Below are 45,488 nucleotides of genomic sequence, written 5' to 3'. Positions count from 1 at the left end.
TTCAGTTCCTCCTCCAGCGCCGCCATGTCGTTGTTGGCATAGCGGAAACGCTTGGCCTTGGAGAGGCGCACGCCGTCGATGATCGAGGCATGGTTGAGCGCGTCGGAGATGATCGCGTCCTCTTCGCCGAGCAGCGTCTCGAACAGGCCACCATTGGCATCGAAACAGGAGGAATAGAGGATCGTATCTTCCATCCCGAGGAAGGAGGAGATGCGCGCCTCAAGTGCCTTATGCTCCTCCTGCGTGCCGCAGATGAAACGCACCGAGGCCATGCCGTAGCCGTAGCGGTCGAGCGCCTTTTTGCCGGCTTCGGCGAGTTCCTCGTTGTCGGCAAGGCCGAGATAGTTGTTGGCGCAGAAGTTGAGCACCCGGTCGCCCGAGGCGACCTCGATTTCGCCCGCCTGCTTCGACGTGATGACACGCTCGGACTTGTAAAGCCCGGCCGTCTTCAGGCCCTCGAGTTCGGAACGAAGATGAGACAGAAAGGCTGAAGTCATGGCCGCTCTCGCTGTAAAATAACATCGCGTGCCTGACGAGTACCATGACAGCTTGTGACTTGCAGCAAAATCCCACGCTCTCCGGGATCGAGCGCGAAAACGACAGGGCGTTTCACGGCAGCATGGCGAGGCGGACATATTGTGTCGCAAGCATTGAGGCAAGCGACGCTTTCTTTCGGGCCGCGGCAGCCGTTGCCTGCTTCCCTCGCGCCGCCGACGCGGCGCGGAAGAATCTTGTGCGGCCCGCCTGCCCCCTCACCCCTCCAAATACCCGTCGATCACCGCCAGGAACGCTTCGCCGTAGCGTTCGCGCTTGCTTTCGCCGATGCCGGGGATGTCGAGCAACGCGTCGAAGTCGCGCGGACGTTCCTTGGCGAGCGCGATCAAGGTCGCGTCGGGGAAGACGACATAGGGTGGGACGTTCAGGTCCTTGGCGATCGAGAAGCGCTCGGCGCGCAGCAGTTCGAAGAGTTCGAGATCGGAGCCGGCAAGGTCGGCGCGCTCGCGCTGCGAGCCCGACTTTGCACCCCGCGCGGCCTTGCCGGAGGTCGGACGGTCCTTGCGGAAAAACACCTGGCGTTCGCGCTTGAAGACGGCGCGCGCCTCCGGTTCCAGCTTCATCGCGCCGAAGGCCGTGTGATCGACGCTGATCAGCCCGGTCGCCAGCAACTGCCGGAAGACCGATTGCCAGGTGCGGGCCGGAAGATCCTTGCCGGCGCCGAAGACCGGCATATCGACATGGCCGAAGCGCTCGGTCTTCTCGTTGACCGTCCCAATCAGCACATCGATCACATGGCCGGTGCCGAAGCGCTCGCCGGTGCGATAGACGGCCGCCAGCGCCTTGATCGCGGCTTCCGTTCCGTCCCAGGTCTCGACCGGTTTCAGGCAGGTGTCGCAATGGCCGCAGCGCCCGGGATGGGCTTCGCCGAAATGTGCGAGGATCGCCTGGCGGCGGCAGCCGGCGGTCTCGCAAATCGCGAGCAGTGCATTGAGCTTGCTGCGCTCGATGCGCTTGATGTCGTCGGCCGCCCCGCCCTCGTCGATCATGCGGCGACGTTGCAGCACGTCGGCCATGCCATAGGCCATCCAGACCTCCGACGGCTGGCCGTCGCGCCCGGCGCGCCCGGTCTCCTGGTAATAGGCCTCCACCGATCCCGGCAGATCGAGATGGGCGACATAGCGCACGTCGGGCTTGTCGATGCCCATGCCGAAGGCGACGGTCGCGACGAGGCAGAGGCTCTCCTCTTTCAAAAACGCGTCCTGATGCTTGTCCCTGAGCGTCCGGTCCATACCGGCATGATAGGGCAGCGCCCGGATGCCCTGGGCGTTCAGCCACTCGGCCGTATCCTCGACCTTCGCCCGCGACAGGCAGTAGACGATGCCGGACGAACCCTTGAAGCGCGAAAGGAAGCGCAGCAATTGCTGGCGCGGCTGGTCGCGCTCGACGATTTCATAGGCGATGTTCGGCCGGTCGAAGCTGGTGGTGAAGACCTTGGCGTTGGTCAGCGCCAGCCGTTCGACGATGTCGTCGCGCGTGTGCGGATCGGCAGTCGCCGTCAAGGCGATGCGCGGCACGCCGGGATAACGCTCCGCCAGCAACCCGAGCGCGCGGTACTCCGGGCGAAAATCATGGCCCCATTGCGAAACGCAATGGGCCTCGTCGATGGCGAACAGCGCGAGGCGGGCATCGCCGAGGAGATCGGCGAAGCCGTCGGTGACGATCCGCTCCGGCGTCACATAAAGAAGGTCGAGCGTGCCGTCGTAGATCTGCCGCCGCACGGCGATCGCTTCCTCGCGGGTCAGCGACGAATTGAGGGCCGCGGCATTGACGCCGAGCTGCCTCAGCGCCTCCACCTGATCGCGCATCAGCGCAATCAAAGGCGAGACGACGATGCCGAGCCCCGGACGGCAGAGCGCCGGGATCTGGAAGCAGAGCGATTTTCCGGCTCCGGTCGGAAAGAGAACGACGGCATCGCCGCCGCCGGTCACATGCTCGACCACTTCCTGCTGTTTGCCGCGAAAGGCGGAATAGCCATAGACGCGCTTCAGCACATCGAGCGGCGCCGGGCCGGCGTCGTCGAAGAGATGGCTGGCAGCGCTTGCGGCGCGCTTCGCCCTTTCGACAAACTCCATCACGTCTCCTTCACGGGAATCACTGCCTGCAATCATCGCAGGATGCGACCGCAATGCCATAGCCGTCAGGGCAAATGAAGAGAACGCTGCGATAATCCCGCGCGATCAGCAGGCTTTCCAAGGTCGGGGATTGAGCCTTTGGCAGCTTGACCTTGACGACGCACCGGTACTTTAGTGGCTCGCAAAAATCAGGAAGTCATCATGGCGAACATTTTAGCGGCGAGCGGCGGCGTCAAGCAGATCATCTGCATCAACTGGGGTACGAAGTACGGCGCTCCGTTCATCAACCGGCTTTATGCCATGGTGGCGCGCAACATCACCCCGCCCTTCACCTTCACCTGTTTCACCGACAGTTTCGAAGGGCTGCGCCCGGAAATTCTCTGCGAAGACCTGCCGCCGCTCAACATCGCGGACATGCCCACGAACACGCCGGGCATCTGGCAGAAGTCGCGGCTGTGGGGACCGAAGCTCGGTAACCTCAAAGGCCCGGTTCTCTTTCTCGACCTCGACCTCGTCATCGTCGGATCGCTCGATTCCTTCTTCGAGCTCGGCGAACCCGATGACGTGATACTTGCCAGAAACCAGACGACACCCTTCGAGCGCCTTGGCCAGACCTCGCTGTTCCGCTTCCCGGTGGGAAAGCTCGTGCCGCTGCAGCAGAAATTTGGCGCCAATCCGCAGGCGATTGCCGACGAATACCGCTTCGAGCAGCGTTTCGTCACGCGCAATGCGCCCGGTGGCGTGAAGCTCTTCCCAAGGCGCTGGGTCCTGCATTTTAGGCAGGACTGCCATTGGACCTTCCCGCTCAACTATTTCTTCGCACCGCGCCTGCCGGCCGATGCGCGCGTGGTGCTTTTCCCGCGCAGCCTGCTGCCGCAACATGCGATCGATGGGCAATATGGCTACCGCGGCCGCGTCGACACGCCGCTCGGACATATTCGCCGCCTGTTCAACGGCGACCGCCGTGAGAAGAACCCGTTCCGTTACCTGCGCCACTATATCCGCCCTGCTCCCTGGGTGGCCGAACATTGGCGCGAATAGTCGGCATTCCGTTAAGATCGGACCGGGTTTTGGCGAGGCGGCGCAGCTTTTTGGATTAACGCGCCGCCGGCCCCTTCACGCGGCCGGAAAGCACCCCGAATCCCTCGATGATCGCTTCCTGGTTCTCGAGCCGCGTCACTTCGAGCTGCACTTCCTGAAGCGTGCGCAGCAGTTGCGGCACCGCCTCGAGGTCGCCCTCCTCCGTCGCGTGCGCAAGCTCGCGCTCGAGTTCACGTCGCTGCCAGTGCAGCGCCTTGGACCGCTGGTGCAGGGCCAGGGCCTGCAGATAGCCTTCGCGGGCATCTTCGGGTGCGGCCGCCGTCGTCGCGGTCCAGAGCCGCGCATAGCGGATCTGTTGGTCGATCGCGCCGATCAGCGGACCAAAGCCTTCCGCCTCCAATTGCTCGATCAGGCCTTCGCGCGTCAGGCGCGGCCCGTGCGCGGCGGCGGCATTCAGCACCGCCGCCCAGCAGCGCTGCAAATCGCGATGGTCGAACTCGATCGTCGAGATCTCGTCATACTCGTCGAACAGCAGTTGCGGGTGGTTGACGATGGTGAGTGCCAGCACGCTTTCCCGCAGCAGCGGCGCAATCTGCTGCCCGCTGACGAGAGAGGACCGCGCCAGCCGATCGGAAATCGCCGTGGGTCCGGCCGCATTCGGCCCTCTTGGCCCGCCGGCGCCGCGCGGCCCGCCGCCTTGCCGGCCGCCACGCTCGAAGGGACGCCGCTCGCCCCGCCCCGGTCCTGACGATTGCAGGAAGGCGTTCAGACGGTCCCGCATGTCCTGGCCATAGTGGCGGCGCACGCTTTCGTCGGCGATGACGGCAGTCACCTGCTTCAATCGCGCTTCGAGCTCGGCGCGTTTTTCCGGCGTGTCGAAAGATCCGCCCTGGATCTCGCGGTGCCAGACCATGTCGGCAAGCGACCGTGCATTGGCGAGCACCTTGTCGAAGGGCGCGCGGCCCTCGTGACGCACCAGATCGTCCGGGTCCTTACCGTCAGGCAGCATGGCGAAGCGCACCGAGCGGCCGGGCTTCAGATGCGGCAGCGCCAGGTCGACGCCGCGGTTGCGGGCGCGGATGCCGGCGCCATCGCCGTCAAAGCAGAGCACCGGCTGCGACGTCATCTTCCAGAGCAGGTCGAGCTGGTTTTCGGTCAAGGCCGTGCCGAGCGGCGCGACCGCGTTCTCGACGCCCGCCTGATGCAGCGCGATCACGTCCATGTAGCCTTCGACGGCGATGATCGTTCCGGCGGCATCGTCAGGCCCGGCATCCCCCAGGCGCGAAGCGCCTTGCGCCGCGCGGCGGGCGCGGGCGAAATTGTAGAGCACATTGCCCTTGTGGAAGAGCTCGGTCTCGTTCGAGTTCAGGTATTTCGCCGGCGCATCCGGCGACATGGCGCGGCCGCCGAAGGCGATGACCTTCTCGCGGGACGACAGGATCGGAAACATGATGCGGTCGCGGAAACGATCGTAGGAAACAGGCACGTCGGGCCCATGCACCACGAGGCCGCAAGCCTCGATCTGCTCCTTGCCGACGCCCTTGCCGGCCAGAAATTCCTTGAGCGCATTGCGGCTGTCGGGCGCGTAGCCGAGACGGAAGGTCTCGATCGTGCGGCCCGTCAACCCGCGCTCGCGCAGATAGGCGCGCGCCTTGGCGCCGTTGGCGGTCTGGAGTTGGTCCTCGAAAAACTGCGTCGCCAGTTCCATGACGTCGAGAAGGCTGGTGCGCTCCTTCTCCCGCCGCTCGGCCTGCGGGTCGGGTTGCGGCATCGCAACGCCCGCCATGTCGGCGATCTGCTGCACGGCTTCCGGGAAGCTCAAGCCTTCGAGATCGGTGAGGAAGCGAAAATGATCACCGGAAACGCCGCAGCCGAAACAATGGTAGCGGCCCTTGCGGTCCTCGCAGTGGAAGCTCGGCGACTTCTCCCCGTGAAAAGGGCAGCAGGCCCAATAGTCCCCACGCGAAACATTGGTCTTGCGCCGGTCCCAGCTGACGCGCTTGGCGATCACGTCCGAAATCGGCACGCGATCGCGTATCTCGTCAAGGAAGGACTGTGAAAAGCGCATCAATACCTCTGGATCGCAGCGAGCCTGGTGCGATCCAGGTTCATCGCGATGGATTGCGGAAGCGGACGGGTCGCAGACAAGGCATCCTACGCTCGCCCACGCGCGATCGCCCATATAAGCAGCATGACGCGAGGAAGCTATCGCTTCCACCCGCCTTTCACGCAATTCACAGATCAAGCGATCGCCGACGACGGCGAGAAAGCGTGCCCGCCCCTTTCGAGACGGGCCTGCTACATGTCTCCTTTAATCGTAACCGGTTAAAGGACAAAGACATGCAGCAATTCAAAGTGCTACAGCGACCTTTGCGCATCTGATAAGACGCGCGGCGCTGTAGGATTACTTCAGCAGTTCCTTCACCAGGCCGGAAGCCTTGGCGAAGTCCATCTGGCCGGGATAGCGCTCCTTGAGCACGTTCATGCACTTGCCCATATCGCGCAGGCCCTGCGCGCCGGTTTCCTGGATGACAGCGGCGCAGAGCTCGCGAACCTTTTCTTCCGGCAACTGGGCCGGAAGGAACTGGTTGATGATGCCGATTTCCTGGCGCTCCTGCTCGGCAAGCTCCGGCCGGCCGCCTTCGTCGTAGATGCGGGCCGACTCCTCGCGCTGCTTGATCATCTTGGCGAGGATCTGCAGGATTTCGTCATTGCCGACAGGGTCCTTGCCCTGGCCGCGATTGGCGATGTCCCGATCCTTGATCGCCGCCTGGATCAGCCGCACGGTCGAGGTACGCCGTGCGTCCTTGGCTTTCAGGGCTTCCTTCAGTGCGTCAGCGAACTGGTCGCGCATGTCCATACTCCATGTCGAAACCGGCCCGCGGTGCTCTGCCCGGAACCGGTTCGAAACCATCATTGTTGTCGTCGTCTTAAACCAGTGTGACAGGCGCAATCAAACGGAATACGCAACCGATTGAATTATAAGGAATTTTATTTCCTGACAATTCACAGCGGCCGGTTGACCCGGATGGTAGCTTTGGGTATTTTCCCGCACCTGCACGACATCGGCATGAGAGCACTTTCCGCGGGGTTTCCGCGCGTCCATGCCTGAGCACATGAAAATGGCGATCGACTGCCGGGCTTTCAAGCCCCGCGCTTCACGCCGCAACGGGATAGGAACGATGACCGCGACACCCGCATGGACCACTGAAAAACCAACTGCGCTGCTCGTTCTGGCCGACGGCACCGTGATCGAAGGCAAGGGCATCGGCGCCACCGGCAAGGTGCAGGCGGAAGTCTGCTTCAACACGGCACTCACCGGCTACCAGGAAATCCTGACGGACCCCTCCTATCTCGGCCAGATCGTCACCTTCACCTTCCCGCATATCGGCAACATCGGCGCCAATGACGAGGATATCGAAGACCTGACGCCGGCAGCCCGCCACGGCGCGGTCGGCGTCATCTTCAAGGCCGACATCACCGAACCGTCCAACTACCGCGCCGCCAAGCACCTCGACGCCTGGCTGAAGGCGCGCGGCATTATCGGCCTCTGCGGCATCGACACCCGCGCGCTCACCGCCTGGATCCGCGAGAACGGCATGCCGAACGCCGTCATCGCCCACGACCCCGCAGGCGTCTTCGACATCGAAACGCTGAAGGCCGAAGCCAAGGCCTGGAGCGGCCTCGAAGGCCTCGACCTCGCCAAGGTCGCGACCTCGGGTCAGTCCTCGCGCTGGGACGAGAAGCCCTGGGTCTGGAACGAAGGCTATTCGACGCTCGGCGAAACCGATGCGGCCTACCACATCGTCGCGCTCGACTACGGCGTGAAGCGCAACATCCTGCGCCTCTTTGCCGGCCTCAACGCCCGCGTCACCGTCATGCCGGCCTCGGCCAGCGCCGACGAAGTGCTGGCGCAGAAGCCCGACGGCATCTTCCTCTCCAACGGCCCGGGCGACCCGGCAGCAACCGGGGAATATGCCGTGCCCGTCATCAAGGACCTCCTGAAGACCGATGTCCCGGTCTTCGGCATCTGCCTCGGACACCAGATGCTGGCACTTGCCCTCGGCGGCAAGACCGAAAAGATGCACCAGGGCCACCACGGCGCCAACCACCCGGTCAAGGATCACACCACCGGCAAGGTCGAGATCGTCTCGATGAACCACGGCTTCGCGGTGGATTCGAAGTCTCTGCCGGATGGCGTTGAAGAGACTCACATTTCGCTCTTCGACGGTACCAACTGCGGCCTGCGCGTCGCGGGCAAGCCGGTCTTCTCCGTCCAGCATCACCCGGAAGCCTCGCCCGGTCCGCAGGACAGCCACTACCTCTTCCGCCGCTTCATGAACCTCGTACGCGAGAAGAAGGGCGAACCGGCACTCGCCGAGCGCTGAGAATAGCAAGATAAGAAGCAACAAGGCCCGCCTCGCGCGGGCTTTTTCTTACCGACAAACCCCTCACACACCAGCGAGCCGGTCGGCGATGAAATCGACAACGGCCCTGACCGAGGGCAGCTGGCCGCGCCGATGCGGCATCAGCAATGTCGTCGTCACTGCCCCAGCCTGCCAATCGGGCAGCACCCGCACGAGGCTGCCATCGTCGATCTCGGCGCGGCAGAGCTTGCGTGGCAGCGCCGTGATGCCGAGGCCTGAGAGCGCCGCCTCGAGCAGCACGCGGGATTCGTCCGCGACGAAGCGTTGTTCGGGCTTCACCGAGACGGCGGTGCCGTCCTCCCGCCGAAGCGTCCAGCCGTCGTTTGCGAGCGACGTGAGCAAGCCGTCATGGGCCTTGAGATCGTCGGGTTCGGCAGGCATGCCCCGACGGGCGAGATAATCGGGCGCGGCGACCAGCCAGATGACGTCCATTGCCACCCGCCGCTGGACGAGACCGGAATCGGGCAAAGGCGAGAAATGGTCGCGCACCGCGATATCGAAGCCTTCCTGAATGAGTTCGACGAAGCGGTCGGTCGCGTGCAGCACCACCCGCATCTTGGGATAGGCCAGCGCGAGTTGTGGTAGGAGCTCCGCCAGCGTGATCTGTGCCGTCGGCACCGAGGCGGTGATGCGCACCGTTCCGCTCGGTTCCGCAAGCCTTCCCTTGACCACCGCCTCCGCCGCTTCCGCTTCGATCAGCATCGCCGCAGCGTGCCGATAGAAATCCTCGCCGATCTCAGTCACGGTGAAACGCCTGGACGTGCGGTTGATGAGCCGTACGCCGAGCGTCTTTTCGAGTTCCGCGACGCGCTTGCTGAGCGTCGACTTCGGCACGTTGAGCACGCGCGCCGCCGGCGCGAAGCCCTTGTGGTCGACGACATGGGCGAAAACGATGAAATCGTTGAGATTGCGCATCCTGGCTCGCCTCCTGTCCATAGGCGTGGACGATATATCCACGACGGCGCCAGATCTGCAACGTCGTCCACAGAACCTGCAATGGTCATTAGGTCGGCCGGAATATCTTCGACAGAAGATCGACCAAGAAATGAATCTGTTTTCAGCGATTTAGCCGGCTGACTTGAATCGGATTGCGCGCGTCTTGAATCAAAACACCAACGAGAAAGGGCCCGCCGGAGACGGCAGGCCCTCTGTTTGTCTCGGCGTCAGCTCAGCTTACTTGCAGGCTGCGCAGAAGCGCTGGATGCGGCGGCAAGCCTCTTCGAGCTGGGCTTCCGAGGTTGCGTAGGAGATGCGGAAGTTCGGGCCGAGACCGAAGGCCGAACCATGCACGACGGCGACGCCTTCGGCTTCCAGCAGTTCGGAGACGAAGTCTTCGTCCGTCTCGATGACCTTGCCCGACGGCGCGGTCTTGCCGATCAGGCCGGCACAGGACGGGTAGACGTAGAAGGCACCTTCCGGCGTCGGGCAGGAAATGCCCTTGGCCTGGTTCAGCATCGACACCACGAGATCGCGGCGGCCTTCGAAGACCTTCTTGTTCTGGGGGATGAAGTCCTGCGTGCCGTTCAGCGCCTCGACGGCGGCCCATTGCGCGATCGAGGTGGCGCCCGAGGTCTGCTGGCCCTGGATCATGTCCATCGCCTTGATGAGCTGCAGCGGGCCGGCTGCGTAGCCGATGCGCCAGCCGGTCATGGCATAGGCCTTGGAGACGCCGTTCATGGTCAGCGTGCGGTCATAGAGGCCCGGCTCGACTTCGACCGGGGTCGCGAACTTGAAGTCGCCATAGGTCAGGTGCTCGTACATGTCGTCGGTCAGCACCCAGACATGCGGATGCTTCATCAGCACGTCGGTCAGCGCCTTGAGTTCCGCATGGCTGTAGGCAGCGCCCGACGGGTTGGACGGCGAGTTGAAGACGAACCACTTGGTCTTCGGCGTGATCGCCTTTTCGAGATCCTCGGCCTTGAGCTTGAAGTTGTTTTCCTGCTTGGTCGAGACGAAGACCGGCGTGCCGCCGCAGAGCGCCACCATTTCCGGGTAGGAAACCCAGTAGGGCGCGGGGATGACGACTTCATCGCCCGCGTTCAGCGTCGCCATGAAGGCGTTGAAAAGAATCTGCTTTCCGCCGGTGCCGACGATCGTCTGGGCAGCCGTGTAGTCGAGGTTGTTCTCGCGCTTGAACTTCCTGGCGATCGCTTCGCGCAGTTCCGGAATGCCGGAGACCGGCGTGTACTTCGTCTCGCCGCGGTTGATCGCGTCGATCGCGGCCTTCTTGATATTGTCGGGCGTATCGAAGTCCGGCTCCCCGGCGCCAAGGCCGATCACATCGCGGCCTTTCGCTTTCAGCTCACGGGCTTTCTGCGAAACGGCGATGGTGGCGGAAGGCTTTACACGGGAAAGGGCATCGGCAAGGAAGGCCATGGGTGAAGGTCCTGATCGTTTCGAGACGAGGTGATCGCTACGGAACGTAAAAAGCCAGGCTCCATAGCGGTTAGGTCTATGTCGAAAGACGCCCGGTCTTGCAAGCGCCGGAACGGCAAAAACGCCGGAAACGCGGGCAAAAAGCGTCACCATGACAAAGTTTCATGAGTGCCATCAGCACCATCAATCGCGCGCCTAGGCCGCGAACGATGCCCGGGCGTGCGCCGACGGCAGCGAAAAACGGAATTATGGCGACCGTTTGAACGACCACGAAACGTATCAGTCCGAAACGGTTGGTGATCGCGATTTATTCAAAAGAATCAGCGCAATCCCGCAATTTTTCAAATGCCATAATTTAGCCATCACAACTGTCGCGGAACGCCGCAATTCCGTCCCGCAACAGCCGGTTTCCGGGCCTCTTCTTCGATCATCCGAACACATTCGCATCACGGGGGTTGTGCAATGTTTCTCGACGACGAAATCGCCTCATTGAAGACCGGACGGAATGAAGCGCGCTGGGGCATGTATCTGGCGATCGCAGCGCTCGCCGCCTGCATCCTGATGCTTGTCGGCCTGATGACCCAGGCTGCCGCGCAAACGCCAGACGCCAAACCCCAGCAGATGGCAGGCTATGTTCGCCCCAACGATCTGGGCACCGGCGCCCTGCTCTTCCCGTCGAAGGAACCCGGCTATTTCGTCGAGGCGCCGCGGCTGGCGACGGACGTGACGATCGACGTCAACGGCCCGATCATGCGTACCCGCGTGACCCAGCGCTTCGAGAACCCCAGCAAGGGCTGGATCGAAGGCACCTATGTCTTCCCGCTTCCCGAGGACTCAGCCGTCGATACGCTGAAGATGCAGATCGGCGACCGCTTCATCGAGGGCCAGATAAAGCCGCGCCAGGCCGCCAAGGAAATCTACGAGCAGGCAAAGGCCGAGGGCAAGAAGGCGGCACTGCTGGAACAGCAGCGCCCGAACATCTTCACCAACCAGGTCGCCAATATCGGCCCCGGCGAAACAGTCATCATGCAGATCGAGTATCAGAGCGCGGTCCGCCAGTCGAACGGGCTTTATTCCCTGCGCTTCCCGATGGTCGTGGCACCCCGCTACAACCCGCAGCCGATCGTTCAGACCGTCGATCTCGACAGCCGTACCGGTTATGCCGTCAGCGACCCGGTCCCCGATCGCGAAAAGATCGAGGCTCCGGTTCTCGACCCCAAGGAAAACGCCAAGGTCAACCCCGTCACGCTGACAGTCAATCTCAAGGCAGGCTTCCCGCTCGGCGAGGTGACATCCGCCTACCACGACGTCGATATCGCCAACCTCGACGATCTCAGCCGCCGCGTGACGTTGAAGGGCGACAGTGTTCCAGCCGACCGCGACTTCGAGCTCACCTGGAAGGCAATCGAGGGCAAGAGCCCCTATGCCGGCCTCTTCCGCGAGACGGTGGGCAACAAGACCTATCTGCTCTCCTTCGTGACGCCGCCAGCCGCCGCAAGCGAGGCCGGTGCCAAGCCGGTCAGGCGCGAGATCATCTTCGTCATCGACAATTCCGGCTCCATGGCCGGTCCCTCGATGGAGCAGGCCAAGGAGAGCCTGGCGCTGGCGATCTCGAGGCTGAAGCCCGAGGACCGCTTCAACGTCATTCGCTTCGACGACACGATGACCGTGCATTTCCCTGATCTCGTCGAGGCAACGCCGGACAAGCGCGAGGATGCAATCGCCTATGTCCGAGGCCTGACCGCCGACGGTGGGACGGAAATGCTGCCGGCGCTCGAAGCGGCGCTGCGCAGCCAGGGTCCGGTCCAGGCCGGCGCCCTTCGCCAGGTCGTCTTCCTGACCGACGGCGCGATCGGCAACGAGACGCAGCTCTTCGACGAGATCCAGAAGAACCGGGGCGACGCCCGTGTCTTTACCGTCGGCATCGGCTCGGCCCCGAACAGCCATTTCATGACCAAGGCGGCCGAATACGGCCGCGGCAGCTTCACGCTGATCGGTTCGGAAAACCAGGTGGCCGAGCGCATGGGCGAGCTCTTCAACAAGCTCGAAAGCCCTGCGATGACCGATATCTCCGCGAGCTTCGAGGGCGCATCGGCAAGCGACATCACGCCGAACCCGATGCCCGATCTCTACCGCGGCGAACCGGTGGTGCTGACGGCCGAACTCGACGGCGCCGCGCCTAAGGGCAAGCTGCAGATCCTCGGCAAGGCCGGCGACCAGTCCTGGCGGGTCGAGATGGACATCGCCAAGGCCTCGACCGGTCAGGGCATCGCCAAGCTCTGGGCGCGTCGCAAGATCGATGATCTCGAGGCAAGCGCCGCTTCGATTGCCGGCCCCGCCACGCTCGACAAGCGGATCGAGACCGTAGCACTCGCCCACCACCTCGTTTCGCGCGTCACCAGCCTCGTCGCGGTCGATGCGACGCCGTCGCGCCCGGCCGGCGAGCCGCAGGTCGAAACGAAGCTGCCTCTCAACCTTCCGGCCGGCTGGGACTTCGGCAAGGTCTTTGGTGAGGAGCCCGCTGGGAGTACCCCCGGCAAGATTGACGAACGCGATGCCGCGGCCGAAAGCCGGACCAAGCTTGCCATGGCGACGGCAGACCGCATGCTGGCGGCACCAACGGCGCGTGCAGCGGGCCTGATCGCCGAGGCCAACAATCAGGTAAATCTTCCGCAGACGGCAACGGAAGCGGACAAGCAGATCCTGATCGGCCTGATGCTGTTGGCTTTCGCCCTCCTCGCCGGCACGGCGTTCGCCTTCTGGCGCGCGCCGATTGCCGCCGTCGTGCTTGCGGGAGTGCGCCGTCGTGGCCGCTGACAACCAAAAGCCCGAACCTCGCCCGGGCTTTCTCGCCCGACTCTCGGCGGTCGAAACGATCGTGCTCGCGGTGATCGCCCTCATTGCCCTTGCCGGCCTGATGCTGGTCGGCAAGGGCTTCTACATGAAGGCCAAGGCCGAAGTCTCCCAGGTGCTTTTGAAGCGCACCTTCGAGGCGCAACTGCACGGCAACCCGGATGGCAAGCCCTGGCCTTGGGCCGACTTCCAGACGACGGCTGAAATCACCGCACCTCGATTGAACCGTTCCGCGATCGTGCTCGAAGGCGCCAGCGGCGAGGCGCTCGCCTTCGGCCCCGCCTGGCTGACGACGACACCCCTGCCCGGCGACGAAGGCACCTCCGTCATCGCCGCCCACCGCGACACGCATTTCCGATGGCTGAAGGACCTCAACCCCGGCGATCTCCTGGTGCTGACACGCAAGGATGGCCGGCGCTTCCTGTTCCGGGCCGGCGAGAGCCGCGTCGCCCGCTGGGACGAAAGCGGCATCAACGCATCGGCCAGCGGACACCACCTGGCGCTCGCCACCTGCTGGCCCTTCGATGCGATCGAACAGGGGCCGATGCGCTACATCGTCAATGCCGCTCTCATCGGCGAGCAACGGCCTGTGCCGCTGACGACGGGCTCGATCTCGAAATAAACCGCTTTTGATCGGATGTGACTTGAACCGCTTCGCCTCCCGCCCCAGCTTGCCTGTTGAACGAATCGGCCCGGAGAAGCGGAATGCGGCGAGCGGATGCAGATGCAGAAGCGTCGAAACACTTGGGCAAGCGGCGGCGCATCCCGGCGCTCGCGGTGCTCGCCGCTCTCGCCACGATTGTCGCGCCTTCCGGCGCCCGCTCCCAGGAGGCGCGTGAATTCCCGAGCCAGCACGGCACCCTGCGGGTCGAAACCCTGGCGACCGGCCTCGAACACCCCTGGGCCGTCGAAGCGCTTCCCGGCGGCGGCCTGATCGTCAGCGAGCGTCCCGGCCGGCTGAGGATCCTGCGCGACGGCAAGCTGTCGAAACCCCTGAAGGGCGTGCCCGAGGTCGCCGAGCGTGGCCAGGGCGGCCTGCTCGACATCGCCCTCGACCCCGGTTTCGCAAAGAACAGGACGCTCTATCTGACCTTGGCCGCCAACGGCAAAGGCGGCTATGGCACCGCCGTCGTGCGGGCAAAACTGGCCGATGACGAGAGCGGTCTTGCCGACGTCAAGGAACTCTTCCGGATGAAGAAATTCACCCGCAAGGGACAGCATTTCGGTTCCCGTATCGCAATCGCAGCCGACGGCAGCCTGTTCTTCGGCATCGGCGACCGCGGCGAAGGCGATCGCGCCCAGGACCCGCGCGATCATGCCGGCGCCATCCTGCACATCAATGCCGACGGCAGCATTCCCGGATCGAACCCCTATCGCGGCGGCACCGGGGGACTGGCGGAGATCTGGTCGAAGGGCCACCGCAATCCCCAGGGCATCGCCTTCGACCCGAAGGACGGCACGCTGCTGACCGTCGAGCACGGCGCGCGCGGCGGCGACGAGGTCAACAATCCGCAGGCCGGCCACAACTACGGCTGGCCAATCATCACCTACGGCAAGGACTATTCCGGCGCCGAGATTGGCGAAGGCACCGCGAAGGAAGGCCTCGATCAGCCGCTCTTCTATTGGGATCCCTCGATCGCCCCCGGCGCGCTTGCCGTCTATCGCGGCAAGATGTTTCCTGAGTGGGATGGTGACCTCTTGGTCGCCGCGCTGAAGTACCAGCTTCTCGCCCGCCTGGAGCGTGACGACAGCGGCGCCATCGGCTCCGAAGAGCGGTTGTTCGACGGAGAGTTCGGCCGCATCCGCGACGTCGTCGTCGCGCCGGACGGTGCATTGCTGATGGTGACCGACGAGGAGGACGGCGCCGTTCTGCGGGTCTCCAAGGGCGCGACGCAATAGAAATTCGGGCCTTCGCTCCCGCGTCACGACAGCCGGTCGCGAAACTCCCTGCGGAACATGAACTTCAGCCCGGACCAGACGGCATCGACCGCGCAGACCTTCACGTCGACGAGACCGAGTGGCAGGAAGACGTCGCGCAGCACATCCTCCGTCAAGGTCGTCGACACCTTCGCTGCCTTCTTCGGCCAGGAAATCCAGAGCATGCCGTCAGGCCTCAGCCGGGCCGCAACCTCCGGCGCCAGGTCATCCAATCGGGACCTCTGCGTCTCGAACACATGGATATAGTCGTAGCTGCACCCGGCGGCCCGACTGATCGAGCTTTCGCGGGTCGAGAAGCCGGAAAAGTCCGTGATTTCGCCGAGCCCGAGTGGAACACCAAGGAGCAGCGCCGCCTGCCCTGTTTTCAAGCCGAGCTTGCGGGCAAGCGGGGTGCCGGAATATCCGCTGTCAATCATCGCCATCTCCGAGCGCGCCATGAACGTCGACGATGAGCCTTGCCCGCCCAGAACGCAACTGCTAGACGGCGGCCTGTCCGAGGAGAGAACGACATGCCCCGCATTCAGGCCAATCTGCTGCTGTTGATATCAGGTGCGATCTGGGGCGCCGGCTTCGTCGCGCAGTCGACGGCCATGGATGCGATCAGCCCGCTGTGGTTCATCACGCTTCGTTTTGCGATCGCGACAGTGGTTGCGATGCCCTTCGCCGTCATCGAAACGAGGCGCGCGGCCGAGCCGCTGCGGCTGAAGACCGTGCGCAATTTCATCTTCATCGGCCTCGCGCTTTTTGCCGGCGCAACGACCCAGCAGTTCGGCCTTCTCGACACCAGCGTCACCAATTCCGGGTTCCTGACCGGGCTCTATGTCGTCTTCGTCCCCGTGCTGACGGTTGTCTTCCTCCGCCGCAAACCGCATTGGGTCATCTGGCCAGGCGCGCTGATGGCTCTCCTCGGCATCTTCCTATTGAGCGGCGGCACCCTGTCGGCATTGACCGGCGGCGATTACCTGACGATCCTGTGCGCCCTCTGCTGGGCGGTGCAGTTGCTGCTCGTCGGTCTCTTCGCGCCCAGCAGCGGCCGGCCGATGTTGCTCTCGATGACGCAGTTCGCCGTCTGCGCGGTGCTCGGTTTCCTCTTCGCGATGAAGACGGGGCCGCTGAGCCTTGCGGCTGTGGAAGGCGCGCTCTTCGAAATCCTCTATGCCGGCATATTCTCCAGCGGCCTCGCCTTCATCCTGCAGGTGGTGGGCCAGCGCTACACCACGGCACCGCAGGCGGCCATCTTCCTTTCGAGCGAGGCGCTTTTTGCCGCCCTGTTCGGCGTTCTCCTGCTCGGCGAAGTCATCACCCCGATCGGCTATGCCGGCTGCGCCATCATCTTCGCAGCAATGCTTGCGGTCGAGATCATACCCGAACTGACCAGAAATCGCCGCGCGGAAGCCGCCGCCTGAAACCGCACATTGTGGCCGCAACCGACACTGCGCCATGAACTATATCAGCGGCCGGCCCAACGTCGGGGCGATGCTTTACTTACTATTGGTACCGGACCATCAGGTCGTTGCTTCGGCGGAGCGCGAGGCACGTCGCAATCGACCGGCCCAACTCAACACCTGTAGATTTTCTGCAAGATTCTTGCGTAAATGCCGTACGACGCGAGAAGCATCAAATATATCAGAGAGTTGCGAATACCGGCCTGAGCCGGCGTTCAATGAGCCTCCTTGCGGCTGCATCCAAAATCAGCAAAAACCCACTCAATTTTGCGGCACACATTTTCAAAAAGCTGTGATTTCAACAGCTTGCGATATATCTTGAAGGAGGGGCAACAACTGCGGAAATGACCGAATCTTGAGCAATGACAAGACGCAATACCACGCCTGAAAAGTTTTGCTTGCCAATTCAAAATAAACCCATCACTCTTACTCTGTTCGGGCAATCTGCGAACACGGGAAGATCTTGAAATAAAAGCGGGCCGGAGACGCAAAACTCCGGGCGGCCAGACCGGGGAGACGCATGAAAATGCAACTTCTCCAATGGCTGGCTGCGGTAACAGGACCCTTTCCTCAGACGTCGAGAACTGCCTGCCAACGCCCAATCGGGCAAACTGCAATGCCGCCCGTCCGTCAAGCGGGTGGAGAGAAAAGGACCTGACGCATGGCCGAAACTGGCACTGTAAAATTCTTCAACACCGACAAGGGCTTTGGTTTCATCAAGCCTGACAACGGTGGTGCAGATATCTTCGTACACATTTCCGCAGTCCAGGCTTCCGGCCTGAACGGTCTGACGGAAAACCAGAAGGTGAGCTTCGACACCGAACCGGATCGCCGCGGCAAGGGCCCGAAGGCGGTCAACCTGCAGATCGCCGGCTGACGCCGACATCTGCTGACAGATTCACAGTTGAGGCCCGGCAGACTTGCCGGGTTTTTTTTGTTCAGGCTCGGTTCATGGTAGCGGCATTAACCTCCCCCTCATCATGAAATCCGGATTGATCCGGTCCATGCGATAGGATTTGAAGCCCATGAACAAGTTCATCAAAGCAGCCGTTCTCTCGGTCGCCGCCGCCGCCATGGTCATCCCGACCTTCGGTGTTGCCCAAGCAACCCACCGGCATCACGACAACAGCGATGCGTGGGCGGCAGGCGCAGCGGGCCTCGTCGCCGGCACGCTGATCGGCGGCGCGATCGCCTCGCAGCCGCGCTCCTACGGCGGTTACGGCGACCGCGTCTATATCGATCCGGAACCCGAATATTACGAGCCGCGGCCGGTCTACCGCGCCCGCCCGGTCTATCGTGAGGTTTATCGTCCGGTCGCCGTCGAGACCTATGGCGTCGAGCCCTGGACGCCGGCATGGTACCGCTATTGCTCGCAGCGCTACCGCTCGTTCGATCCGGACAGCGGCACGTTCATCGGCTATGACGGCCGCAGCCATCTCTGCCGCTGAGTGAGGTCAGCCTACAGCGCCGCGCGTCTTATGAGACGCGCAAAGGTCTCTGTAGGACTTTGATTTGCTGCATGTCTTCGCCCTTGAATCGAGGTCGATTAAGGAGACATGCAGTAGAACTTGAAAAGCACATGTCTCGCCCGAGGCATGTGCTTTTTCATGCATGTAAACGCAAACGCGGTGTCAGAGCCCGCGCAGATAAGGGTTGGTGCGGCGTTCCTCGCCGATCTGGCCACCGGGGCCATGGCCGCAGATGAAGCCGACATTGTCGCCGAGCGGCAGGATCTTGTTACGGATGGAATCGAGCAATTGCTGGTGATTGCCGCCCGGCAGGTCGGTGCGTCCGATCGAGCCATGGAACAGAACGTCGCCGACATGGACGAAATTCTGTGCCCGGTTGTAGTAGACGACATGACCGGGTGCGTGGCCGGGGCAATGCAGGACCTCGAAGACATGATCGCCGAAGGAAACGGTATCGCCCTCTTCGAGCCAGCGATCCGGAATGACGTTCTGGACCTTCATCGCCAGTCCAAAACGCTCGGCCTGGCTCTCGAGCCGTTCGAGCAACGGCAGGTCGTCCTTGTGCGGGCCGATGATTTCGAGTCCGAGCGCATCCTTCAATTCCTTGGCCCCGCCGGCGTGGTCGATGTGGCCATGGGTGATCCAGATCGCCTTCAGCGTAATGCCGTTCTCGCGAACCGTCTGCAGGATGATATCGACATCGCCACCTGGATCGACGACCACGCCCTCCTTTGTTTCACTGTCGAACAGCACCGTGCAATTCTGCTCGAAATGGGTAACTGGAATGATGCCCGCCTGTAACATGCGCGTCTGCCTCTATAGGATCTGTTGTTCTTCCTATAACGGCAATTGGCGCCGGTGACAGCGCCAATCAGCGCAGAATGGCGACTTGGCTGGTGGTGGCTTGCGGCGCCGGCCATTGCACGGTCGTCATCAGCAGCGCCGAAATTGCCAGCTCCGCGGCAACGACGATGCGCACGACAGGCTTCAGGCCGCGGGCCGTGACGTTGTTTTGATCCTGTTGAATATCCTGCATTTTCGCCCCTCTCCTGCTGCCGGTTCTTCAGGCGCTCGGGCCGCGGCAGCCGTGAGAGAATGTCACGGCGTCACATTTCGTGACGTTCCCGGGGGAACATCCGCGCGCACGCGGGCGTTTCGCCCTCATCAAGAAGAGGAGAAAGATGATGGTGAAGCTTACCCGCCCCCTGTTGCGAGCCGCTGCGGCCGCGGGTTTGGTGCTGACGGTCGGCATACCGGCCGCTTTCGCAGCCATGACCGCCACCACAGTCACGGATCTCAACATCCGCACGGGTCCGGGCCCTCAATATCCGACGGTCGGCCTGGCGACCCGCGGTAGCACGGCGGTCATCGACGGCTGCATCGAAGGCAGCAAATGGTGCCGCATCGATATCAATGGCGTACGCGGCTGGGTCTATGCGCGATATTTGACGACTGACTTCGGCGGTTCGACCGTCGCGCAGGAACGTCGCGCCGACCTCGCAATTCCCGTCGTCACCTATGAGGCGCAGCCGAGAGATCCGGTGATCGTCAGCAGCGGCGATGCGTTGATCGGCCCGGTCGAAGAGATCGATCCGATCGTGCCGCCGGCCACCGTACGCACCTACATCGCGTCGAACCCTGGCGAAACCGTCTATCTCGATGGCGAAGTCGTGGTCGGTGCCGAGCTGCCGCAGACCGTCGCGGTCCGCCGCGTGCCAGACTATAACTACGACTATGTCAGCATCAACGGCCAGCCCGTGCTGGTCGAGCCGGCGACGCGGCGCATCGTCTACGTCTATCGATAACGGGCCCCGCTACTCCGGCGATCAAGCGGTCGCCGGAGAATAACCTGCCTTCCGCCTCTTCTCCCATCGTTCGACCCGCGCACGAATCACGCGTTTCGTTCAGCGCAGACCGAGAACCGATCGTTCCCGATACCAGAACGTGCTTTCCTTCCTGTCACTGCGAAACGCTGCTTCCGCCTGAAATCAAACCATTTCAATAGGTAAGCTTCACGCCGTCCGGCGGCGATTTCGGTCAAATTGACAATAATCCAGATTCGGCTTCAACCTATCGGTGCCGGATCATCGGCTTTTGGTGGCCCGTCTACGACGAGCCACGACACGGAGGGATCAATGGAAGCATTAATGCCTATCATTACCCAATTGATCGCGGGGGCGGCCGGCGGCAACGCAGCCAGCGCAGTGTTGAAGCAGCAGGCATTCGGTATCGTCGCACGGACAATCGTCGGCGCGATCGGCGGCCTGGGCGGAGGGTTCCTCATTCAGATGCTCGGCGGCGAAGCCGCCGCGACCGGCCTTGCCATGCAGGTCATCGGCGGCCTGGTCGGCGGCGGCGTGCTGAGCGGCATTGTCGGACAGTTCCTCGGCAAAACCGCCTGACCCGATCATCCGTAGCAAGACAAAAGGCGGCCCGGGGCCGCCTTTTGTGCATCAGATCGCGGCTTCTGCTGCGCATGTCCTTTTACCTGGCCGGTTTAAGGACAATACACGCAGCCATTCAAAGTGCGACCGCGGCCAATGCGCGTCTTGAAAGACGCGCGGGCGCTGTAGGGGCCGTGTTACTCGGCGGCCGCAGCGACCGGGTAGACCTCCTTCATGTAGTCGTTCATCAGCGTCTCGGAGATCGTCGCCGGCGTGAAGCGATAGGGGCCGATTTCGGAAACCGGCGTAACTTCGGCGGCGGAACCGGTCAGGAAACACTCGGTGAAACCGGACAGTTCCTCCGGCATGATCGCCCGCTCGACAACCTCATAGCCGCGGCGCTTGGCGAGCTCGATGACCGTGCGGCGGGTGATGCCGTCAAGGAAGCAATCCGGTACCGGCGTATGGATGACGCCGTCCTTGACGAAGAAGATGTTGGCACCCGTCGCTTCGGCCACCCGACCGCGATAGTCGAGCATCATCGCATCCGCATAGCCCTTGGCCTCCGCCGCATGCTTGGAGATTGTGCAGATCATGTAGAGGCCGGCGGCCTTGGACTTCGCGGGCGCGGTCCGCGGATCAGGGCGGCGATACTCGGCGATGTCGAGCCGGATGCCTTTCAGCTTCTCCGCTGGATCGAAATAGCTGCCCCATTGCCAGATGGCGATGGCGACATTGATGCGGTTGTTCTGCGCCGAAACGCCCATGCTCTCACTGCCGCGCCAGGCAATCGGCCGCACATAGGCTTCGGAGAAGCCCTGACGCTTCAGGAGCTCCACGCTCGCCTCATCCAGTTCTTCCACCGAATAGGGAATCTTGAAGCCGAGAATATCGGCCGACTTGTGAAGGCGCTGGTTGTGTTCCGTCAGCTTGAAGATGCGTCCGCCATAGGCGCGCTCGCCCTCGAAAACGGCGCTGGCATAGTGCAGGCCGTGGGTCAGCACGTGGATCTTGGCGTCCTTCCATGCGACGAATTCGCCGTTGAACCAGATCTCTCCGTCCAACTGATCAAATGGAACCGCTGCCATAGTGTCATCCTCCGGCGCATATGCGCCATTCTCTGTTGATTATCGTCCTGCTTTCAGTCTATCGGCAAACTGACTGAGGGAAAATTCAATTTCGTGATTTTGGATTTGCGATCGGAACGGCGGGGCTTATCCTTTCAAGGTGTTGCCAACGCCAAATGTCTCGCTTACCGAGCGAGGACGCTAACGACGCGGTAAAAATATGTCAATAAAGCTGACATATTTTTCCGAATGTTTCGCAAGTTGCAATCTGGCTGAAAGGAAATGACCGCGTGGCCGGCCAATCCAAAGAGAACACCCGGTATCTCAGCGATACCGCCGCCGATGATGACACGATCGATTTCGAGATCATCGAGTTGCTCTTCTTTGCCTATCGCGACTTCACCTCCGACCCGGATGCGATCCTTGAAAAGAGCGGCTTCGGGCGGGCGCATCACCGGGTCGTGCACTTTGTCGACCGTGAGCCCGGCATGACCGTCGCCGACCTTCTCGACACGTTGAAGATCACCAAGCAGAGCCTCGCCCGCGTCCTCAAGCAATTGATCGACTCGGGCTACATCCGCCAGGAAACCGGGCCTGAAGACCGTCGCCAGCGCATGCTCTATACAACCGAGGAAGGCCAAGCGCTGGCGCGTGCTCTGGCCGAGCCACAGTCCCGCCGCATAGCGGATGCATTGGCAAGATCGGGTCCGGGCGCGCGGGAAACGGTCAAGCGCTTTCTCGCCGGGATGAAGAACGCCGCAGACTGACACGAGGCTCGCCGCCGGCAGACGGCGCGGGAGCCTGGAATTTGGGAAGCGTGGAATGACGACAAAAGCGACTGTCTCGGACGATGCGGCTCACCTTCTGGTCGTTGACGACGACCGGCGCATCCGCGATCTCCTCAACCGTTACCTGGTCGAACAGGGATTCCGGGTGACGACCGCGTCCGATGCGGACGAGGCGCGGCGCAAGCTCGTCGGCCTCGACTTCGATCTTCTGATCGTCGACGTGATGATGCCGGGCGAGAGCGGCATCTCGCTGACCCATAGCCTCCGGCAGATCAAGTCCGTGCCGATCCTGATGCTGACGGCCTTGGCGGAATCCAATTCCCGCATCGAAGGTCTCGAAGCCGGGGCCGACGACTATCTGTCGAAGCCCTTCGAACCGCGCGAACTGGTGCTGCGCATCAACAACATCCTGCGCCGCAACCAGCCGGCCCAAGCGCCCAAGGTCGACCAGGTGATCTTCGGCCCCTACACTTTTTCGGTGGTGCGCAAGGAACTCCGGCGCGGCGCCGACCACATCCGCCTCACCGATCGCGAACAGGAGATCATGACGCTCTTCTCGCAGCGCGCCGGAGAGACCATCCCGCGCCACGAACTGATCGGCGACGATGCCGAGGTCGGCGAGCGCACGATCGACGTGCAGATCAACCGCCTCCGGCGCAAGATCGAGGACGATCCGTCCAATCCGGTCTGGCTGCAGACGGTGCGCGGCATCGGCTACCGGCTGAGCGTGGACTGAGATGGCAGCCCTTCCGATGAGCGCAGCGTCCCATGGCAAGCTTTGACGGTATAGAGCGCGGGGCGGCGGGTTCCAGCGATAATGCCTGGCGGCGCTTCACGCGCTGGCTGCGCCGCCGCCTGCCGATGGGCCTCTATGCCCGTTCCCTGCTCATCGTCATCATCCCGATGGTGCTCCTGCAGTCTGTCGTCGCCTTCATCTTCATGGAGCGCCACTGGCAACTGGTGACACAGCGCCTGTCTGCCGCCGTGACCGGCGACATCGCCGCGATCGTCGATCTCATCGATACCTTCCCCGATGATCGCAACATTGCCGAGATCATCCGCATCGCCCGCGAGCAACTCGATCTCAGCATTTCCGTCGATCCGCCTGGCGAACTGCCTCCGCCACGGCCAAGCCCCTTCTTCGAAATCCTCGATCAGATCCTCGGCGAAGAAATCTCCAACCAGGTCCGCCGCCCCTTCTGGATCGATACGGTCGGCAACTCCAAGCTCGTCGAGATCCGCATCAAGCTCGACGACGGCCGCATTCTGCGTGTCTACGCCCGGCGCAACCAGGCCTATGCCTCGAACACCCACATCTTCCTCGTGTGGATGGTGGCGGCATCGCTGGTGCTGCTGGCGATCGCGATCCTGTTCCTGCGTGGTCAGATCCGGCCCATCCTGGCGTTGGCCAAGGCCGCCGAAAGCTTCGGCAAGGGCCAGAAGATCGACGACTTCGCGCCGCGCGGCGCCGATGAGATCCGCCGCGCCGGCCTTGCCTTCATCCTGATGCGCGAGCGCATCGAACGCCAGATCGAACAGCGCACCGCGATGCTGACCGGCGTCAGTCACGACCTCAGAACCATCCTCACCCGCTTCAAGCTGCAATTGGCCCTGGCCGGCAACAATCCGGATCTCGAAAGCCTCAACCAGGATGTCGAGGACATGCAGAACATGCTTGAAGGCTACCTCGCCTTCGCCCGTGGCGAAGCGGAGGAGGACGTCGGCCAGTTGAAGCTCAGCGACCTGATGACGCGGCTTGCCGCGGAAGCCGAACTGCTCGGCAAGACGCTGACCACCTCGATCGAGGGCGAGGATGAGGTTCGTGTCCGGCCGAACGCCTTCACCCGCCTCGTCGCCAATCTCGCCTCGAACGCCTATCGCTACGCCAACACCGTCAACGTCGACGCCCGCCACAGCGCCAAATGGGTCACGATCACCGTCGACGACGACGGTCCAGGCATTCCCGAGCGATCGCGCGAAGACGTGTTCAAACCCTTCTTCCGCCTAGACGAGGCACGCAATCTCGACAGTTCCGGCACCGGCCTTGGCCTTGCGATCGCCCGCGACATCGCCCGCAGCCACGGCGGCAACGTCACGCTGGGCGACAGCCCGCTCGGCGGCCTCAGGGCAACGGTGCGCGTACCGGCTTGACCGCCGTGAGGCGGCTTTCGCTCGGCAGCCTGTCGCGTCACCTCCCCCGCTGCAACCGATGGCCCAAACGCTATGCCGCCGCGCTGCTGTCAGACGCGTGAGAACTACCGCTTGTAGATCGACGTCAGGCCGCGGCGTTCGTTGAAGCGGCGCCAGGCGTCGATGCGGCGCGGGTGGCGGGCGCGCATGACATCGAGCGGCGCCAGAAGCCGGCCCTCGCGGCCGAGGGCTTCGTCGAGGATCTCGATGATCCGTCGGTTCGGCCAGGGTTTGCGGGTGATCGTCAGCAGCGCCCGGAAGGCTTCATCCTCGCGACCCGCGCCGAGTTGATGGGCAATCAGCCCATAGGCGAAGGCCGTGGAACGGCTGACGCCGGCGTGGCAATGCACAAGAATGCGGCTCGACGCATCCTCGGCGGCGGCGCGCATCGCCTCGAATACTTCCAGCACCAGATCCGGAAAATGGCGGGTGACGGTCGGGTTTTCCTGGTCGCGCATGCGCACGACCCGGTGGCTCGCATCGGCGATGACAGGCACATTGGCATCCGGCAGCTCCGGATCGAGCAGCGAAAGCACGTGGCTCGCGCGCCAATCGCGCGCGGCATCGGCTGCGCGCCAGAGGCAAGAAACCTTGACGCGCTCCGGAATAGCTTCGAATGCGATGTTCATGGGGATCACATCAGTTTTTTGCCGTTGGGGATCGGCCGTTCGGCGGCAGCCAGCACGATCGCGCCGGCTTCGTCTTCAAAGCCCAGCGTCAGCACTTCGGAGCGCACGGGACCGATCTGGCGCGGCGGAAAATTGACCACGCCCAGCACCTGCCGCCCGACGAGTTCTTCCGGACGATAATGCACCGTGATTTGGGCCGATGATCTTTTTATGCCGATCTCCGGCCCGAAATCGATCTTCAGCTTGAAGGCCGGCTTGCGTGCTTCCGGAAACGGCTCGGCCTCGACGATCGTGCCCACACGAATATCGACGCGTTCGAAATCAGCAAATTCAATGGTTTCAGCCATAACAATTCCTTTGTGAAAAGTTCTGTTCCGTCGGGCTTAAAGTATCGGGGGAGATTCCGGAAGCAGGCCGATTTCGGCGGATCCCCCGTGAAATCTTGCCTCTTGCCAAGGGCGGCGCGAGAACTGCTCGGCCAGGAAATCGACAAAGACGCGCACCCGCGGCGGCAGGAAGCGCCGGTGCGGATAGACCACGGTGATCGGTTCCGCCTCGGCGTGGTTGCAATCGGTCAGAAGCGGCACCAGCAAGCCCGCCCTGATGTCATCGCCGACGAGAATTTCCGAGAGCCGCACGATCCCGATGCCCGCGAGCGCAAGCCGCCTCAGCGCTTCCGTGCTGTTGGCCTCGACAGAACCACGAACACGGATCGCATGCCGACTGCTGCCATCGTGGAACTCCCAGACATTGAGGCGACCGTGGGCGGTAATGGCAAGGCAGACGTGCCGTTGCAACTCGTCGGGGGTTTTGGGAACGCCATGCCTCTCGAGATAACCCGGCGCCGCGCAGATGACACGGCGGTTGGATGCCAGGCGCCGGGTCACCAATGTACTGTCGCTTTGCGCCGCAACCCGTATTGCGACATCGGCATCGCCGTTCATGAGATCGACGATCGCATCGCTGAAATCGAGCTCGAGATCGATCTCGGGGTACCGCTCGATGAAATCAGGCAGCATCGGCACGATCAGGCGATGGCCAAAGGCACTCGGCAGGCTGACCCGCAGACGGCCGCGCGGCTCGGCACCCGGCTGGATCGCGAACTCCGCATCTTCGATGTCGCCGAGGATGCGACGGGCCGACTCCGCATAGGCACTGCCTTCGCTCGTCAGGCTGATGCTGCGCGTCGATCGCTGCAGCAGGCGCACGCCGAGGCGCGCCTCGAGCCGGCCGATGATCTTGCTGACCGCCGACGGCGTCATGTGCAGCCGGCGCGCAGCCGCCGAGAAATCGCCCTCCTCGACGACGGCGAGATACACCGCCATGGCTTCCTGCCGATCCATTGTATCTATTCCATTTCGTCACAGCTAAAGGGAATTTATCATGGATTATCGCGTCCAGCGATAGGCTGTAACTTGGAACCTGAACGCAGACGAGACGCTGAAGGGTGAAGGAAATGGGCAAGCAGCGGAACGATGTACCGACGAGCTACCAGCTTCATGCGTGGGCGCGACGTCAGCGCAGCGCCGCGATCGGCGACGCGTGCCGCCGGGCAATCGGCGCGATCTGGAGGATCCTGTTCGAGCGGCAGACACACCGGGAGCGTGGTGCTTGCGCAAGCGCGTCCCGCACGTGCACGCCTTAGCGGAAATCTCGACACCGGTGCCGTCAAGACGCGGCGGCTTCGCCCGCTCAGCCTGCCAGTTCTTCGGCCCGTTTGCGCGCGGCGGCGATCGCCTTGTCGAAAAGCGGCTGCATGCCATCGGCGGCCATCAGCACGGAGAGTGCCGCCGCCGTCGTGCCGCCGGGCGAGGTCACGTTCTGGCGCAGCCGTGCCGCTTCGTCGGGGGACTGGTGCAGGAGCTCGCCAGCGCCCGCGACGGTTTCCCGCGCAAGCCGCATGGCGAGGTCCGCCTCGAGGCCGGCCTTGCGGCCCGCCTCCGCCATGCACTCGACGAGGTAGAAGACATAGGCCGGGCCGCTGCCTGAAACGGCCGTCACCGCATCGATCTCGGCTTCGGTCCTGACCCACTCGACGGGACCGCTCACCTTCAAGAGATCGTGAACCTGGGCGCGCTGCGCTTCGCTGACGCGCGCATTGGCAAATGCGCCGGTAACGCCGCGGCCGATCATCGCCGGCGTGTTCGGCATGGCGCGAACCGTGGCGGCAGCGGCGAGATGTGTTTCGATGAAGGCGAGCGTCTTGCCGGCCGCGACCGAGACGATGACCGTATCCGGCCCGACGAGCGGCTTCAGCGGCGGCAGCACGGTTTCCATCACCTGCGGCTTGACCGCCAGGAAGATCACGCCCGCCTGGACGCCGGATGGCGCCGACGTCGCATGTGTTATGCCATTGTCGGCGATGAGCTTGGCCATGGCCGGCGGCGGGCCGGGATCGACGACAAGCACGTCGGCGCCTTTGACGCCACTCTTCAGCCAGCCGGAAAGCATGGCGCCGCCCATATTGCCGGCGCCGACGAGGACGATGGGACCGGAAGCGGCATTCGTCATGATCAGGCTTCTCCAACCGTTTCGAACAGGACCGCATCGACGGCGCGCTGCGCGTCCATGCCGGACCAGACGACGAATTGAAACGCCTGATAATAGGATTCGCAAGCGTCGAGTGCGCTCGAAAGCAGAACTTCGACCTGCTGGTTGGTGGGCTCGGCGCCGCCGGCAAGCAGCAGCGACTGGCGGAAGATCACCACTTCCTCCTGACGCCACAGGTCGAAGTGGCCCATCAGCACCTGTCCGTTGATGTGGGAGAGCAGGCGGATGACTTCGTTGACCCGGCTTTCCGGAACCTTGATGTCGAAGGCGCAGGCGAGATGCAGAGCCTCGAATTCCTCCATCCAGGAGAAGGAAACGTGGTAGTCCGCCCACTTGCCTTCGACCGTCATGGCGATTTCGTCTTCGCCGGATCGCTCGAACGACCAGTCGTTGTTTGCAGCCACGAACTCGATCATATCGACCGGGTTGGATTGGCGCTCGACTTCCATTTCCAAAAGGCTCATGCATCACCCTGTATAGGTGTGGCGCAGACGTGCATCATCACGCTCACAAGACGCAACGCTGCAAACCCGACACCGATTACAAACACACTATGATTGCTGAACTCACATCCATCCTGGCTGACTTACCCTGCCCGGAGCTTGCGTGGTTCGTTTCGAATCATCATTTAAAATCAGTGTATAATGGCGGAGTCTGGCTGCCAGCCCCCGGGCCGAAAAATAGCCGGGATGAATCGCGTCCACGTTGTCATTTGGATGAAGCGCGAGAGCTTAACCGACTCTGCCATAAGGGTTTTTTGGCAGTGTCCACAGGTGGAAAACTTTTCAGGTTTTATTAACCAGCCTCAACGGCGTTTCAGACGATCCAGGACAAACGACAGCAAAACGCCCGCGAAACCAGTTCGCGGGCGAAGTAAAAACGCTGAAATACCGTTATTTCGGCGGAATCGCGTTACTTGCCGGTCTCGGCGAGACGCGCTTCCAAAGCCTCGATGCGGGCGAGCAGCGCATCGTTTTCCTCGCGCGCCTTGATCGCCATTTCCTTGACCATCTCGAACTCCTCGCGCTTGACCACGTCGAGCGAGTTCAGCGCCCGTTCGGCCTGTGCGCGGAAGGCGGTCTCGACTTCGCGGCGCACGCCCTGGGCGGCACCTGCGGCATCGGTCATTATCTTGGCAAAGTCATCCAGAATGCGGTTGGCGCCTGTGCTCATCGTCGCGATCTCCATTTCAGCCATCGCCTCGCATTGCGATGCGGTCATGCATTTCAGGTAGGGTCAGCGGCGAGCGGATGCAAGGAAAATCACATGCCATCACGCCGCCGTGTCCAAGGCGCGCGCACAGGCGCCTTGACCCGGCGGAAATCGCTCGCCATGTTCCGCCAAACAATCGGCCCCTGCCCGAGAAAATAGATACGAGAGCATATCTTGGAAACTTTAGCGGCCCGCCTCGCCATCCTGCCCTTCCCCGAAATCGACCCCGTCATCTTCCAGATCGGGCCTCTCGCCGTCCATTGGTACGGGCTCGCCTATGTCGCGGGCATCCTGATCGGCTGGTTCTATGCGCGCCGCCTCGCGATGAATACTGCGCTCTGGCGCAACGAGACCCCCGCCATCACGCTGCAGCAACTCGACGACTTCCTGCTCTGGGCCGCCGGCGGCATCGTTCTCGGCGGCCGCATCGGCTACATCCTCTTCTACGATCTCGGCTCCGTGCTCGCCAATCCGATCCGCGCCATCGAAATCTGGAACGGCGGCATGTCGTTCCATGGCGGTTTCCTCGGCACCACGCTCGCCATGATCATCTTCGCGCGGCGCAACGGCATCGGTCTCTGGAGCCTGTTCGATATCGTCGCTGCCGTCGTCCCGATCGGCCTGTTCTTCGGTCGCATTGCCAACTTCATCAACGGCGAGCTCTGGGGCCGGCTGTCGTCGATGCCCTGGGCAATCGTCTTTCCGACCGGCGGGCCCTTTGCCCGCCACCCGAGCCAGCTTTACGAAGCGGCGCTCGAAGGCCTCATGCTGCTCTGCGTGCTCGCCTGGTTCGTCTACCGCCGCCAGGCGTTGAAATCGCCGGGCCTTGTCACCGGCATCTTCGTGCTTGGCTACGCCTCGAGCCGCATTTTCGTCGAATTCTTCCGCGAACCGGACGCCCAGATCGGCTATCTTGTCGGCGGCTGGCTGACGATGGGCATGGTGCTGTCGCTGCCGATGGCACTCGCCGGCATCTGGGCGATCGCCCGGGCGCGCCGCGCGGCCGCAGCCTAAGCGCGGAAAGAGGAGGAACGGTGCGTGCGGCTTTCCTGCCGCACCCGTCAACTGGGCGAACGCATGACGACACCACTCGCGGACAAGATCAAGGCGCTGATCAAGGCTCACGGGCCGATCAGCGTCACCGATTATTTCTCGCTTTGCCTGGCGGATCCGGAGCACGGCTATTACCGGGTGCACGAGCCTTTCGGCAGGGAGGGCGATTTCACCACGGCGCCGGAAATCAGCCAGCTCTTCGGCGAGATGATCGGCATCTTCCTCGTCCACGCCTGGCAGCAGCACGGCAAGCCCGAAGGTGCCGTCATCGCCGAGATCGGCCCCGGCCGCGGCACGATGATGGCCGACATGCTGCGCGTCGTGCGTCGCATCGCACCGGAGCTCTATGCATCGGCCGGCGTGCATCTCGTCGAAACCAGCGAGCGCCTGCGCAAGATCCAGTCCGAAACCCTTGCCGCCCACCGCAACAAGGTCGAATGGCACGCAAGCTTCGAGACTTTGCCCGAAGGCTTCCTGCTGCTCGCCGCCAACGAGCTGTTCGATGCCATCCCGATCCGGCAATTCGTGCGCACCGCACAAGGGTTCCGCGAGCGCATGGTCGGCCTCGACGCCAACGACGAACTGACCTTTGCCGCCGGCGTCGCTGGCATCGATCCGAGCCTCCTGCCGACGCCGGCACAAGGGGTCGCCGAAGGCACGATCTTCGAGATCGCCCCTGCCCGCGACGCCGTCATGTCCGCCCTTTGCGAGCGGCTGAAGATCAGCGGCGGCACCGCCGTGATCATCGATTACGGCCATCTCGCCACCGGCTATGGCGATACGCTGCAGGCCGTTCGCAATCACGAGTATGATCCGCCACTCGCCAATCCGGGGCGGGCCGATCTCACCAGCCATGTCGATTTCGAGCAGCTGGCCCGCCGCGCCAAGACCGACGACGTGCAGATCAACGGCCTTGCGCACCAGGGCGATTTCCTCGTGGGGCTCGGTCTTCTCGATCGTGCCGCGGCACTTGGCCGCGACAAGGACGCTGCGACGCAAGAGAGCATCCGCCAGGACGTGGAAAGGCTCGCCGGCGCCGGTGCCGGCAAGATGGGCGAACTCTTCAAGGTTCTCGCCGTCAGCAGCCCGCCGGTGCCCCTGTCACCCTTCCGCAAACCGAAGGCCTGACGCAGCAGTCCGATGAACGGTCGACTCGTCAGCTGCCGTAGAGATAGTTGGGCAGCCAGAGGGTTATCCCGGGCCAGAGATACATGATGACCATGCAGAGCACGACGATCAGCATGTAGGGCATCATGCCGGCGAAGATCTGGTTGATCGTCACATGCGGTGGCGAGACCCCCTTCAGGTAGAAGGCGGACATTGCGACCGGGGGCGACAGGAATGCCGCCTGCAGGTTGACGAAGACGAGAACGCCCCAGAGCACCGGATCGATGTCGAAGTGCTTGAGCAGCGGCAGAAAAATCGGCACGAAGATGATGATGATCTCGGTCCATTCGAGTGGCCAGCCGAGCAGGAAGATGATCGCCTGCGAAAGCACCATGAACTGCACCGGCGTCAGATCGAGCGACAGCACCCATTGCTCGATCAGCGCCTGGCCGCCAAGTATGGCGAAGACGGCGGAAAACAAGGCCGAGCCCACGAAGAGCCAGCACACCATGGCCGTGGTCTTCGCCGTCAGGAACACCGCCTCCTTGGTGCGCTTCCAGTTGAGCGTGCGGGCCTGGAAGGCGAGCAGGAAAGCCCCCGCAGCACCGACGGCCGCAGATTCGGTCGCCGTGGTGATCCCGAACAGGATGACGCCGAGCACGACGATGGTGAGGATGCCGAGCGGCATGACGGAAGAGATCAAGAGCTTCACCACCTGCAGCCGTTCCGCGTCCATATTGCGGTAGTAGCGGATGAGCACGACCGCAGCGCTTGCGGCAATCAGCCAGAAGGACACGTAGAAGGCAGTCGTCGGCCCGTTGATCAAGGCCGGCCCGGCATCCGCCGCCGGCGCGCCGAGCTGTTCCAGACCCTCCGGCGCCGCCTCTTCCGCCGATGCCTGCGGATGGATGACGACATACCACCACACGAGCGCCATGGAGAGAGCCGTCAGTGTGAGCGGTACCAGGGCAGCGCCGAAATTCTTGACGAGCGCCCAGTAGCTGAGGGACCCCTCCTCGGTTTCGAGCGCGAGCGCCCTTGTCGGCGAGACCAAAGCGCGGGAAAGCCCCGCCAGCATGTTGTGCGAATACGCCGCCTGCAGGCCGCGCATCCACGCCCTGACCGGCACCTTGTTCTGTTCCGCGGGCAGCGGCGGAGCGATCTTCGGGCTGATGAGCGCCCAGCCGAGAATATAGGCGAGGTAGAGCAGCGCGAGGAAAAAGCCGGGGAACATGGCAGCGGCGTAAAGTTTCACCACGGATTGTCCGGCAACTGCCGCATAAACGATGATCATCACCGAGGGCGGGATGAGAATGCCGAGTGTGCCGCCTGCGGTGATCACGCCGGAGGCGAGCTTTACGTCGTAGCCGGCGCGCAACATCGGATTGAACGCAATCACCCCCATCAGCACGACGACTGCACCGACAAGACCGCTGGCGATACCCCAGAAGGTGCAGACGATGAGAGTAGCGACCGCGAGCGACGCCGGCACCCGCTTGAACGCGAGTTGGATGCTGTAAAACATCTTGTCGACCAGCGCCCCGCGCTCCATCACATAGCCCATGAGCACGAACAACGGGATCGAGATCAGAACGTCATTGGTCATCGCCCCATAGGTGCGCTGCACCATCAGGTCGAAGACGCGATTGTCGATCCAGTGCTCGGCCGGATTGTAGAAGGCGTAGAAACCGAAGAGCATGCCGAGCCCCATGAGCGTAAACGCCGTGGGAAACCCCATCATGATGACCACCACGATGAGCATCAGCATCGTCAGTCCGAGGAGTGGATCGCTCACGTTTCGCTCCCTCCCCCCAAGCCCCGTTGCCGCGCCGCCCTGTCGATCTCCTGCGCACGCTCGATCGCCGCCTCGCGCGTTTCCGTGTCCACGTGCTCGCTGTGCTCGAGTTGCTCGGCAACGACGTCGAGCTCCTCCACATCCCTAAGCCGGCTCGGCCATTCGCCGGTCCGCAGGCAAACGATGCAGCGCATGATCTCGGCCAGTCCCTGAAGCAGGACGAGACCGCCTGCAACCGGAATGACGGTCTTGAAATAATAGATCGGCGGCCCCTCGGCCGTCACGGTGGAATGCTCGCCGATCCGCCAGGAAAGCGCTGCGTAATCGTAGCCGGCGTAAACGAGCGCGGTGACGCCGGGCAGGAAGAAGAGGATGTAGAGGACCAGATCAAGGGCGGCCTGCGTGCGCGGCCGCATGGAACTGTAGAGGAAGTCGCCGCGCACATGGGCATTCTGCGCCAGGGCGTATGCTCCGGCGAGCATGAACAGAGTGCCGTAGAACATGTTGCTGGCGTCGAATATCCAGGCCGTCGGCATGTTCAGGACGTAGCGTTTGACGACCTCGACGCAGACCAGCGTCATCAGCCCGATAATCAGCCAGGCTGCAGCTTTGCCGATCCACACGCTGATCGCATCGACCCTGAGCAGAAAATGCTGAACGTTCACGCATGCCCCCGCTGCAAGAGGGACGTTACAACGGCGCGCCTCAGAACGCACAGACTTCGCTGTAACGCGTTGATTTATCGAATAACGTGATCCTTCGACTGTCTCCGAAATGCGAATTGGGATCTGGCGTCATCCGCCGGAAATCCCGACTGATTGACGCGAAGCGACCGTGCCTCAGAGATCTTTCGCCACGCCCTCCTGTCCGAAGTAGTGATCGAATGCCAGCCGCCGGCCAACGACGGTGTCCTGTTCCCAGCGCGTGGCCCGCTCGGCAAAGGCGATCTGAGATTCGAGGATCTCCTTGAACAGCGGGTTTTCCGCTGCCTTCTTCTTCACCACCTCGTCGTAGACCTCCATCTGCGTCTTGAGAATGGCCTCCGGGGTCTTGTAGAACTTGACCTTGTCGACCGTCTGCATCTCCAAATAGTCCTTGGAATAGCGATCGATCGCCTTCCAGGACATGTCCGCGGACGCCGCCTCGACGGCGTTGGTGATAACCGCCTTCATCTGCTCAGGCAAACCATCGTATCTCTGCTTGTTGAACAGAACTTCGAACTGCTCGGCATTCTGGTGGTAGCTCTGCAACATGCAGATCTTGGATACATCCGGGAAACCGAGCACCCGGTCAGACGAGGCGTTGTTGAACTCGGCCGCGTCGATCAGGCCGCGGTCGAGTGCCGCAACGATTTCGCCGCCCGGCAGCGCATTGACCGCCGCGCCGAGCCCGGTAAAGACGTCGATCGAGATGCCCACGGTACGGAACTTCAGGCCCTGGAGATCCTCAGGCTTTGCGACCGGCTTCTTGAACCAGCCGAGCGGCTGCGTCGGCATCGGCCCGTAGAGCAACGAGACGACGTTGGCACCAATCGATTCATAGAGCTTTGCCAGCAGCTCTTTGCCGCCACCGTATTTGTGCCAGGCGAGCAGCATGTTGGCATCCATCGCGAAGCCCGGCCCGGAACCCCATAGCGCCAACGCCGCCTGCTTGCCGTAATGGTAGACCACGACACCGTGGCCGCCGTCGAGCGTTCCTTGCGATACGGCGTCGAGCAGCCCGAAGGCCGGCACCACGGCGCCGGCGGGCAGCACCTCTATCCTCAAGTCGCCACCGGTCATATCATTGACCTTCTTGGCGAAATCGAGCGCGAATTCGTGAAAGATGTCCTTGGAGGGCCAGGTGCTTTGCCAACGCATGCTGATCGGCCCCTGCGCCCTGACAACGTTCGGCGCGGCGACCATTGCAACCCCGGCCATTGCGGCTCCACCCAGGAACTTGCGACGCGACGTTCGACCCTCGATCTGGGTTCTTCGTTTCATCTTCTCCTCCCGGAAGCTCAGCTATTCCGTTATATTAGACAATACTCCCATAACGGGTCCCACGCAAAGATTGCAGGCGCCATCGCTCGAAAACCTGAAGGCAGGAGCCATATCCAAACTTCCTGGTTGTCCGCTTTGCCTCGCGCCGGCGCGGGCATTGGGAAGGCGCTCTCGTCAACGCGTATCGCGCCGTGGCTGGGCCCCAACCGCACTTCAAGATCGTAGGCCGTCGGCATCCCCCGTCGTTCAGGAATTGACAGCCCAGCCATCGCGGGTCAACATCGCGCCGGCAAATCAGCCGCCAGTCGCCGGGCCGGAGCGCGCCCCCAAACCCATTGAATTTATTCATAAAGCAAAGGCACATATACCGATGCAGCATGACGCCGCGCTTTCTCCCGTGCAAAGCTCGCTGTTTAGCGAGAAGGTCGGGCCGGCAATCGCCCACGGTTATTTCACCCGCCAGGGCGGCGTTTCCGAAGGGCTTTATCGCGGCCTGAATGTCGGTCTCGGCTCGAAGGACGAAAGAGCTCACGTCAACGAGAACCGCAGCCGCGTCGCCCGCTGGTTCGGCGCCCCGCTGGAGCGGCTGGCGACCGTGCACCAGGTCCATTCTCCAGACGCCGTCATCATTGACGGAAGCTATGACGGCGCGCGGCCCGACGCCGACGCGCTGGTGACGGCGACACCGGGCATCGTGCTCGGCGTTCTGACCGCCGATTGCGGCCCCATTCTTTTTGCCGATGCTGAAGCCAATGTCATCGGCGCGGCCCATGCCGGCTGGAAAGGTGCGCTCGGCGGCGTGCTCGAAAGCACGATCGACGCGATGGTGACGCTCGGCGCCCGGCGCGATCGCATCGTCGCCTGCCTCGGCCCGTCGATCAGCCGCCGCAACTACGAGGTCGGCGCCGAATTCGTCGAGCGCTTCGTCTCGTCGAACGAGAGCTACGCATCCTATTTCAGGCCGTCCGACCGCGACGGCCACGCAATGTTCGATCTGCCGGGCCTCACGATCCGCCGGTTGACCGAAGCGGGCGTTACCGCCGAAAATCTCGATATTTGCACCTATGCCGACGAGGAGCGTTTTTTCTCCTACCGTCGGACGACCCACAGGCAGGAGCCGGACTACGGCCGACAGATTTCCGCCATTTGCATACGGGGGACCTGACATGGCGCTTCATTTTGCCCAGGAAGAATATGCAAGCCGTCTCGAGCGGCTGACGGAGAAGATGCGCGAGGAGAGGCTCGATGCGATGCTGCTCTTCGCCCAGGAGAGCATGTACTGGCTGACGGGCTACGATACCTTCGGCTACTGCTTCTTCCAGACGCTGGTCGTGAAGAAGGACGGCTCGATGGTCCTGCTGACGCGTTCGGCCGACCTGCGCCAGGCACGCCACACCTCCAACATCGAGCGCATCGAGATCTGGGTGGACCGGGCAAATGCCGATCCGACCCTGGACCTCAAGAACCTCTTGAGCGAGCTCGACCTGCTCGGCTGCCGCATCGGCGTCGAATATGACACGCACGGCATGACCGGCCGCGTCGCCCGCCTGCTCGACCGCCAGCTCCAGACCTTCGGCGAACTGATCGACGCCTCGCTCCTCGTCAGCCGTCTGCGCCTCATCAAGAGCGACGCCGAGATCGCCTATGTCGAGAAGGCGGCAAGCCTCGCCGATGATGCGCTCGATGCCGCGCTGCCGCTGATCCGTGCCGGCGGCAACGAGGCGGACATCCTCGCGGCGATGCAGGGCAAGATCCTCGCGGGCGGCGGTGACTATCCGGCCAACGAGTTCATCATCGGCTCCGGCGCCGACGCGCTGCTCTGCCGCTACAAGTCCGGGCGCCGCGTGCTCGACAGCCAGGACCAACTCACGCTCGAATGGGCCGGCGTCAGCGCCCACTATCATGCCGCGATGATGCGCACCGTCGTCATCGGCGAGCCGACCAACCGTCACCGCGAACTCTACAGCGCCTGCCGCGAAACCATCCAGGCGATCGAGATGGTGCTTCGTCCCGGTAACACGTTCGGCACCGTCTTCGACATGCATGCCAAGATCATGGACGAGCGCGGCCTTGCCCGCCACCGGCTGAATGCCTGCGGCTATTCGCTCGGCGCCCGCTTCTCGCCCTCCTGGATGGAGCACCAGATGTTCCATGTCGGCAACCCGCAGGAGATCGAGCCGAACATGTCGCTGTTCGTGCACATGATCATCATGGATTCCGACAGCGGCACCGCCATGACCCTCGGCCAGACCTACCTCACCACCACGGATACGCCACGCGCCTTGTCGCGATACGGCCTCGACTTCATTTCTGCTTAGGGAAATCCGCCTAGAATTGCTTTGAACTGGCAGACGACAGGAGACCATTTCAGGAAACTGCCGCGAAGAAACGGACGGTTGACCATGCGAAAGCTCTCGACGCCCCTTTTCAGCCTCGGCCTTCTCACCGCCTTGGCCGGCTGCAACAGCACCGACATGCTGACGCCGCAGGTCGACGTCGGTGGCGGGACCTTCCGCTCGCCGCCGGTGACGCAATCCGACCTCGACTCCATGTCGAACCAGACCGCCGTCGCGCCGGTGCAGCGGGCGCCCGTCAGCCAGGCCACGGCCTTCACCACGGAGCCGGCCCCATCAAGCACGCCGACGGCCTACGCCACCGGCGACGCGACCTATACCGATCCGGCCGGCACACTCGAAGGCCAGGCAAACAGGCTCGCTGCCGGTTCCGCGCCGGTGCAGAGCTTGGCTCAAGCGCAGCCGACGCCGGTGCAGCAGACGGCAGCCGCGGCAGAGACCATTCAGAACCAGCCGAGCGTCGCTTCGCTGCCGAAGGCAAGCGCGGCGGCCAGCGGATCGATCCGTTTCCTGCCGATCATCGGCGCGCCGGTTCAGGCTATCACGCCGCTTTCCAAACAGCTCGGCGCCGAGGCACGCGCACATGGCCTGACGATCAAGAGTTCGACCGACGCCAGCAGCGAACATATCCTCAAGGGCTACTTCTCGACCCTGAAGGACGGCGACAAGACCACCGTCGTCTATGTCTGGGACGTGCTCGACGGCAGCGGCAACCGCCTGCACCGCATCCAGGGACAGGAATCGGTTCCCGGCGGCGGCGCCGACCTGTGGAGCGGAGTACCGGCGACAACCATGCAGGGGATCGCGACAAAAACCATCAACGCCTACCTCGAATGGCGGCAATCCCAGGCCGGTTGACACAAAGTTTTTAGAATATTGGCCTTCGCGGCGCAGCATTCCCCTTGCATTCAAGTTCAGTCTCGCTAAAAAGCGGCCGATCAGCTCTGAACGGCGGCCATCCGCAAAGAATGTCCGCGATTGGAATGGCTCTCGGAATCTGCGCGGAACACACCGCTCCCGGAAAAGTGCCGGACGGTGACCGCGCCAGCTCAAGGCGGTCCGTCAATGAAGGTTTTCGCAGGCAATTCGAACCGGCTCCTGGCCGAAGCGATCTGCAACTATCTCAACCTGCCCCTCGGCAAGGCGACAGTACGCCGTTTCGCCGATCAGGAAATCTTCGTCGAGATCGGCGAAAACGTGCGTGGCGAGGATGTGTTCATCATCCAGTCGACCTCTTTCCCCACCAACGATCACCTGATGGAACTGCTCATCATGATCGACGCGGTGCGCCGCTCCTCCGCCCGCCGCATCACCGCAGTGCTTCCCTATTTCGGCTATGCCCGCCAGGACCGCAAACCCGGTCCGCGCACGCCGATCTCCGCCAAGCTCGTCGCCAACCTGATCACCGAGGCCGGCGCCGACCGCGTGCTGACCCTCGATCTTCATGCCGGGCAGATCCAGGGCTTCTTCGATATCCCGACCGATAACCTCTATGCGATCCCGATCCTGGCGCGTGACGTCAAGGAAAACTACGACCTCAAGAACGTCATGGTCGTTTCGCCCGACGTCGGCGGCGTCGTGCGCGCCCGCGCACTCGCCAAGCGCCTCGACTGTCTGCTGGCGATCGTCGACAAGCGTCGCGACCGTCCGGGTGAATCGGAAGTCATGAACGTCATCGGCGACGTGAGGGGCAAGGACTGCCTGCTGATCGACGACATCGTCGATTCCGGCGGCACGCTCTGCAACGCGGCCGAAGCGCTGCTGAAGAACGGCGCGACCAGCGTCACCGCCTATATCACCCACGGCGTCCTCTCCGGCGGCGCGGTTGCCCGCGTCAGTTCGTCGATGCTGAAGGAACTCGTCATCACCGACTCGATCCAGCCGACCACGGCCGTCCAGTCCGCTCACAATATCCGCGTGATCACGACGGCGGGCCTGCTCGGCGAAGCCATCAGCCGCACCAGCCAGGAAGAGTCGGTATCGAGCCTCTTCGACTGAGGCGTTTCCAACTCGGCAATTCATGAACGCCGGCGCGCCAGAGCGCCGGCGTTTTTCGTTGCGGAGATGGTGCTATTTCCCGAGAGCCTGGGCCACCGGCTGGTCGACGAGATTGTCGATGAACCAGTTGGGATAGACCGGCGCGGGCACGGTCTCGGCGTCGAGCGCGGCGATTTCCGCTGGCGTCAGGACGAGATCCGCCGCGCCGAGATTGTCCTCGAGCTGGTGCGGCTTGGAGGCGCCGAGCAGCACGCTCGTCACCGCCTTCTTCGCCAGCAGCCAGGCGATCGCCACCTGCGCTACGCTGGCCCCATGGTGATCGGCAATCCCGCGCATGCGCTCCACCAGCTTGAATCCCTGTTCCTTGTCGAAGGGCAGGATGTCGAAACCGGAATAGCGGTTGTCCGGATCGCCCAGATTCTCGCGGGTGTATTTGCCAGAGAGGAAGCCCGATGCGAGCGGGCTCCAGACCGTCAGTCCCAGCCTGTAACGCTGCATCATCGGGATGACGTCGCGCTCCACGTCGCGGCCGAGCAGCGAATAATGCATCTGGCCATGGGTGAAGGGCGCCAGCCCGTTGGCCTTCTGAATCTCCATTGCCGCCGCCACCTTCCAGGCCGACCAGTTGGAAAAACCGATGTAGCGCACCTTGCCGGAACGCACGACCGCGTCGAGCGCGGAAAGCGTCTCCTCGAGCGGCGTGTGCGGATCCTCCTTGTGGACGATGTAGGTATCGACCCAGTCGGTGCCGAGGCGCTTGAGGCTCTGGTCCACCGACCAGAGGATATGGCGGCGCGAGAGGCCCGCCTGGGTGAGCGGCGCCCCGCTGCGGAAGCCGACCTTCGTGGCGATCACCACCTCGTCGCGACGGGACTTGAGCGCCTCGCCGAGGATCCGCTCCGATTGCCCGGAGGCATAGGCGTCGGCCGTATCGAAGAAATTGATGCCCGCGTCCAGCGCCTGCCCGACCAGGGCATCGGCCGCTTCCGCATCGGTCTTATAGACGGCACCGAGGCTGCGGTCGCCGGCGGTAAAGGTCATGGCGCCGAAGGCAAGGCGCGAGACCACGAGACCGGTATTTCCAAGCGTCGTATATTGCATGTCGTTCTCCATCCTCTCGAGAGACCGGTTTAGGTTGCAGAGAACATGCCAAAGTTGATTCTTGCGAAAAACAGGCTTTATCTTTAAAGCTCTGGAAGAAAATCTTCATAATCGGCAAATGGCGGACGACCCCTTCAACGGATTGCGGGAGTTTCTGGCGGTCGCGGAGCACAACAGCTTCACGGCGGCAGCGGCGATGCTCGGCGTCACGCCCAATGCCGTCAGTCAGACGATCAGGGCGCTGGAAAGCCGTCTCGGCCTGCAGCTCTTCGTCCGCACCACGCGGCGTGTCGCCTTGACCGAGGCCGGTAGCGCATTTCTGAAGCGCGTGCGTCCTGCGGCTTTAGAGATTGCCGATGCCTATGAGCTGCTCGGCGACTTTCGCGACCGACCCATGGGCAACCTGCGGCTGACTGTGCCGCGCATGGCGATCCCATTGGTGCTGACACCGCTGCTGCCGCGCTTCCGGCAGGCCCATCCCGATATCTCCTTGGAAATCGCGATCGACGATGCTGCAGTCGACATCACCGAGCGCGGCTTCGATGCCGGTATCCGCATCGGCGAGGCGGTCGAGAAAGATATGATTGCCGTCCGGCTGACGCCCGACATCACCTGGGCCGTGGTCGGCTCGCCGTCGTACTTCATCAAGCGCGGCCGGCCGCAGACGCCCGAAGAGCTGACGCGCCACGAGGCGATCCGCTATCGCTATCCGGCGTCCGGCACGATCTACCGCTGGGAGTTCGAGCGGGAAGGACGCGACTTCTCCGTCGACGTACCCGGCGGGCTGACCGTCAATGACTCCCAGATGCTCGTGGAGATGGCGGAAGCCGGCATCGGGCTCGCTTATCTGCCGGACCTTTCCGTGCACGACGCCGTCGCAAGCGGGCGCCTCGAACGGGTGCTCGAGGCCCATCTGCCGACGTCGCCCGGCCTCTTCATCTATTTCCCGGCGAAGGCCCAGACCCAGCCCAAGTTGCGGGCGTTTCTCGATCTGGCGGCAAGGATCGCGCGGGAGCGGAGATAGATCATCTCAGCGTCCACGAAAGACGACGGCGCAGGCTTCTCCACCGCCGAACAACCGCGACCGCGTCAGGAACCGCTTCTCCCGTCCGTTGTCGAGCGAGAACATGCCGCCCCTGCCCGGCACCACGTCGATGATCAGTTGCGTGTGCTTCCAGACCTCGAACTGGCTGGCGCTAATATAGACGGGTACGCCGCCGATTTCGCCGAGCTTCACGTCATTGTCGCCGACGATGTAATCATCGGCCGGATAACACATGGGTGACGAGCCGTCGCAGCAACCGCCGGACTGGTGAAACAGGATATCGGGGTGGTCGCGCCGAATCTCGGCGATGAGATCGAGGGCCGCATCCGTCGCAAGCACGCGCGGTTCGTTGATCTCTGTCATTTCCGTCATTTCGATGGACATGGCGAGCCTCCCTGATCGAGCGCATCCTGCATTGGTCGGCTGAGGCGCAGGTGGAGAGCACACCTCAGCCGCCGCTCGAGCGGGAGGAAGGGTGGAGACGACCCTCCCGTCCCGCTCGCATTGCCTTCCCCGGTGGCGGGAAAGGCAGGTTGCGATCAGAAGAAGCCGAGCGCCTTCGGGCTGTAGCTTACCAGCATGTTCTTGGTCTGCTGGTAGTGATCGAGCATCATCTTGTGCGTCTCGCGGCCGATGCCGGACTGCTTGTAGCCGCCGAAGGCCGCATGGGCCGGATAGGCGTGGTAGCAATTGGTCCAGACGCGACCGGCCTGGATCTCGCGACCGAAGCGATAGCAACGGTTGGCATCGCGGCTCCAGACGCCGGCACCGAGGCCGTAGAGCGTGTCGTTGGCGATCTCCAGCGCTTCGGCTTCGGTCTTGAAGGTGGTGACCGAGACCACCGGCCCGAAGATTTCCTCCTGGAAGATGCGCATCTTGTTGTGCCCGCGGAAGACGGTCGGCTTGACGTAGAAGCCTTCCGACAGCTCGCCTTCGAGCACGTTGCGGCCGCCACCGGTCAGCACTTCGGCACCTTCCTGCTTGCCGATATCGATATAGGAGAGGATCTTTTCGAGCTGTTCGCTCGACGCCTGCGCGCCGATCATCGTGGCGCTGTCGAGTGGGTTGCCCTGGCGGATCGCCTCGACGCGCTTCACCGCCCGTTCCATGAAGCGATCGTAGATGCTCTCCTGCACCAGCGCGCGGCTCGGGCAGGTGCAGACTTCGCCCTGGTTCAGCGCGAACATGGCAAAGCCTTCGAGCGCCTTGTCGAAATAGTCGTCATCCTCGGCGAGCACGTCGGCGAAGAAGATGTTCGGCGACTTGCCGCCGAGTTCCAGCGTCACCGGAATGAGGTTCTGGCTGGCATATTGCATGATCAGCCGGCCGGTCGTCGTCTCGCCGGTAAAGGCGATCTTGGCGATGCGCGGGCTGGTGGCGAGCGGCTTGCCGGCTTCGAGGCCGAAGCCGTTGACGATGTTGAGCACGCCCGCCGGCAGAAGATCGCCGATCAGTTCCGCCCAGACGAGGATCGAGGCCGGCGTCTGCTCGGCCGGCTTCAACACGACGCAGTTGCCGGCGGCGAGCGCCGGTGCCAACTTCCACGCGGCCATCAGGATTGGGAAGTTCCAGGGGATGATCTGGCCGACGACGCCGAGCGGCTCATGGAAGTGATAGGCGACCGTATCGTGGTCGATCTCGCCGATCGAACCTTCCTGGGCGCGGATGCAGGCGGCGAAATAGCGGAAGTGGTCGATGGCGAGCGGAATGTCGGCTGCCATGGTCTCGCGGATCGGCTTGCCGTTGTCGAAGGTTTCGGCGCGCGCCAGGAGTTCGAGATTGTCCTCCATGCGGCCGGCGATCTTCATCAGGATGTTGGAACGCTCGGCAGCCGAGGTCCGGCCCCATTTCTCGCGAACCGCGTGGGCGGCGTCGAGCGCCAGCTCGATGTCGGCGGCATCCGAGCGCGCCACCTGGCAAAGCACGCCGCCCGTCACCGGCGTCGTGTTGTCGAAGTAGCGGCCGGCCACCGGCTCGCGCCATTCGCCGCCGATGAAGTTGCCGTATTTCTGCTTGAACGGGCTTTCGACGATCTTCTGATGCAACATGGTCATTCCTCCCTGAAACCAGCAACAGAGCTGTAAGAGGAAGGTGAGACCGAACGCGCGTCTTCGATAGGCCGGCGAAATCACTGGCGAGACGATCTGTTTCAGAATTGAGACAGCTTGGCTCCATCGAGCGTGCTGCAATGCAGCAAGCAGGGAAACGGCGACGGTCAGAAGCTGCCCCTCATCCCCCTGCCGGTACCTTCTCCCCGTGATCACGGGGAGAAGGTACAATTTGCGCGCTCCCCATTCCCCAAGCACCCGGGCCACCATGAGCACAACGACCGCTATAGGGCTCGTCCCTTCTCCCCGCCTGCGGGGAGAAGGTTAGGATGAGGGGCAGCCTCCAGATAGCGTAGGAAGATCAATTCACCGATAGCCGCTTCATCTTGCGGTAAAGCGTGGCGCGGCTGATGCCGAGCAGCTCGGCCGCCATGGAAACGTTGCCGTTGGCACGCGAAAGCACGCGGCGAAGGGCGGCGCGCTCCGCGTCGGGAAGTTCGGCGGCATCGCCCGATGTGTCCTCCCTCAGCAGGTCGGAGGCTGGAACCCCGGCGGCAATGCGTTTGTCGTCGAGATCGAGCCATTGCCGCGCCGCACGGGTGGCGCCGAGCACGAGGTCATCGCGGTCGACGGCGAGAAGCGCTGGCCCGGCGCGATCGACCGGCACCAGCACGATGCGCGCACCGGCAAAGGCACGACGGAAGAGTCCAGCCTCGATGCGCGCGGCGGCATCGCGAACCGCCTGCGACAGGATCGACATGGTGATCTCGGAGGCATCGTCGCGGCAGGTGGAAATGTCGATGGCCGCGGCCAGCCGGCCGCGGTGGTCGCGGATCGGCGCGGTGGCGCAGCTCAAGCCGATATTGCGGCTGAGGAAATGCTGGTCGCGCTGGATGACGACGGCGCGCTCGTCGGCGATCGCCGTGCCGATGCCGTTCGTGCCGACGCTCGCCTCGCTCCACACGGTTCCCGACCAGAGCCCGACGCCGCGAAAATCCGCGTCGTCGCCGACCGCACCGCGTCGTTCGAGCGCCACGCCATCGTTGTCGGTGAGGAGCAGGCAGCAGCCGGCCTTGCCGACGGTCGCAAACAACCGGTCGAGCTCGATGTCGGCCTCGGCCAGCAATTCACCCGAACGTTCGCGGACCGAGAGAAACTCGCTGTCCAACAGCCGAAGCGGCGTACGCGCTTCCTCCGGTGCAAGCTTGTGCAGGGTCATGCAGCGGCGCCAGGAGGCGGCCACCGGCGAACTCGCCGCGGCCGAAGGCTGGTGCGCGACCCGATAGACAAGTTCCGAATGATCCCTGACGACAGGCATCGCCTTCCTCCCTGAAAGCGTCGACCGGCGAAGACGGATGCCGCCGATCTCCCAAACGGCGCACCTGCCTGCGCAACACTATAGCCAACGATCTCCGCAAAGGTCCAGCCAGACGAAGGTTCGAGGACTGGAGCACCCGTCAGCGAGATTGATCGGTGTATCACGCCGCCGATATCGACAGCCGGCCCGAATGTGGTAGGCGAAAGGATCAAATCGCTACGACTAGAACCCACAACAGCCGGTTGCCGCCATGTTTCGTGACTTCTCGCTCCAGAGCCTTTTCATGGGCCTGCTGATCGCCTTCGTCGGCTTCGCCAGTTCCTTCGCCGTCGTGCTGCATGGGCTGACCGGCGTCGGCGCCAGCGAAGCACAGGCCGCCTCCGGGCTGATGGCGCTGTCGATCTCCATGGGCGTCTGCGCGATCGTCATCAGCGCCGTCACGCGGCTGCCGGTCAGCATCGCCTGGTCGACGCCGGGTGCCGCCCTGCTCGCGAGCGCCGGTGTCGTCGAGGGCGGCTTCAATGCTGCCGTCGGCGCTTTTCTCGTCTGCGGATTGCTCGTCATCATCGCTGGCCTCTGGAAGCCGCTCGGCCGCCTGGTTTCCACCATCCCTGCCCCGCTCGCCAACGCCATGCTTGCCGGCGTGCTGCTCAGCCTCTGCTTCGCGCCGGTCAAGGCGATTGACTTC

General features: G+C 63.1%; 44 protein-coding genes. 21 read left to right on the top strand and 23 right to left on the bottom strand.

Annotated elements, in window-relative coordinates; translation table 11 throughout:
- Together AC0C6X_RS28800 and recQ are read right to left on the bottom strand one after the other, a co-directional pair.
- The coding region (locus tag AC0C6X_RS28800; protein ID WP_472956437.1) for an aminotransferase class I/II-fold pyridoxal phosphate-dependent enzyme at window positions 1–497 on the bottom strand (497 nt) is incomplete at its 3' end.
- A 255-nt stretch (window positions 498–752) separates the two neighbouring features.
- Entirely contained in the window at window positions 753–2,630 is a 1,878-nt protein-coding gene (gene recQ, locus AC0C6X_RS28795; protein WP_173517355.1) for a DNA helicase RecQ, read from the bottom strand.
- Window positions 2,631–2,831: 201 nt separating this feature from the next.
- On the opposite strand from recQ, the gene AC0C6X_RS28790 reads away from it, so the two are divergent.
- A complete protein-coding gene (locus AC0C6X_RS28790; protein ID WP_472956436.1) occupies window positions 2,832–3,671 on the top strand; it encodes a glycosyl transferase in 840 nt (279 codons plus the stop codon).
- A 55-nt stretch (window positions 3,672–3,726) separates the two neighbouring features.
- Here AC0C6X_RS28790 and dnaG read toward each other — a convergent pair whose 3' ends face one another.
- Entirely contained in the window at window positions 3,727–5,739 is a 2,013-nt protein-coding gene (gene dnaG / locus AC0C6X_RS28785) for a DNA primase (protein ID WP_472956435.1), read from the bottom strand.
- A gap of 336 nt (window positions 5,740–6,075) precedes the next feature.
- Entirely contained in the window at window positions 6,076–6,525 is a 450-nt protein-coding gene (locus AC0C6X_RS28780; RefSeq protein ID WP_173517357.1) for a GatB/YqeY domain-containing protein, read from the bottom strand.
- A 328-nt stretch (window positions 6,526–6,853) separates the two neighbouring features.
- Here AC0C6X_RS28780 and carA point away from each other — a divergent pair, with 328 nt between their 5' ends.
- Complete coding sequence (gene carA / locus AC0C6X_RS28775) at window positions 6,854–8,059, top strand: glutamine-hydrolyzing carbamoyl-phosphate synthase small subunit (protein ID WP_173517358.1); 1,206 nt, start codon at window positions 6,854–6,856, stop codon at window positions 8,057–8,059.
- A gap of 63 nt (window positions 8,060–8,122) precedes the next feature.
- Here carA and AC0C6X_RS28770 read toward each other — a convergent pair whose 3' ends face one another.
- Both AC0C6X_RS28770 and AC0C6X_RS28765 read right to left on the bottom strand, forming a co-directional pair.
- The gene (locus AC0C6X_RS28770) at window positions 8,123–9,013 is read right to left on the bottom strand and encodes a LysR substrate-binding domain-containing protein (protein ID WP_247958509.1); all 891 of its coding nucleotides are present in this window, start codon (window positions 9,011–9,013) and stop codon (window positions 8,123–8,125) included.
- A 258-nt stretch (window positions 9,014–9,271) separates the two neighbouring features.
- A complete protein-coding gene (locus tag AC0C6X_RS28765) occupies window positions 9,272–10,474 on the bottom strand; it encodes a pyridoxal phosphate-dependent aminotransferase (RefSeq protein ID WP_173517361.1) in 1,203 nt (400 codons plus the stop codon).
- A 462-nt stretch (window positions 10,475–10,936) separates the two neighbouring features.
- Between AC0C6X_RS28765 and AC0C6X_RS28760 the strand changes: the two genes are divergently transcribed.
- The 3 genes from AC0C6X_RS28760 (at window position 10,937) to AC0C6X_RS28750 (ending at window position 15,226) form a co-directional block, all read left to right on the top strand.
- The gene (locus tag AC0C6X_RS28760; protein ID WP_472956434.1) at window positions 10,937–13,291 is read left to right on the top strand and encodes a marine proteobacterial sortase target protein; all 2,355 of its coding nucleotides are present in this window, start codon (window positions 10,937–10,939) and stop codon (window positions 13,289–13,291) included.
- The gene (locus AC0C6X_RS28755) at window positions 13,281–13,949 is read left to right on the top strand and encodes a class GN sortase (RefSeq protein ID WP_472956432.1); all 669 of its coding nucleotides are present in this window, start codon (window positions 13,281–13,283) and stop codon (window positions 13,947–13,949) included. The genes AC0C6X_RS28760 and AC0C6X_RS28755 overlap by 11 nt, the downstream gene beginning before the upstream one ends.
- Before the next feature lie 83 nt (window positions 13,950–14,032).
- Complete coding sequence (locus tag AC0C6X_RS28750; RefSeq protein WP_472956431.1) at window positions 14,033–15,226, top strand: PQQ-dependent sugar dehydrogenase; 1,194 nt, start codon at window positions 14,033–14,035, stop codon at window positions 15,224–15,226.
- 23 nt (window positions 15,227–15,249) lie between these two features.
- On the opposite strand, the gene AC0C6X_RS28745 is transcribed toward AC0C6X_RS28750, so the two are convergent.
- On the bottom strand, window positions 15,250–15,681 hold the full coding sequence (locus AC0C6X_RS28745; protein WP_472956429.1) for a hypothetical protein: 432 nt from the start codon (window positions 15,679–15,681) through the stop codon (window positions 15,250–15,252).
- Between the two features lie 93 nt (window positions 15,682–15,774).
- On the opposite strand from AC0C6X_RS28745, the gene AC0C6X_RS28740 reads away from it, so the two are divergent.
- The 3 genes from AC0C6X_RS28740 (at window position 15,775) to AC0C6X_RS28730 (ending at window position 18,158) form a co-directional block, all read left to right on the top strand.
- Window positions 15,775–16,671 carry a DMT family transporter gene (locus AC0C6X_RS28740; protein WP_173517365.1) on the top strand — a complete coding sequence of 299 codons (897 nt, stop codon included), beginning with the start codon at window positions 15,775–15,777 and terminating at the stop codon, window positions 16,669–16,671.
- A 700-nt stretch (window positions 16,672–17,371) separates the two neighbouring features.
- Window positions 17,372–17,587, top strand: a complete 216-nt coding sequence (locus AC0C6X_RS28735) for a cold-shock protein (RefSeq protein WP_057253168.1) — start codon at window positions 17,372–17,374, stop codon at window positions 17,585–17,587.
- A 148-nt stretch (window positions 17,588–17,735) separates the two neighbouring features.
- On the top strand, window positions 17,736–18,158 hold the full coding sequence (locus AC0C6X_RS28730) for a BA14K family protein (RefSeq protein WP_173517366.1): 423 nt from the start codon (window positions 17,736–17,738) through the stop codon (window positions 18,156–18,158).
- 183 nt (window positions 18,159–18,341) lie between these two features.
- On the opposite strand, the gene AC0C6X_RS28725 is transcribed toward AC0C6X_RS28730, so the two are convergent.
- Together AC0C6X_RS28725 and AC0C6X_RS28720 are read right to left on the bottom strand one after the other, a co-directional pair.
- Window positions 18,342–18,983, bottom strand: coding sequence for an MBL fold metallo-hydrolase (locus tag AC0C6X_RS28725; protein ID WP_173517367.1), 642 nt, complete (start codon window positions 18,981–18,983; stop codon window positions 18,342–18,344).
- Window positions 18,984–19,050: 67 nt separating this feature from the next.
- Complete coding sequence (locus tag AC0C6X_RS28720) at window positions 19,051–19,215, bottom strand: hypothetical protein (RefSeq protein ID WP_472956426.1); 165 nt, start codon at window positions 19,213–19,215, stop codon at window positions 19,051–19,053.
- A gap of 148 nt (window positions 19,216–19,363) precedes the next feature.
- Here AC0C6X_RS28720 and AC0C6X_RS28715 point away from each other — a divergent pair, with 148 nt between their 5' ends.
- Entirely contained in the window at window positions 19,364–19,984 is a 621-nt protein-coding gene (locus AC0C6X_RS28715) for a DUF1236 domain-containing protein (RefSeq protein WP_472956424.1), read from the top strand.
- 330 nt (window positions 19,985–20,314) lie between these two features.
- Window positions 20,315–20,581, top strand: a complete 267-nt coding sequence (locus AC0C6X_RS28710) for a hypothetical protein (RefSeq protein ID WP_173517370.1) — start codon at window positions 20,315–20,317, stop codon at window positions 20,579–20,581.
- A gap of 179 nt (window positions 20,582–20,760) precedes the next feature.
- Here the strand turns inward: AC0C6X_RS28710 and AC0C6X_RS28705 are convergent, their stop codons facing one another.
- Window positions 20,761–21,651, bottom strand: coding sequence for a branched-chain amino acid aminotransferase (locus tag AC0C6X_RS28705; protein WP_173517371.1), 891 nt, complete (start codon window positions 21,649–21,651; stop codon window positions 20,761–20,763).
- Between the two features lie 269 nt (window positions 21,652–21,920).
- Here AC0C6X_RS28705 and AC0C6X_RS28700 point away from each other — a divergent pair, with 269 nt between their 5' ends.
- From AC0C6X_RS28700 to AC0C6X_RS28690, 3 genes are read left to right on the top strand one after another with little or no spacing between them, the layout of a single operon-like run.
- Window positions 21,921–22,397, top strand: coding sequence for a MarR family winged helix-turn-helix transcriptional regulator (locus AC0C6X_RS28700; RefSeq protein ID WP_173517372.1), 477 nt, complete (start codon window positions 21,921–21,923; stop codon window positions 22,395–22,397).
- A gap of 55 nt (window positions 22,398–22,452) precedes the next feature.
- On the top strand, window positions 22,453–23,154 hold the full coding sequence (locus AC0C6X_RS28695) for a response regulator (protein WP_173517373.1): 702 nt from the start codon (window positions 22,453–22,455) through the stop codon (window positions 23,152–23,154).
- Window positions 23,155–23,186: 32 nt separating this feature from the next.
- Window positions 23,187–24,569: an ATP-binding protein gene (locus AC0C6X_RS28690; RefSeq protein ID WP_472956421.1), complete on the top strand. Its 1,383-nt coding sequence runs from the start codon at window positions 23,187–23,189 to the stop codon at window positions 24,567–24,569.
- A 104-nt stretch (window positions 24,570–24,673) separates the two neighbouring features.
- Here the strand turns inward: AC0C6X_RS28690 and AC0C6X_RS28685 are convergent, their stop codons facing one another.
- The 6 genes from AC0C6X_RS28685 to AC0C6X_RS28660 form a co-directional block, all read right to left on the bottom strand.
- Window positions 24,674–25,237 (bottom strand): protein-tyrosine phosphatase family protein, encoded by a 564-nt coding sequence (locus AC0C6X_RS28685; RefSeq protein WP_173517375.1) that lies wholly within the window; start codon window positions 25,235–25,237, stop codon window positions 24,674–24,676.
- 5 nt (window positions 25,238–25,242) lie between these two features.
- Entirely contained in the window at window positions 25,243–25,584 is a 342-nt protein-coding gene (locus AC0C6X_RS28680) for a tRNA-binding protein (RefSeq protein ID WP_173517376.1), read from the bottom strand.
- A 36-nt stretch (window positions 25,585–25,620) separates the two neighbouring features.
- Window positions 25,621–26,580, bottom strand: coding sequence for a LysR family transcriptional regulator (locus AC0C6X_RS28675; protein WP_472956419.1), 960 nt, complete (start codon window positions 26,578–26,580; stop codon window positions 25,621–25,623).
- Window positions 26,581–26,929: 349 nt separating this feature from the next.
- On the bottom strand, window positions 26,930–27,748 hold the full coding sequence (gene proC, locus AC0C6X_RS28670) for a pyrroline-5-carboxylate reductase (RefSeq protein ID WP_173517378.1): 819 nt from the start codon (window positions 27,746–27,748) through the stop codon (window positions 26,930–26,932).
- A gap of 2 nt (window positions 27,749–27,750) precedes the next feature.
- Window positions 27,751–28,251, bottom strand: coding sequence for a type III secretion system chaperone family protein (locus AC0C6X_RS28665; RefSeq protein ID WP_043618087.1), 501 nt, complete (start codon window positions 28,249–28,251; stop codon window positions 27,751–27,753).
- 448 nt (window positions 28,252–28,699) lie between these two features.
- Complete coding sequence (locus tag AC0C6X_RS28660; RefSeq protein WP_173518179.1) at window positions 28,700–28,960, bottom strand: accessory factor UbiK family protein; 261 nt, start codon at window positions 28,958–28,960, stop codon at window positions 28,700–28,702.
- A gap of 213 nt (window positions 28,961–29,173) precedes the next feature.
- Here AC0C6X_RS28660 and lgt point away from each other — a divergent pair, with 213 nt between their 5' ends.
- Complete coding sequence (gene lgt / locus AC0C6X_RS28655; protein WP_472956415.1) at window positions 29,174–30,013, top strand: prolipoprotein diacylglyceryl transferase; 840 nt, start codon at window positions 29,174–29,176, stop codon at window positions 30,011–30,013.
- 63 nt (window positions 30,014–30,076) lie between these two features.
- Window positions 30,077–31,180: a class I SAM-dependent methyltransferase gene (locus AC0C6X_RS28650; RefSeq protein ID WP_173517380.1), complete on the top strand. Its 1,104-nt coding sequence runs from the start codon at window positions 30,077–30,079 to the stop codon at window positions 31,178–31,180.
- 28 nt (window positions 31,181–31,208) lie between these two features.
- On the opposite strand, the gene AC0C6X_RS28645 is transcribed toward AC0C6X_RS28650, so the two are convergent.
- The 3 genes from AC0C6X_RS28645 to AC0C6X_RS28635 form a co-directional block, all read right to left on the bottom strand.
- The gene (locus AC0C6X_RS28645; protein ID WP_173517381.1) at window positions 31,209–32,954 is read right to left on the bottom strand and encodes a TRAP transporter large permease; all 1,746 of its coding nucleotides are present in this window, start codon (window positions 32,952–32,954) and stop codon (window positions 31,209–31,211) included.
- Window positions 32,951–33,619, bottom strand: coding sequence for a TRAP transporter small permease subunit (locus tag AC0C6X_RS28640; RefSeq protein ID WP_173517382.1), 669 nt, complete (start codon window positions 33,617–33,619; stop codon window positions 32,951–32,953). The genes AC0C6X_RS28645 and AC0C6X_RS28640 overlap by 4 nt, the downstream gene beginning before the upstream one ends.
- A gap of 174 nt (window positions 33,620–33,793) precedes the next feature.
- Window positions 33,794–34,936 carry a TRAP transporter substrate-binding protein gene (locus tag AC0C6X_RS28635; RefSeq protein WP_472956412.1) on the bottom strand — a complete coding sequence of 381 codons (1,143 nt, stop codon included), beginning with the start codon at window positions 34,934–34,936 and terminating at the stop codon, window positions 33,794–33,796.
- Between the two features lie 370 nt (window positions 34,937–35,306).
- On the opposite strand from AC0C6X_RS28635, the gene pgeF reads away from it, so the two are divergent.
- The 4 genes from pgeF to AC0C6X_RS28615 all read left to right on the top strand — a co-directional run bounded on the left by pgeF (window position 35,307) and on the right by AC0C6X_RS28615 (window position 39,288).
- Entirely contained in the window at window positions 35,307–36,101 is a 795-nt protein-coding gene (gene pgeF, locus AC0C6X_RS28630) for a peptidoglycan editing factor PgeF (RefSeq protein WP_173517384.1), read from the top strand.
- Window position 36,102: 1 nt separating this feature from the next.
- Entirely contained in the window at window positions 36,103–37,254 is a 1,152-nt protein-coding gene (locus tag AC0C6X_RS28625; protein ID WP_472956411.1) for a M24 family metallopeptidase, read from the top strand.
- 84 nt (window positions 37,255–37,338) lie between these two features.
- Window positions 37,339–38,148 (top strand): hypothetical protein, encoded by an 810-nt coding sequence (locus AC0C6X_RS28620; protein ID WP_173517386.1) that lies wholly within the window; start codon window positions 37,339–37,341, stop codon window positions 38,146–38,148.
- A 207-nt stretch (window positions 38,149–38,355) separates the two neighbouring features.
- Window positions 38,356–39,288: a ribose-phosphate pyrophosphokinase gene (locus AC0C6X_RS28615; protein ID WP_173517387.1), complete on the top strand. Its 933-nt coding sequence runs from the start codon at window positions 38,356–38,358 to the stop codon at window positions 39,286–39,288.
- 72 nt (window positions 39,289–39,360) lie between these two features.
- Here the strand turns inward: AC0C6X_RS28615 and AC0C6X_RS28610 are convergent, their stop codons facing one another.
- Window positions 39,361–40,389 carry an aldo/keto reductase gene (locus AC0C6X_RS28610; protein WP_472956408.1) on the bottom strand — a complete coding sequence of 343 codons (1,029 nt, stop codon included), beginning with the start codon at window positions 40,387–40,389 and terminating at the stop codon, window positions 39,361–39,363.
- A gap of 118 nt (window positions 40,390–40,507) precedes the next feature.
- Here AC0C6X_RS28610 and AC0C6X_RS28605 point away from each other — a divergent pair, with 118 nt between their 5' ends.
- Window positions 40,508–41,413: a LysR family transcriptional regulator gene (locus AC0C6X_RS28605; protein WP_247958519.1), complete on the top strand. Its 906-nt coding sequence runs from the start codon at window positions 40,508–40,510 to the stop codon at window positions 41,411–41,413.
- A gap of 6 nt (window positions 41,414–41,419) precedes the next feature.
- Here AC0C6X_RS28605 and AC0C6X_RS28600 read toward each other — a convergent pair whose 3' ends face one another.
- The 3 genes from AC0C6X_RS28600 to AC0C6X_RS28590 all read right to left on the bottom strand — a co-directional run bounded on the left by AC0C6X_RS28600 (window position 41,420) and on the right by AC0C6X_RS28590 (window position 44,800).
- Entirely contained in the window at window positions 41,420–41,797 is a 378-nt protein-coding gene (locus AC0C6X_RS28600; protein ID WP_247958713.1) for a DUF779 domain-containing protein, read from the bottom strand.
- Between the two features lie 176 nt (window positions 41,798–41,973).
- Window positions 41,974–43,482: an aldehyde dehydrogenase gene (gene adh / locus AC0C6X_RS28595; RefSeq protein WP_173517390.1), complete on the bottom strand. Its 1,509-nt coding sequence runs from the start codon at window positions 43,480–43,482 to the stop codon at window positions 41,974–41,976.
- A gap of 361 nt (window positions 43,483–43,843) precedes the next feature.
- The gene (locus tag AC0C6X_RS28590; protein ID WP_472956405.1) at window positions 43,844–44,800 is read right to left on the bottom strand and encodes a helix-turn-helix domain-containing protein; all 957 of its coding nucleotides are present in this window, start codon (window positions 44,798–44,800) and stop codon (window positions 43,844–43,846) included.
- 250 nt (window positions 44,801–45,050) lie between these two features.
- Here AC0C6X_RS28590 and AC0C6X_RS28585 point away from each other — a divergent pair.
- Window positions 45,051–45,488: benzoate/H(+) symporter BenE family transporter (locus AC0C6X_RS28585; RefSeq protein WP_472956403.1), on the top strand; the 438-nt coding region annotated here is incomplete at its 3' end.

It is taken from the genome of Ensifer sp. VA4 (genome assembly GCF_055710065.1).
Note: the sequence above shows the minus strand (reverse complement) of the source record. Positions and strands in the feature narration are given on the sequence as shown.

What these genes read in the sequence shown, in the direction of transcription:
- recQ (WP_173517355.1), bottom strand. Translation starts at nt 2,630, where the DNA reads ATGGAGTTTGTCGAAAGGGCGAAGCGCGCCGCAAGCGCTGCCAGCCAT.
- AC0C6X_RS28750 (WP_472956431.1), top strand. Translation starts at nt 14,033, where the DNA reads ATGCGGCGAGCGGATGCAGATGCAGAAGCGTCGAAACACTTGGGCAAG.
- AC0C6X_RS28650 (WP_173517380.1), top strand. Translation starts at nt 30,077, where the DNA reads ATGACGACACCACTCGCGGACAAGATCAAGGCGCTGATCAAGGCTCAC.
- AC0C6X_RS28760 (WP_472956434.1), top strand. Translation starts at nt 10,937, where the DNA reads ATGTTTCTCGACGACGAAATCGCCTCATTGAAGACCGGACGGAATGAA.
- AC0C6X_RS28715 (WP_472956424.1), top strand. Translation starts at nt 19,364, where the DNA reads ATGGTGAAGCTTACCCGCCCCCTGTTGCGAGCCGCTGCGGCCGCGGGT.
- AC0C6X_RS28695 (WP_173517373.1), top strand. Translation starts at nt 22,453, where the DNA reads ATGACGACAAAAGCGACTGTCTCGGACGATGCGGCTCACCTTCTGGTC.
- AC0C6X_RS28765 (WP_173517361.1), bottom strand. Translation starts at nt 10,474, where the DNA reads ATGGCCTTCCTTGCCGATGCCCTTTCCCGTGTAAAGCCTTCCGCCACC.
- dnaG (WP_472956435.1), bottom strand. Translation starts at nt 5,739, where the DNA reads ATGCGCTTTTCACAGTCCTTCCTTGACGAGATACGCGATCGCGTGCCG.
- AC0C6X_RS28675 (WP_472956419.1), bottom strand. Translation starts at nt 26,580, where the DNA reads ATGGATCGGCAGGAAGCCATGGCGGTGTATCTCGCCGTCGTCGAGGAG.
- AC0C6X_RS28730 (WP_173517366.1), top strand. Translation starts at nt 17,736, where the DNA reads ATGAACAAGTTCATCAAAGCAGCCGTTCTCTCGGTCGCCGCCGCCGCC.
- AC0C6X_RS28780 (WP_173517357.1), bottom strand. Translation starts at nt 6,525, where the DNA reads ATGCGCGACCAGTTCGCTGACGCACTGAAGGAAGCCCTGAAAGCCAAG.
- AC0C6X_RS28740 (WP_173517365.1), top strand. Translation starts at nt 15,775, where the DNA reads ATGCCCCGCATTCAGGCCAATCTGCTGCTGTTGATATCAGGTGCGATC.
- AC0C6X_RS28790 (WP_472956436.1), top strand. Translation starts at nt 2,832, where the DNA reads ATGGCGAACATTTTAGCGGCGAGCGGCGGCGTCAAGCAGATCATCTGC.
- AC0C6X_RS28735 (WP_057253168.1), top strand. Translation starts at nt 17,372, where the DNA reads ATGGCCGAAACTGGCACTGTAAAATTCTTCAACACCGACAAGGGCTTT.
- AC0C6X_RS28635 (WP_472956412.1), bottom strand. Translation starts at nt 34,936, where the DNA reads ATGAAACGAAGAACCCAGATCGAGGGTCGAACGTCGCGTCGCAAGTTC.
- pgeF (WP_173517384.1), top strand. Translation starts at nt 35,307, where the DNA reads ATGCAGCATGACGCCGCGCTTTCTCCCGTGCAAAGCTCGCTGTTTAGC.
- AC0C6X_RS28720 (WP_472956426.1), bottom strand. Translation starts at nt 19,215, where the DNA reads ATGCAGGATATTCAACAGGATCAAAACAACGTCACGGCCCGCGGCCTG.
- AC0C6X_RS28600 (WP_247958713.1), bottom strand. Translation starts at nt 41,797, where the DNA reads ATGACAGAGATCAACGAACCGCGCGTGCTTGCGACGGATGCGGCCCTC.
- AC0C6X_RS28685 (WP_173517375.1), bottom strand. Translation starts at nt 25,237, where the DNA reads ATGAACATCGCATTCGAAGCTATTCCGGAGCGCGTCAAGGTTTCTTGC.
- AC0C6X_RS28660 (WP_173518179.1), bottom strand. Translation starts at nt 28,960, where the DNA reads ATGAGCACAGGCGCCAACCGCATTCTGGATGACTTTGCCAAGATAATG.
- AC0C6X_RS28725 (WP_173517367.1), bottom strand. Translation starts at nt 18,983, where the DNA reads ATGTTACAGGCGGGCATCATTCCAGTTACCCATTTCGAGCAGAATTGC.
- AC0C6X_RS28770 (WP_247958509.1), bottom strand. Translation starts at nt 9,013, where the DNA reads ATGCGCAATCTCAACGATTTCATCGTTTTCGCCCATGTCGTCGACCAC.
- AC0C6X_RS28615 (WP_173517387.1), top strand. Translation starts at nt 38,356, where the DNA reads ATGAAGGTTTTCGCAGGCAATTCGAACCGGCTCCTGGCCGAAGCGATC.
- adh (WP_173517390.1), bottom strand. Translation starts at nt 43,482, where the DNA reads ATGTTGCATCAGAAGATCGTCGAAAGCCCGTTCAAGCAGAAATACGGC.
- AC0C6X_RS28690 (WP_472956421.1), top strand. Translation starts at nt 23,187, where the DNA reads ATGGCAAGCTTTGACGGTATAGAGCGCGGGGCGGCGGGTTCCAGCGAT.
- AC0C6X_RS28620 (WP_173517386.1), top strand. Translation starts at nt 37,339, where the DNA reads ATGCGAAAGCTCTCGACGCCCCTTTTCAGCCTCGGCCTTCTCACCGCC.
- AC0C6X_RS28705 (WP_173517371.1), bottom strand. Translation starts at nt 21,651, where the DNA reads ATGGCAGCGGTTCCATTTGATCAGTTGGACGGAGAGATCTGGTTCAAC.
- AC0C6X_RS28710 (WP_173517370.1), top strand. Translation starts at nt 20,315, where the DNA reads ATGGAAGCATTAATGCCTATCATTACCCAATTGATCGCGGGGGCGGCC.
- carA (WP_173517358.1), top strand. Translation starts at nt 6,854, where the DNA reads ATGACCGCGACACCCGCATGGACCACTGAAAAACCAACTGCGCTGCTC.
- AC0C6X_RS28745 (WP_472956429.1), bottom strand. Translation starts at nt 15,681, where the DNA reads ATGATTGACAGCGGATATTCCGGCACCCCGCTTGCCCGCAAGCTCGGC.
- AC0C6X_RS28680 (WP_173517376.1), bottom strand. Translation starts at nt 25,584, where the DNA reads ATGGCTGAAACCATTGAATTTGCTGATTTCGAACGCGTCGATATTCGT.
- AC0C6X_RS28610 (WP_472956408.1), bottom strand. Translation starts at nt 40,389, where the DNA reads ATGCAATATACGACGCTTGGAAATACCGGTCTCGTGGTCTCGCGCCTT.
- AC0C6X_RS28625 (WP_472956411.1), top strand. Translation starts at nt 36,103, where the DNA reads ATGGCGCTTCATTTTGCCCAGGAAGAATATGCAAGCCGTCTCGAGCGG.
- proC (WP_173517378.1), bottom strand. Translation starts at nt 27,748, where the DNA reads ATGACGAATGCCGCTTCCGGTCCCATCGTCCTCGTCGGCGCCGGCAAT.
- AC0C6X_RS28605 (WP_247958519.1), top strand. Translation starts at nt 40,508, where the DNA reads ATGGCGGACGACCCCTTCAACGGATTGCGGGAGTTTCTGGCGGTCGCG.
- AC0C6X_RS28665 (WP_043618087.1), bottom strand. Translation starts at nt 28,251, where the DNA reads ATGAGCCTTTTGGAAATGGAAGTCGAGCGCCAATCCAACCCGGTCGAT.
- AC0C6X_RS28590 (WP_472956405.1), bottom strand. Translation starts at nt 44,800, where the DNA reads ATGCCTGTCGTCAGGGATCATTCGGAACTTGTCTATCGGGTCGCGCAC.